This is a genomic window from Erythrobacter sanguineus, from assembly GCF_900143235.1.
GTDB classification, from domain to species: domain Bacteria; phylum Pseudomonadota; class Alphaproteobacteria; order Sphingomonadales; family Sphingomonadaceae; genus Erythrobacter; species Erythrobacter sanguineus.
The window spans coordinates 55639-112882 of sequence record NZ_FRDF01000002.1 but is presented as its reverse complement, the minus strand read 5'-3'; the positions used below and the strand labels follow the sequence as shown (position 1 = coordinate 112882).

Sequence of the window (57244 nt, the reverse complement as noted above, 5' to 3'; positions counted from 1 at the left end):
GATGTTCCGCCAGCCAGCGATCATAATGCCCGCCGCCTTGACCGAGCCGCTCGCAGGTATCCGTGAAACCGACCAGCGGCACGAACAGGACATCCGGCACCACCGCATCGGCTGCCGCTTCGGGTTGCAGGATGCCGAAGGGGCCGGGTTCAAGATCGGATTCGCCATAGGGATCGGTGTGGCGGGCCAGAACCATCGGCGCATTGCGGGAAGCGAAACGGGGCAGGGCGATGGCGTGCCCGGCCTCAAGGAAGAACCGGGCGTAGCCGCTGGTCGGGGCTTCCCCCAGGGCCGCATGATAGAGGCCGATGGTCGCTCCGGGCGCGATCCGGGCGGCGAGTGGCGCAGGCGGGCGATGGAACAGCAGCCCGCGAATCGCGTCAGGCAGCGCGGCAACATGCGCCCTGCGCGCGGCGCGAAGCGTGCGACGAAGTTCGGATTTGGTGGGCCTGGTCATATCACCCTTGCGGTAGGCCACGGCCCAAAGGGCCGCAAGGGCGACTGCCCGCCCGAAGGGGTGGCCCCACAGGGGCCGGGCCCCTGGAGGAACCGCATCGCGGATGCGATGCGGAAAACAAGAACGTGGCGGAACCACCATGGGTCGTTTGCGCTAGAAATCCTCTGACGCGTTTTACGTCAGGTGGGCGCCGTATGCCCGAGCCTTCCGGACGAACCGGCAAGCAAGGGCAGGGACAGCTCCCAGTGGATTGCTTATAGCCTCAGGGATGTTCAATCGGCTCGTGCCGGGCAGTCCCGCCACCTCTATATCTAGGCGTTCGCACCGAGCGCTTCAAGCGCTGCTGCACTGGCTTCGGCCTGCGTTGCCAATGCCTCGAGCCGTTCGGCAAGCGCGGCGGCTTTTTCCGGGTCGCCGAACAGGCTGGATTGCGGTGCGGGGGGCGCGCTTGGCAATGGCGGCGAAGCTGCGCGTGCGGCGGCCAGTTCGGCTTCGATCCGGGCGATTTCGGCGCGCAGGGCCGCGACCTCGTCAGCCGGGTCTGGGGCAGCGGACGCGTTTTTGCGTGCCTCGGCCAGTTCATCAGCAAGGAACAGCGCGGCGAAAAGCAGGTTCTGCGCCTCCAGCGGCGCGCGTGATGCGCCCAGCATCGCGTATTTTTCAGCGATCATTGCGCCCAGCGCCTGAACCTGCGCTTCTTCGCCATCGGCGCAGGCCACGGGGTAATTCTTCGGGCCGATGGTCAGCGTGACGGTGCTCATGCGCTATTCTTCCAGCTTGCCGATCAGATCGTCGATTTCGCGAAGGCTTTCCGCAACTTGTTCACGCAGCTTTTCATGGGTGTTGACCAGTTCGACCACCCGCGCCGAACCGCCCGCTGGCCCGCCTGTCAGTTGTCCCTGGGGCGCCGCTGTTTCGCGCGCGGTGGCAATCCGCTCCATCGCGGATTCGATGCGCTTCAGCGCGCCCTCGATACGGTCGGTATCCATCAGCTGGAATTACCAATATAGGCCTGCGCGTGCAAAGCTTTGGTGCGGCCTGTTGATAAGTCCTCTGGGCAAGGGTTGCAGGAGGTGTCGCACACAAGGTTGACCTGCCCCCATGGCTCGGCAATGGCACAGCCCGCAAACGAGGGATCGAATCGGCTGCCTGCAAGACGTGGCCGGACTTGGTCGGGGCAAGGAACGCCCGGACAGCATCAGGAGACACGCGCGCCCATGACGATCGCACCCGCCCGCCTGCCGCTTATGGCCAATGCCATCCGCGCCCTGTCGATGGACGCGGTAGAGGCGGCCAATTCGGGCCATCCGGGAATGCCGATGGGCATGGCCGATGTCGCCACGGTGCTGTTCACCCGGCATCTGAAGTTCGATCCGTCCGCGCCGCACTGGGCCGACCGTGATCGCTTCGTGCTGTCGGCAGGACATGGATCAATGCTGATCTACAGCCTGCTGTATCTGACCGGCTATGCCGCGCCGACAATTGATGACATCCGCAACTTCCGCCAGCTTGGCAGCCCGTGCGCGGGCCACCCGGAAAACTTCCTGCTCGACGGGGTGGAATGCACCACAGGCCCGCTGGGGCAGGGGGTTGCGATGGCGGTCGGCATGGCGATGGCCGAACGGCATCTGAACAGCGTGTTCGGTGATGATCTGGTCGATCACCGCACATGGGTGATCGCGGGGGATGGCTGCCTGATGGAAGGCATCAACCACGAAGCGATCGGGCTGGCAGGCCACCTCGGGCTGGGGCACCTCAATGTGCTGTGGGATGATAACCGCATCACCATCGACGGCGCCACCGATCTTTCGACCAGCGAGGATATCAAGGCACGTTACGTCGCGACCGGATGGCACGTCACCGAATGTGATGGCCACGATTTCGCCGATATCGAGCGCGCCCTGCAAGAGGCCAAGGCCGATCCGCGCCCGTCGCTGGTCGCCTGCCGCACGGTGATCGGCAAGGGCGCACCGGGCAAGCAGGGCACCAGCGCCACCCATGGTTCGCCGCTGGGCGCGGCTGAGGTTGCCGCCGCGCGTGAGACGCTGGGCTGGACGGCTGAACCCTTCGTGATCCCCTCGGACATTCTGGCCGATTGGCACATGGCGGGCGAACCCGGCCGCCGCGCACACGGCACGTGGGCCGGACGGTTGGAGGCATCCGACCACAAGGCCGAATTCGAACGCCGTATGGCAGGCGATCTGCCGCAAGGCTTCAGCCTTGATGCCCACATCGCAGGCCTGATCGAAGCCCCGCAGAAAATCGCCACCCGCAAGGCGAGCGAAATCGCGCTGGCCGCGATCAACCCGCTGCTCCCCGACACCATCGGCGGCAGCGCCGACCTGACAGGGTCGAACAACACGCTGGCGGGCGGCATCGGCACGTTTTCGCGCAATGATTACGCCGGCCGCTATGTCTATTACGGCATCCGCGAATTCGGCATGGCCACCGCGATGAACGGGATGGCGCTGCACGGCGGCGTGATCCCCTATGGCGGCACTTTTCTGGTCTTTACCGATTATGCCCGCGGCGCGATCCGTCTTTCGGCCTTGCAGCAAGCCCGCGTGATCTACGTGATGACGCATGACAGCATCGGGTTGGGAGAGGACGGGCCGACCCATCAGCCGGTGGAACATCTCGCTTCGCTGCGGGCCATGCCGAACCTGCTGGTGATGCGTCCGGCCGATGCGGTCGAGACGGCGGAGTGCTGGGAGATTGCGCTGCGTCAGCCTGATCGCCCCACCGTGCTGGCGCTGACCCGCCAGAACCTGCCGCAACTGCGGCTTGCTGCGGGCGAAAACCTGTCGGCCAAGGGCGGATACCGGATCAAGCCGGCAGACGCGGCGCGCAAGGTGGTGATCCTTGCCACCGGTTCTGAAGTTTCGCTTGCGATGGAATGCGCCGCGCAGCTTGAAACGGCGGGCGTGGGTGTGGACGTCGTGTCGATGGTGTGCAGCGAATTGTTTGATGAACAGCCGCCCGCCTACCGCGCCGATCTTATCCCGGCAGATGCGCTGATTGTCTCGATCGAGGCGGCGAGCACGTTCGGCTGGCAGCGTTACACCGGGACGCATGGGCTCAATATCGGGCTCGACAGCTTCGGCGCATCAGCCCCGGCGAGCGATCTGTTTGCCCATTTCGGCTTAACCGTCGATGCTATCGTCCCGCAAATCCAGAACAAATTGAACAGCTAAGCAGGAGTTTCTATTATGGCCACCAAGGTTGCCATCAACGGTTTTGGCCGCATCGGCCGGCTTGTCGCGCGTGCGATCCTTGAACGCAGCGACCACGATCTTGATCTCGTGTCGATCAATGATCTGGCGGATGCCAAGGCGAACGCTCTGCTGTTCGCCCATGATTCGGTGCATGGCCGTTTCAACGGCGAAGTGCGCGCCGATGGCGATGCGATCATCGTCAATGGCAAGTGGATTGCGGTGACCAAGGAACGCGATCCGGGCAAGCTGCCGCATGGGGCAATGGGCGTCGATATCGTGCTGGAATGCACCGGGTTCTTCCAGTCGGACGAGGCCAGCCGCCCGCATCTGGCCGCCGGGGCTAAGCGCGTGCTGATTTCAGCCCCTGCGACCGGCGTGTCCAAGACCATCGTTTACGGCGTCAACCATGAAACGCTGACCGCCGAAGACGTGATCATCTCCAACGCCAGCTGCACCACCAATTGCCTTGCGCCGGTGGCCAAGGTGCTGAACGACACGGTCGGGATCGAGCGCGGGTTCATGACCACGATCCATTCCTACACCAATGACCAGCGCATGCTCGACCAGATCCACTCTGATCTGCGCCGCGCGCGGGCAGGCGCAATGAACATGATCCCGACCACCACCGGCGCTGCGCGCGCTGTGGGGCTGGTGCTGCCCGAACTGAAGGGCAAGCTCGATGGGTCATCGGTGCGCGTGCCGACGCCCAATGTCAGCATGGTCGATCTGGTGTTCGTGCCGGGCCGCGATACCACGGCGGAGGAAATCAACGCCGCGCTGAAGGCTGCTGCCGACGGGGCGATGAAGGGGGTGCTCGATTTCACCGATCAGCCGCTCGTTTCCTCGGACTTCAACCACTATCCGGCGTCCTCGACGGTCGACAGCCTTGAAACCAGCGTGATGGAAGGCAAGCTTGCCCGCGTGGTCAGCTGGTATGATAACGAATGGGGCTTTTCCAACCGGATGATCGACACTGCCGGGGTGATGGCGAAGTTCTTGTAAGGGATTGTCGTCACTCCGGCGCAGGCCGGGGCCCAGAGCGAATACGCGTGGCCGGTGCCTTCTTGGGTTCCGGCCTTCGCCGGAAAGACGGGAATGAAAGATGGCCAAGTTCAAGACCCTCGATGATCTGCCCGCCGATCTTTCCGGTCAGGTCGCGCTCGTGCGCGTTGATCTCAACCTGCCGATGAAGGACGGCTCGGCCACCGATGTCACGCGGGTCGAGGCGGTGAGGCCGACCATCCTCGAACTGGCGGACAAGGGCGCCAAGGTGCTGCTGCTGGCCCATTTCGGGCGTCCGGGAGGCAAGCGGCACTCGACCCTGTCGACCAGCATGGTGGTGGGCGATGTCGAACAGGTGCTGGACAAGGAAATCATGTTCATCCCCGAAATCGCGGGGCCCGTGGTGGCGCAGTCGATCGGGATCTTGCGCGCCGGTGATATCGGCCTGCTCGACAACACCCGCTTCTGGCCAGGCGAGGAGGGCAATGATCCCAACCTTGCGCAGGCCATGGCGGCGCATGGCGACTTTTACGTCAATGATGCCTTTTCCGCCGCGCACCGCGCCCATGCCACGACCGAGGGGCTGGCGCATTTCCTGCCCGCCTATGCCGGCCGTTCGATGGAGGCCGAGCTTAAGGCACTCGACGCAGCCCTTGGCAACCCGCAAGCGCCGGTCGCTGCCGTGGTTGGCGGGGCCAAGGTTTCGACCAAGCTCGCGGTGCTCGAACATCTGGTTGGCAAGGTGCAGCACCTGATCATCGGCGGCGGGATGGCCAACACCTTTCTTGCCGCGCGCGGCGTCAATGTCGGCAAAAGCCTGTGCGAACATGATCTGGCCGACACCGTGGCCCGGATCATGGACGAGGCCGACCATGCGGGCTGCACCGTCCACCTGCCCTATGATGTGGTGGTGGCGACGGAATTTGCCGCCAACCCGGCATCCTTGCGCACCTGCAACGTCCACGAGGTTGGCGAAGACGAAATGATCCTCGACCTTGGCCCGCAGGCGGTCGAGGCGCTGGCGGATGTGCTCAAGACCTGCCGCACACTGGTGTGGAACGGGCCGCTCGGCGCGTTCGAGACCGAGCCCTTCGATGCCGCAACAAACGCCCTGGCGCGCACGGCTGCGGCTCTCACGCTGGAAGGATCGCTGATCAGCGTGGCTGGCGGCGGGGATACGGTCGCGGCGCTCGCACAGGCGGGTGTGGCCGACGATTTCACCTACGTTTCAACCGCTGGCGGCGCCTTCCTCGAATGGATGGAAGGGCGCGTCCTGCCGGGCGTGGCCGCGCTCGAAACCTGATATGTCCGATACCGCGGCTGAGGTCGAAGCGCTCGAACTGCGCCTGATGCGTGCGTGGCTGGCGGGCGATGCCAAAGATGCAAAAAAGCTGCTGGCCCGCGATTTCGTGGCGATGATCGGCACCCTGCCGCCGCAGCTGCTCGACCGGCCCAGCTTCGCGGCCGGAATCGAACGCGGGTTTGGCTGCACCCGGTTCGCCTTCCACGAAGTGTTCGTCCGCCAGCACGGCAAAAGTGCATGGTTCGTCGCCGGATGCGAGCTGGAACTGCGGCTGGGAGCAACGCCGTGGGTCGGCCCTTTTCTTGTCACCGGCTTGTGGCGCAAGGGGGCGATCGGCGGGTGGAAGCTGGCTGAACGCAGTCTTGCGCGGATCGATCCGGGTGAAAACCTCGCCGGGGCGGTCAGCAAGCTGCAATTGTGGAAATAGGCACGGGGATAGGCAGAATGAGGGAAACCGATGATTGGGGCTACGCCTCGGCCAGCCTGTGCGCCGAGGGCGAGTTTACCGGCTGGCGGCACTGGACGCAGGATCCGTACGAGACCCGCTCCGGCCCGTTCTACATGAAGCGCGAGGATGACGGCTCCTATCTCAGCGCCTTTCGCGCCGAGCCGCGCCACATGAACGGCGGCGGGTTCATGCACGGCGGCTGCCTGCTGACCTTCGCCGATTTTGCGCTGTTCGCCATCGCCACTGAGGAATTGAACGGCGATCACGCGGTGACACTCAACCTCGCGGGCGATTTTCTCGGCGCGGTGCCGCCCGGCGCACTGGTCGAGGCGCGCGGCGAGGTTACACGCGGCGGCGGCAAGACGATTTTCGTGCGCGGGATGGTGACAGGCGACGGCAAGCCGGCGCTCAGCTTTACCGGCATCATCCGGCGGCTGACCCGGCGTTGATCCGCATGCCGGTGCCTGCTGTGCAGGTGCAGCATGGGTGGTTGCAGCCAGCCGATACCCTCGCTAATGGCGCGTGCGAAAGCTGCTTTGCATAGGTATGCATAAACCTGTGCGGGCAGCCGCCAAGACCCTATCATACCCCGCCCCGCGCCACTGGAGAACGCCGCAATGAACACCCGCGAAATGACGACCCGCATTGCCACCGGGCAGGGCTTCATCGCCGCGCTTGATCAGTCGGGTGGCTCCACGCCCAAGGCGCTGCGCGGTTATGGTGTGGAAGACAGCGAATGGTCGGGCGATGATGAAATGTTCGCCGCGATCCACGCCATGCGTGCCCGCGTCATCACCTCGCCGTGCTTCGCCAGCGGCAAGGTGATCGGTGCGATCCTGTTCGAAAGGACGATGGATGGGCTGGTGGGCGGCCAGTCCACCGGCGATGCGCTGAAGGCGCGCGGGATCGTGCCCTTCATCAAGGTCGATGAAGGTCTGGCGGACGAAGCGGATGGCGTTCAATTGATGAAGCCGATGGTGAAGCTGGCGGCGCTGCTCGAAAAATCGGTTGCTGCGGGCATGTTCGGCACCAAGATGCGTTCGGTCATCAAGTCGGCCAACCCGGGGGGAATCGCCGCCGTGGTCGCTCAGCAGTTCGAAGTTGCAACGCAGATCATCGCCGCCGGGCTGATGCCGATCATCGAGCCCGAATATGACATCACCGCCGCAGATCGCGCGGCGGGTGAGGCGATCCTGCTTGCGGAAATCACAAAGCATCTGGACGCCTTGCCCGAAGGCCAGCAGGTGATGCTGAAGCTGTCGATCCCGGCGACTGCGGGCCTTTACACTCTGCTGGCGCGCCACCCCCGGGTGCTGCGCATGGTCGCGTTGTCGGGCGGGTTCTCCACCGATGATGCCTGCGCGCGGCTGGCGCAGAACCCTGGCATGATCGCCAGTTTCAGCCGCGGGCTGTTGCAGGACCTGCGCAAAGGTCAGTCGGATGATGAATTCGACACCGTGCTGGGCAAGGCGATCGACCAGATTGCCAGTGCGAGCGTCTGAACAGGTGGCGTCTGGACAGGTGACGCCTTAAGGTGACGCCTTAAATAGTGACAGGCGCGGCGTGAGCGATTAGCCAGCGCGGCCATGACTGATACCCAGCTTTACCTCATCTCGCCGCTTGATGTCGGCGGCGACTTTCCCCAGCGGCTTGAACGTGCGCTGGCCGCGGGCAAAGGCCTCGTCACCGCTTTCCAGTTCCGGGTGAAGGGTGTGGACAACCACGAGGCCGCCGACCTGGCCGCGCCGCTTCAGGCGATTTGCGCTGCGCATGACGTCGCCTTCATCGTCAATGATTCGGTTGCGTTGGCGAAGCGGCTGAAGGCCGACGGGGTGCATCTGGGGCAGGATGACGGATCGCCGCGCGATGCGCGCGAGGAATTGGGGCGCGAGGCGCAGATCGGCGTCACCTGCCACGCCAGCCGCCATATGGCGATGGAAGCGGGCGAGGCAGGGGCAGACTACATCGCCTTCGGCGCGTTCTTCCCTTCGACCACGAAGGACAAGGGCGCGGACGCCGAAGTGCCCGATCTGGAGATCGTGCGCTGGTGGACGACGGTGTTCGAAATCCCCTGCGTGGTGATTGGCGGGATCACGCCCGATAACTGCGGCCCGCTGGTGGAAGCCGGCGCCGATTTTCTCGCCGTGTCGGGCGCAGTGTGGGGCGGAGATGAAGTTGCCGCGATCGCGGGCTTTGCCAAGGCGATCAAGCGCGACTGAACGCTCTGCGGGCAAGGCGATATGCCTTGAGGGCGCATGCATGCGCGCCCGCTTTGGGATGCTGAGCCGACCGCCACTTTGGCACCCCTTTGCCGCAAGGTTGGGGGAGGGCAGGTCATTCCTGCCGCCGAACTGCGGCCCGTTGCCCGACTGCTTTTTCCCTGCGCCTGTCTGGTCAGGAACCGGCCTCTGATACCAGCGCGCCAAGATGCTGACGCATCGCGCGCTGGAAATGCTCGAGCGCCGCACGGGCTTATCCAATGCGCGATGAGTGAAGCTCATCGGGCATTGGTATGACACTCCGTCAATCGCGTCCTGTTAACCCGATCTAGAAATTTCTGCGCCAACAAAAGGGCCCGGCTCCAGACCCTCCGGCACTGCCACACATGAACGTGACGGCAAACGGCAGGCCGCCCGGAAATTGTCGGAGGGCTACAAGGCAGATTGGCATGACTGAATTCAAGGTTTCCAACGACACCTCCGCGTTTGAAGTGCCTGCCGTGCTGGATGACAAGGGCCAGCTTGCGGATCATTGTGTCCGGCAAGCCCTGACGATGATGGATCTTCACGGTCTGGTGGTCCTGACCAATCTTTTGTCGGATGAAGAAGCGGATGTTGGCCGGGATCTGATGCGGCAAACCATCGACGATCCCGATCGCAGCAGATCGTCCTTCGCCAGCGAGACGGATAATCATTATCTGCGCCGCGATTTCTGCTCGCTTCCTTCGTCTCCGCCCGTAACGCGCTTTGCCGCCAGCCTGTGCCAGCGTCTTCAAGGCGTTCTGTCGGAGTATTGTGGCCGCTCACGCCCGGTTCTCGAAATGGCCACGTTCACCAGCTATTTCGGCTCATCGCATCAGTATATCCACCGCGATCCGAGCGGCGTGATCAGCATGTTTGCGGCTGTCGAAAATGTGTCGGAACAGCAGGGCGGGACGGTATTTGTTCCGGGCACGCACATGTATGGTGGGGCCGGGAACAGGCATGACGGCAAGGCCTATGCCTTGATGGAGCTGTTTCGGACAGGATGTAACTATCGCATCTTCCGACATAACCTGAAAAAGCTGTGGGGCATGCGCCAGGACCCAAAGGCTCCTTTGGCACCGGGTGAATTTCGTGACCGTGTGTTCTCGACCAAGTGGGATCAGCACCAGCCAAATCTGCTGCGCTTTGCGTTGGGGAAGAATTCCCAATTCAGCCTTCGCAGGCTTGGCCCGGGCACATTGTGGAAGCTTTATCGCAACCGCCGCGCCCTCGATAACCTGTTCTGTCTGGTGCAGACGGCGCCGCGCAAGGGCACGGTCATTCTTTATCGGAGTGATCTGCTCCATGCCGGGCCTGACAACCGATCGCCACATGCCCGGCGTTTCTTCGGGATGAGCATCGCACGGGACATGATCGAACCCAAATACTGGCATGACGGATATTCGCCGCACCCGACCTTGGCTGCCCATCCCATGAGCCTTGGCGATCTGCTGGATCTTCCCACCAATCCTGCCCCCTCCAGAGTGCAAAACCGCCACCAGAGCGCGTTGGTGGATTGATACGGGCTTTCAGGGCACTGTCTGCCCGCGTCCTGCTGAAATCAACCCTCCGCAACCATGTGCGCCCCGGTGCCCGGTTGGTCAGTCGGGGGCTGGTGAGTGCGGGGCTGGTCAGTCCGGGCTGCCGCGGCGCGTGCAGATCAGTTTGCCAAGGCTGCCGTCGGCTGCGAGTTTCTGCAGCATGTTGTCGCCGATCCGGCGGAAGCGCTGGTCTTTCTTGGGGCCGCGGGTGAACACCAGTTCGCGCCCGCGCATCAGGTAGATGCCGTTGCCTTGCGCATTGGTATAGCTTGATGCGGTGCCGATGCGGAAACTTTCTTCGGCGATCACGATATAGGCCTCACCCCCGGCATCGCCGGGAACGGCGCATTCATAGAGGCCGTGCGGCATCGTGGAGAGCACGCCGCCATCGGCCATTCCGGCGCGTGATTGCGGGCGCGAGGTCTTGCGATCCTGCGCATCGGCCATGCCCGGAACCAGTCCGGCAAGGGCAGCCGCGCCCAGCGCAAGCATAATGACATATCGGTTCCGCATGGCCAGCGCGCCCTACCAGCCTGCTGCGGCCAACGCCAAGCCTTTCGCATGGCTCTTGCCCACGCTTGCCGAGCCGGGCGCTATCGGCTATCGGCGCGCATAATTTGCGGGATGCCTGCCAGTCGGTGGTGCGCCCTCCCACGATTTCCTTCAGAAAAAGGCCCGTAGCCCTATGAAGATCAGCGGCGTCGATATTCGCCCCGGCAACATTCTGGAATATGAAGGCGGCATCTGGAAAGTCGCCAAGATCCAGCATACCCAGCCGGGCAAGGGCGGGGCCTATATGCAGGTCGAGATGAAGAACCTGCAGGATGGCCGCAAGACCAATGTGCGCTTCCGCAGCGCCGACACGATTGAACGCGTGCGGCTCGACACCAAGGAATTCCAGTTCCTCTATGCCGAGGGCGAGGATCTGGTGTTCATGGACAATGACACCTACGAACAGCTTACCCTGCCGGGCGATCTGCTGGGCGATGCGCGCCCGTTTTTGCAGGACGGGATGCAGGTCAATCTTGAGCTGTGGGACGAAAAGCCGATCTCGGTCGAACTGCCTTCGCAGATCGAAGCCATGATCGTTGAGGCCGACGCAGTGGTAAAGGGGCAGACCGCCTCGTCCAGCTACAAGCCCGCGATCCTCGACAATGGCGTGCGCATCATGGTCCCGCCGCATATCGGCAGCGGCACGCGCATCATCGTCGATGTTTACGAACAGGCCTATGTCGGCAAGGCGAGCTGAGCCCAAACCAACCCCGTTCGTGTCGAGCGAAGTCGAGACACACCAGCGCCGGACAACCGCCTCTCGACTTTGCTCGAGGCGAACCGCAGAGAGTTTTTCATGGCAGCTATTTCCGGCCTGATCCGCGTGATGGAACGCGCCGCGCGCAAGGCGGGTGGGCGTTTGCGGCGTGATTTCGGCGAAGTCGAACATTTGCAGGCGAGCCGCAAGGGCCCGGCCGATTTCGTCAGCAAGGCGGATATTCGGTCAGAGCGCACGATTTATGACGAACTCATCGCTGCGCGGCCCGGCTGGGGCTTCGTGATGGAAGAGGCCGGCGTGATCGAGGGTGATCCCGGTATGCCGCGCTGGATCGTCGATCCGCTCGATGGCACCAGCAACTTCCTCCACGGCATTCCCCATTTCGCCATTTCCATCGCCGCGCAGGAACCGCGTGCAGACGGAAAGGGCTGGGGCGATGTGGTGGCGGGCGTGGTCTATCAGCCGATCACGGATCAGACCTATTGGGCGGAAAAATCGCGCGGTGCCTGGCTGCAGGATGCGCGGCTGCGCGTCTCGGCTCGGTCGCGCCTCGCCGATGCCCTGGTGGCGACAGGCGTGCCGTTCTTCGGGCACGGCGACTTTGCCGAATGGAGCCGGATCTTCGGCGCGATCGGCCCCGAAGTTGCCGGCATTCGCCGGTTCGGCGCAGCCTCGCTCGATCTCGCCTATGTGGCGCAGGGGCGGTTCGACGGGTTCTGGGAAAGCGGTCTTTCTGAATGGGACACCGCCGCGGGCTGCCTGCTGGTGCGCGAGGCGGGCGGGTTCGTGTCCGACTTCCGCGGGCGTTCGGCGCCGATCCATGCCGATCAGGTGCTGGCGGCAAACGATGTGCTGCATTCGAAATTGCACAAGCTGCTCGCCGGAGCCTTGAGATAGAGGCCATTGCCTTGGCGCTTCGCCCTCGCTAACAGCGCGGGCATCCGCGCAGGCGCCCCTGTGGTGGAATTGGTAGACGCGCTCGACTCAAAATCGAGTTTCGAAAGAAGTGCCAGTTCGAGTCTGGCCAGGGGCACCACCGCATTGATGCTTGTGACAATTCGCTTGTGTTTGCATGACGCTGTTGGTTAGCCCCTGTGGCAGACCATGCTGGAAGCCCCATCCTATCACGCGATAGCCGCCATGGCCGTGACCATCGCGATGTTCATCGCCTTCGGGCGCGGGCGTTATCCGGTCGAGATTATCTCGCTCATCACCATCGCGGTTATCGGCGTGGGGCTGTATTTCGCGCCGCTCGAAGGGACCAAGCCGACTGACGGGCTGGCGCTGGCCTTCGGGGGATTCGGGCATCAGGCGCTGATCACCATCTGTGCGCTGATGATCATGGGGCGCGGACTGGTGGTGACCGGCGCGCTGGAACCGTTTGCCCGCCTGCTTGAAAGCGTGTTCCGCGCCAATGCCGGAATCGGGCTGCTGTTCGCGCTGCTGATCGCCTTCTCGCTGTCGATGTTCGTCAATGATACGCCGGTCATGGTGCTGATGCTGCCGATCCTTGTCGCGCTGGCGGGGAAGGGCGTGGCGGCTTCGTCCAAGACCCTGATGCCGGTCAATTCGGCGGTGCTGATCGGCGGGATGGGCACCACCATCGGCACCTCGACCAATATTCTGGTGGTCAGCATTGCCGAGGATATCGGGATGGAGACCATCGGGGTGTTCCAGTTCACTCCGATCGTTCTCATCGCCGCGGTGGTGGCGCTGCCCTATCTGTGGCTGGTGATGCCGCGCCTGCTGCGCGACAATTCGGTGGTGCCTGAAAACATCCGGCGCATTTTCCACACCCGCCTGCGGGTCGGCAGCAGCAGCCTGCTGGCCGGGGCAGAACTTTCCGCGATTCAGGACAAGCTGCCGCCGGGGATCATTTTTCACGATCAGCCGACCGGCGCGCTCCAGCCGCAGCAGCGCCTGCATATTTCCGGCACCCACGAGGCCATCGAAGAGGCCGCCCGCGCGCTCAAGGGTGAACTTGCGCCGACCTGGGTGCTTGACCGGATCCGCCGCGTTTCCAAGGCTCATGGCGAGGATATCTTCGCGGTCGAGATGACGGTGACGGCGGATTCGCGCCTGATCACCCGCACGCTGGCCAGTTCGGGGATCGCCGATCTTTATGGCGTAGCGGTGCTGGGCATCCACCGGCCCGACCGGGTGCTGGGCGAACGCAATACCTATAGCGAAGCCGGCGACCTCAGGATCCTGGAAGGCGACGTGCTGCTGGTGATGGGGATCGAGGAAGACCTCCAGAACTTTGCCAATAATGACGGGTTGCTGCGGCTCGAAGGCGCGCGTGAGCTGCCGCGCCGGTCAAAGGCGGTGCTGGCCGGTGCAATCATGGCCGGGGCGATTGCGACCGCATCGCTCGGACTGCCGTGGTTCGATGGCGGGGGCTTTGCCCCGATCAAGCTGCCGATTGCGATTGCCGCGCTGGCGGGCGCGATCCTGATGTTCGTGACCGGCTGCGTGAAATTTGATCGCGTCGGCCGGGCGCTGTCAGCCAAGGTGATCGTGCTGATCGCGGCCAGCATCGCGATTGGCCGGGTGATCGATGCCAGCGGCGCGGCCGAGTTTCTGGGGCAGGCGCTCGCGCTCGGCCTCGCCTATCTGCCCCCTGCGCTGGTGCTTTCGGCGATCATGCTGTTCGTTACCCTTGTCACCAATTTTGCCTCCAACGCCACGGCGGCGACCATCGGCACGCCGATTGCGTTCAGCCTTGCGACCCAGTTGGGATTACCGCCCGAACCGCTGGTGCTGGCGGTGCTGTTCGGCTGCAACCTGTGTTACGCCACCCCGATCGCCTATCAGACCAACATGCTGATCATGTCCGAAGGCGGGTATGAATTCGGCGATTACCTGCGCGCCGGGGTACCGCTGGTGGCGCTGATGGTGACGGTGCTCTCGGTGTTGCTGGTGTTGTGGTACGGGCTGTAACGGGCAGGGCGCTTTCCTAATCGCGGTGCAATGTGCCATGCTGCCGCGATGATCTGCTGCACTGCGCTCCATGACCATGTTTTCGGTGTCCGGTTGGCGGGCGCGGGGGGCGGGGATTTTTCAGTCCTGTACAGTATCTCATGTGTCTCCAACACGGCGCGCGCATGGGCGAATAAGCAAAGGGGAATGTGATGCGGTTAATGGCGATTCGGGCAGGGGCAAGCGCGCTGGCGCTGATGGCGGTGCCGGCGCAGGCGGACGAACTGCGCGATGCGGTGGCAGCGGATATGCCCGCGCTGGTCGCGCTGTATCAGGATCTCCACGCCAATCCCGAACTGTCGTTCCAGGAAGTCGAGACCGCGAAGAAGCTGGCCGCCCGCGCCCGCGCGCTGGGCTTTGAAGTGACCGAGGGCGTCGGCAGGACCGGGGTGGTCGCGGTGATGACAAACGGCGATGGCCCCACGGTGATGCTGCGCGCCGATATGGACGGGCTGCCGGTGATCGAACAGACCGGGCTGCCCTATGCTTCAAAGCGCACCGGCGTTCCTGCAAGCGGGATCGAGACCGGCATTATGCACGCCTGCGGTCACGATACCCACATGACCGCATGGGTCGGCACCGCCCAGCTGCTGGCGGAGCGCAAGGACCAATGGTCAGGCACGCTGGTGATGATCCTGCAACCGGCCGAGGAAATCGGCGAGGGCGCAAAGGCGATGCTGGATGACGGGCTGTATACCCGTTTTCCCAAGCCGGATTACGTGCTGGCCTTCCACGACGCTGCGCAGGCTCCGGCGGGGCTGATCGGCTATTCCAAGGGTTTTGCGCTGGCCAATGTCGATTCCGTCGACATCGTGGTGCCGGGGGTGGGCGGCCACGGCGCCTATCCGCACACGACCAAGGACCCGATCGTCATCGCCTCGCACATCGTCGCCCGGCTGCAAACGCTGGTGAGCCGCGAGCTTGACCCGCAGGAACCGGCCGTGGTGACCGTCGGCAGCTTTCAGGCCGGGTCGAAGCACAACATCATCCCCGACGAAGCGCGGCTGCAGATCACCGTGCGCAGCTATGCCGACAAGACCCGCCAGCACCTGCTCGACGGGATTGCCCGGATCGCCAGGGGCGAGGCGCTGGCCGCCGGGATGCCGGAGGACAAGCTGCCCCGCGTGACCGTCTCCGATCCCTATACGCCGGCGACCTACAACACGCCGGAATTCACGGATCTGGTGATGGCGGGGCTGAAGACCCGTTTCGAAGGCCGCGTCTTCGAAACTCCGGCGGTGATGGGGGGCGAGGATTTCAGCCAGTTCTACCGCGCCGACCGCGAGACCGTCGAATCGCTGATCTTCTGGGTTGGCGGCGTTCATGCAGAGGAATGGGAAAAGGCGCAGAAGGGCGAGATCGACCTGCCTTCGCTGCACTCGCCGTTCTGGGCGCCCGATGCCCCGGTGGTGATCGCCACCGCAACCGAGGCGCTGACAGCAGCGACGCTTGATTTGATGAAAAAGTAGGTTCGGCCCTCAAGTAGCGAAGCGGTAGGGCCGCAATGACACAAATTCGGCCGCCGGAGCGCCCCGTGAAGGAGCATTCCGACGGCCGTTTCTCCTCCCCAGGAGAACTGTGAAAGGGGGTTACTGCGATGCCGGCACGTAAGTCCCGAGCCGGTGGTGCAGGGCATTGATCTTGGCCAGTTCCTCGCGGTCTTCGGTGGCGCGGGCATGGCTTTCCAGCGCGCGGCGCAGCAGCTTCATGTCGGCGGTCGACAGCAGGGCGCGGGCGCGGGCAGGTTCGGTCTTGGGGGTATCACTATCGCTCATCGTCACTCTCCTCGGGTGAATACCCGAAGTCCTTAGGCGGCTTTGAGGGCAACCGGAAGGCCACAAAATGCAGCCCTCCGGAGCTCTCCCAAGCTGTTATGCCGCTTCGAACTGTTTCCCGTGAGGCTGTGGTTATGCAGCCTCAAACTGATTCATCGTGTTGTGCGCGCCGCCGGCCTTCAGTGCAGCTTCACCGGCGAAGTACTCCTTGTGATCGTCGCCGATGTCGCTGCCGGCCATGTTCTGGTGCTTCACACAGGCGATCCCCTGACGGATCTCCTCGCGCTGCACGTTCTTGACATAGCCGAGCATCGCCTGCTCGCCGAAATATTCACGGGCGAGGTTGTCGGTGCTGAGGGCTGCGGTGTGATAGGTCGGGAGGGTGATGAGGTGGTGGAAGATGCCCGCCCGTGCCGCGCCATCGCGCTGGAAGGTGCGGATCTTCTCGTCGGCTTCGGCGGCGAGATCGGTGCCGTCGTAGTCGACGCTCATCAACCGGTCGCGTTCGTAGGCGGACACGTCCTTGCCCGCTTCGGCCCACGCATCGAAGATCTGCTGGCGGAAGCTCAACGTCCAGTTGAAGCTGGGCGAGTTGTTGTAGACGAGCTTCGCGTTGGGCACGACTTCGCGGATGCGATCGACCATGCTGGCGATCTGTTCGACATGCGGCTTTTCGGTCTCGATCCACAGCAGATCGGCGCCGTTCTGGAGGCTGGTGATGCAGTCCAGCACCACACGGTCAACGCCCGTCCCGGCGCGGAACTGATAGAGGTTCGACGGCAGGCGCTTGGGCGCGAGCAGCTTGCCATCGCGGCTGATGAAGACCTGGCCATTGGTGATGTTGGCCGGATCGACTTCATCACAATCGAGGAAGCTGTTGTACTGATCACCCAGATCGCCCGGCTCCTTGGAGAAAGCGATCTGCTTGGTCAGGCCGGCCCCGAGCGAATCGGTGCGGGCGACAATGATCCCGTCTTCCACGCCCATTTCGAGGAAGGCGTGACGGCAGGCGCGGATCTTCTGGAGAAAATCCTCGTGCGGGACGGTGACCTTGCCGTCCTGATGGCCGCACTGCTTTTCGTCCGACACCTGATTTTCGATCTGCAGCGCACAGGCGCCCGCTTCGATCATCTTCTTGGCGAGGAGGTAGGTCGCCTCGGCATTGCCGAAACCGGCGTCGATATCGGCGATGATCGGCACGACGTGGGTTTCGTAATTGTCGATGGCGTTCTCAAGCCGCTTGGCCTCAACCGCGTCACCGGCTTCGCGGGCCTTGTCGAGCGCGCGGAACATGCCGCCCAGTTCGCGGGCGTCGGCCTGCTTGAGGAAGGTATAGAGTTCCGCGATCAGCGCAGGCACCGAGGTTTTCTCGTGCATCGACTGATCGGGCAGAGGACCGAATTCGCTGCGCAGCGCGGCGACCATCCAGCCCGAAAGGTAGAGGTAGCGTTGTTTGGTGGTGCCGAAATGCTTCTTGATCGCGATCAGCTTCTGCTGCGCGATGAAGCCGTGCCAGCAGCCCAGCGACTGGGTGTACTGCGCCGGGTTGGCATCATAGGCGGCCATGTCGGCGCGCATGATCTGGGCGGTGTACTTGGCAATGTCGAGGCCGGTGGCGAAACGGTTCTGGATCACCATGCGGGCAGCGTTCTCGGGGTCGATTGCGGCCCAGCTTGGGCCGCCTGCGGCAACCACTTCGCGCATCCGGGTGATGGTGTTCTGGTAGGTCATGTGCTTCTCCTGTCCGTCCTGGGGAGTAAGGCGCGCCGTTTCAAAGGCGCGCGCCATCGGATAAGCAGGCCTTGGCGTGTTGCGGCGCAGCATGACAGGAAAACTTACAAGAAATCTTGTCGCTATAGCGACATTCACCCGAAAACTTGTGTCAATCAGTAAAGTAATTTACAAAAAACCATGGCAGACACCAATCTCCTCGCCGGACCCGCGCTGCGCCGCTTGCGCAAGCGCGAAGGGCTGACCCAGGCCGCCATGGCAGCGATGCTGGGCATCTCGCCGTCCTATCTCAACCTCATCGAACGCAACCAGCGGCCGCTTTCCGCACGCGTGCTGGTGCAGGTGATCGAACGTTTCGATTTCGATCCGCGCTCCTTGCGTGAGGACGAGGCGATCGGGGGGCTGGACGGGCTGGTGCGGCGCATGGCCGACAGGCGCTTTGCCGATCTTGGCATCGACCGCGAGGAAGTGCAGGAATTCCTTGCTGCCGCGCCGCAGGTCGCCGCCGCCTTTGCCCGGCTGTATGATCAGGCGGGCAGTGGGCATGCCGGTGGTGACGACGCCGCTGCCGCCGCGCGCCGGGCGATCGAACGCTGGCAGAACCACTTCGCCGATCTTGATCACGCGGCCGAGGATCTGGCCGATGAATTGCGCCTGTCGCGCGGGGAGATCAGCGCGGCGCTGGGCGAACGTCTGCGTGAAAAGCACCGTATGACCGTGCGCATCCTGCCGGCGGAGGTGATGCCGGGGCAGGTCCACCGGCTTGATCTCCACGCCCGGCAGCTGCAACTTTCCGAAATGTTGCCCGGCGCGGCGCGGCGGTTCCAGATCGCCCGGCAGGTCGGCGCGCTGGAAATGCGTGAGGCGATCGAAACGCTGGTGGCAGGCGCCAATCTGCCTTCGGGCGAAGCGAAGAGCATCTTGCGCGAACATGTCACCGATTACCTCGCGGGCGCGCTTCTGCTGCCCTACCGCCGCTTTCTGCGGGCGTGCGAGCAAACCGGTTATGATCTGGCGGTGTTGCAGCGCCGGTTTGCCGTCAGCTTCGATCAGGCCGCCCAGCGGCTTACCACACTCGGCCGGGTCGGAGAGCGCGGCCTGCCGTTCTTCATGGCGACCATTGACCGCGCGGGACGGTTGGCGGGCTTTACGGCAGGAGGGGCAGGCGCGCTCTATCCGCTTGAAGGCGCACGCTGGCCGGCGTGGATCCCCTATGCCGCGTTCGAGCGGCCCGGCACCGTGCTGACCCAGGCCGTTACCTTTGCCGAAGGTGAGGCCAGCCCGCGTCACTGGTTCACCATCACCCGCACGGTGGACGGCGACGGGGTAATGTGCGCGGCGCGGCGCGCGGTGGTGCTGGGGATCGAGGCGCGCTTTGCCGGGGAACTTGCCTATGCCCGCGGGGTATCGCTGGATCCGGCCGATGCGGTGCCGCTTGGCACGCCGTGCCTGCGTTGCGGGCGGGCAGAATGTATGACCCCGGCTCCCGCCCGGATGGCCGGTGCGCTGCCCCGTCCCCGGCCGGGCTAGAGCATGGCGCATTAGCCTTTGCAGCCCGCAGAAAAGCTTTGCTGAAGGGCGGTGTAAAGTTTACCGACACTTAAGGTCTCATCGCTAGACCCAAGCCTCGCATGCACCAGAGGCCCGGCTAAGCAATGATCCGCTTGTTCAAGCACTATATCCCTCACGCAGTGCTGCTGCTCGGCCTGCTCGATCTGGGCTTGATCGTGCTGGCAAGCGAGCTGGCGTGGCATTTGCGCGCAGGCCAGATCGGCATGGAACTGCAAGGCTTTGCGACGCGCTGGCTGCCGCTTGCTGGCACTGCGATGGTCATCTGGCTGGCGATGATTGCGGTTGGGGTCTACGGTCCCAATGCCTTGCGATCCTTGCGTTTTGCCGGGGCGCGGGTGCTGGTGGCGATCAGCCTTGGCATCATCGCGCTGGCGGTGATCGACTTTGTCTTTCCCAGCGACTTCTTCTGGCGCTCGACCTTGCTCTATACCATGGGGCTGGCGATTCTGGTCCTGATTGCAGACCGCTTGTTGCTGACCAGTTTCCTTGGGTCTTCGGCTTTCCGCCGACGGGTCATGGTGCTGGGCGCAGGTGACCGGGCGCAGCGCCTGCGCCAGCTTGGCGAGAAGCCCGAAACCGGGTTCGCCATCGTCTCCTATATCGCCATGAGCGACGATCAGCGCGTGGTTGAGGAGGCAATCCCGCGTGGGGCAATCCACGATCTCGGTCGCTTTGTGGAAAACCTCGGCGTGTCCGAAGTGGTGCTGGCCTTGCAGGAACGTCGCAACTCCCTGCCGCTCAAGGACCTGCTCCGGATCAAGACCAAGGGCGTTCACGTCAATGATTTCTCCAGCTTCATCGAGCGCGAGACGGGCCGGGTCGATCTCGACACGATCATTCCCAGCTGGCTGATTTTTTCCGACGGGTTTTCCAGCGGACGGATGTTCTCCAGCGCGGTCAAGCGTATCTTCGATATTGTCGCGAGCATGGCACTGCTGGCGCTGACCTTGCCGGTCATTGCGCTGTTTGCCTTGCTGGTAAAGCTCGACAGCAAGGGCCCGGCCTTTTTCCGCCAGCAGCGCGTGGGCCTTTATGGCGAGCCGTTCACGCTGGTGAAGCTGCGCTCGATGCGGACCGATGCCGAAAAGGACGGGGCCAAATGGGCCGAGGAAAACGATCCGCGCGTAACCCGCATGGGCCGTGTGATCCGCAAGTTGCGCATCGACGAACTGCCGCAGACGTGGAGCGTGCTGAAGGGGAACATGAGCTTCGTCGGCCCGCGTCCCGAAGTGCCGTCTTTTGTCGAGAGCCTGGAAGAGGAGATCCCGTTCTACGGCGAGCGTCACATGGTCAAGCCGGGCATCACCGGCTGGGCGCAGATCAACTACCCCTATGGCGCGTCGGTCGAGGATAGTCGGCGCAAGCTCGAATATGATCTTTATTACGCCAAGAATTACACGCCTTTCCTCGATCTCGTGATCCTGCTCCAGACGGTGCGGGTGATCCTGTGGCCCGAGGGTGCGCGGTGATCGGCTTGTGGAACGGAATGCCGCTGGCAGCCAGCCTTGCGTGGCTGGTTGGCGCCTTGCTGAGTGCAGGGGCGGCGGCGTGGATCTGGCGTAGCGGGGCATCGGCGCGGCCCGATCGCTGGCCGCTGTTCGCCGCTGCCGCTTTCAGTGCGCTGTGGTGTATGCTCTCGTTCGCGCTCGGGCCTCATCACCTTGCCAGCGCGCTCGCGGTGGTCGCCCGCAACCTTTGCCTGATCGCGGCGATCTTCCGGCTGTTTTCCGCTGATGGCCGGGCGGCAAGCCTCAAGCCGATCCGTCCCGTGATCTTCGCCCTGGTGCTGGTCGAACTTTACCAGCTTGTGGTGGTGCTGTTCCAGTGGCGCGCGGCAGGCCTTGGCGGTGCCGAGCAACTGATATTCGAAGTCCGCGCATTGATCGACATGCTGGTGGCCATCGGCGCGCTGATGATGCTGCACAATCTCTATGCCGGGGCTTCGGGCGGATCGCGCACCTTGCTGCGCTGGAGCGTGATCGGACTGGCAGGAATATTTGCCTATGACCTCAACCTGGGCACGATTGCCTACCTTGGCGGCGATGACCCGGCGTTTCTGACCGGTCTGCGCGGCCTGTTTGCCGGTGTCATGTCGGCGCTGTTTGCGCTTGGCACGAACCCGGTCGGGCCGCGGGTGCAATTCAGCCCGTCGCGCGCGGTGACCTTCCGCACGCTCTCGCTGCTGCTGATCGGCAGCTATCTGGTGCTGATGGTGCTGGCGGCCAAGTCGCTCGCCCTGATCGGTGGCGATATCGCCCGCACCAGCCAGCTTGTGTTCGTGCTGCTCGCGGTTGTTGCTGTCGCACTTGCGGTTCCGTCACCGCGATTGCGCGGCTGGCTGCGCGTCACGGCGACCAAGCACCTTTTTCAGCACCGCTATGACTACCGCGAGGAATGGCTGCGCTTCACCCGCACGATCGGTCGCAGCGGGGCGGGCAGTGCCAGTCTGGAGGAACGCGCGATCAAGGCCCTGGCCGATATAACCGAAAGTCCGGCGGGCCTGCTGCTGGTGCCTGATGAACAGGCGCGATTCGAACTGCTGGCGCGCTGGAACTGGTCGACCCTTGCCGTTCCCGCGCTGGCGGCGGATTACCGCCTGACCGGCCTGATCGAACAGCATAATCTGGTACTGGCGCTGGATGAAGCGCGCGCGGGAATGGATCATCACGGCGAGCTTGCGCTCGTGCCGGACTGGCTGACCGAGGCAGAAGATGCCTGGGCGGTTGTGCCGCTCATCCATTTTGATCGTCTGGTCGGGGCAATCGTGCTGGCCCGGCCGCGGATCGAGCGGCGGCTGGACTGGGAGGATTTCGATCTTCTCAAGGTCGCCGGGCAGCAGCTCGCCAGCTATCTGTCCGAGCAGGCCGGCCAGCAGGCGTTGATGGATGCAAGCCGGTTTGATGAATTCAACCGCCGCATGGCGTTTGTGATGCACGACATCAAAAATCTCGCCAGCCAGCTTTCGCTGCTTGCCGCCAATGCCGAAAAGCACGCCGATAATCCTGCTTTTCGTGCCGATATGCTGGTGACCTTGCGCAATTCTGCCGAAAAGCTTTCGGCCCTGCTCGCAAAACTGGGGCGTTATGGCCAGGGTCAGGTCCATGATCTGAAACCGATCGATCTGGCGCAGCTTGCGCGCGGCATCGCCGAACAATTCCGCGCGGTCCATCCCGTGGCCCTGACCCGCGAGGCGAGCGTCCGGGTGATGGGCAATCGCGAAGCACTCGAAAAGGCGCTGGTGCATCTGGTCCAGAACGCGATCGATGCCAGCGCCAACGCGATGCCGGTGTCCCTCAACGTGACCGCCGATGGCCTTTATGGCACGATCGAAGTGATCGATTCCGGCGAGGGCATGAGCCCGGAATTCGTCCGGACCGGCCTGTTCAAGCCCTTCGTTTCGTCCAAGTCGGGCGGTTTTGGTATTGGTGCCTTCGAAGCGCGCGAGCTGGTCAAGGGCATGGGCGGGCGGATCGGGGTGGAATCCCGCGCGGGGCTCGGCACACGTTTTTCCGTGATGCTGCCGCTGGCCGAGGCGGCCCGGCTGCTCGGCGGGCAGGACGGAACGGATGAAATACCATACGGGGAAGTCGCGTAATGGCTGAAAGAAAGCCCCCATTGCTCGTGATCGAGGATGATCCGGGTCTGCAGGCCCAGCTCAAATGGTCCTATGATGATTTCGATGTGATCATCGCCGGGGATCGCGACAGCGCATTGACCGCGCTGCGCTCCGAGATGCCTGCGGTGGTCACGCTTGACCTCGGGTTGCCGCCCGATCCGGACGGTACCAGCGAAGGCTTTGCCGTGCTCGATGCGATCATGGCGCTGAAGCCCGATACCAAGGTGATCGTCGCCAGCGGCCACGGAGCCCGCGAAAGCACGTTGCAGGCAATCGCGCGCGGGGCCTATGATTTCTATCAGAAACCGCTCGATATTGATGCGCTTGGCCTGATCGTGCGGCGGGCGTTCAACCTGCACCGGATCGAGCAGGAAAACCGCCGCCTGCTGGCCAGCGCCAGCGTCGACAAGACCGTCCTTGGCCGGCTGATCACTGGCGCGCACGAGATGGTCAAGGTTGCCCGCACCATCGAACGCGTCGCCAAAACCAGCGTTTCAGTCATGCTGCTTGGCGCCAGCGGGACGGGCAAGGAACTGCTCGCGCGTGGCCTCCATGATGCCAGTGACCGGCCAGATGGGCCGTTCATCGCGATCAACTGCGCCGCGATCCCGGAAAACCTGCTCGAAAGCGAGCTGTTCGGGCACGAAAAGGGTGCCTTTACCGGCGCGGTCAAGACCACCGAGGGCAAGATCGAAAGCGCTGACGGGGGCACGCTGTTTCTCGATGAAGTCGGCGATATTCCGCTGCCATTGCAGGTCAAGCTGCTGCGTTTTCTGCAGGAGCGCACGATCGAGCGGATCGGCGGGCGCAAGGCGATTGCGGTCAACACCCGGATCGTGTGCGCCACCCATCAGGATCTCGAAAGCATGATCGGCGCAGGCACCTTCCGCGAGGACCTGTTCTATCGCCTGGCCGAGATCGTGGTGCGCATTCCCGGCCTTGCCGAACGCCACGGTGATCCGGTGCTGCTGGCCAAGGTGTTCCTCAAGCGCTTTTCCACCGAGATGAATCCGGCTGTCACCGGCTTTGCCCCCGATGCGCTCGCCGCGATTGATGCGCATGATTGGCCCGGCAATGTCCGCGAACTGGAAAACCGGATAAAGCGCGCAGTGATCATGGCTGATGGCAAGCTGGTGAGCGCCGATGATCTCGATTTCGGCGAAGGGGAGGAGGAGAGCGCCGACGTGCTCAACCTCAAGGCCGCGCGCGAGGCGGCTGACCGGCGGGTGATCCGCCACGCGCTGTCCCGCAGCGAAGGCAATATTTCGAGCACTGCCAAGCTGCTCGGGATCAGTCGTCCGACGCTTTATGACCTGATCAGGCAGTATGACCTGCAGACCTAGGCGACCGGCCGCGCTGCTGGCTGCGGTGTTGCTGCTGGCAGGCTGCGCGCAAGCCGCGGACAGCCCGCCGCACGCGCCCGATGCAGGGGCGGAAAATCCGGATATTGCGCGCCTGCTCCGCGTCGCCGGAGCAATGATGGCGGATGGCAGTCTGGCCGAGGCGGGCCGCCTGCTTGACGAGGCGCGGGCGCTGGAGCCTGACAATCCCGACGTCTGGGTCGCCATCGCCCGCCTGCGGTTTCGCGGCGGCGAACATCTGACCGCGCTGGATGCGGCGAACCGGGCGCTGGAACTTGGCCCCGGTCACGCACCGGCGCTGCTGATGCGGGCGTTGATGGTGCGCGATGCCCACGGATTTGCCGATTCCCTGCCATGGTTCGATGCCGCATTGGCAGCAGACAGCAGCAACGCCGATGCATGGGCCGAATATGCCGCCACGCTCGGCGATTTCGGTTACCATGGCGAGATGCTGCGCGCGGTGCGCAAGCTGGCCGAAATTGCGCCCGCAGACCGCCGTGTGTTCTTCCTGCAAGCCGTGCTGGCCCAGCGCGGCGGCAAGGCGGTGCTGGCGCGCAGCCTGCTCGAACGCAGCGGCATGGCAGCGCGCGAGGTTCCGGCTGCGGTGTTGCTCGATGCGCTGATCAGTCTTGAACAGGGCAATCACGATAGCGCCGCCGAACGGCTCGAAATGCTGGCCGCGCGCCAGCCGGCCAATGCGCGGTTGCGCGAACTGCTGGTGCGGGCATTGCTGCTGGGCGGACGCGAGACCGAGGTGGTTGAGCGTTTTGCCGCCGATGCTGCGCGTCCCGAAGCCTCGCCCTATCTCGCGATGCTGGTCGCCCGAGCGCACGAGCGGCTTGGCGACCGCGCCAGCGCGGCCGCGCTGCTTGAACGCGCCTATGCGCCGCCCGGCAGCACCCCCGTCGTGCTGGCACAGCGCGCGGGTCTGCCGCAGGCGACATCCGATTTGCGCGCGAGCGCTGCTGCGGGGAATCCGGGCGCTGCGCAGGCCCGGGCGAAGGGCCTTCGGGCCCGCTTTCCGCTTTCGGGCGATATTGCCCAACTTGCCGGGGATGCTGCCCTGCTGAGCGGGGATGCGCCCGCGGCGCTGGAAGCCTATGCAATCATGGCAAGGGTGCGCCGACCGTGGCTGCTGACCCGCAAGGCCATGGTCGCCTATCGCAGCACGGGCGATGATGCCGCCGCCGACACCTTGCTTGCGCGCCATGTGGCGGGAGAGCCGGAAAATATCCCGGCACTGATCGCGCTCGCGCAGGGGCTGGGCCAGCGCGGCGATTGGGAACGCACAGCGCTGCTGCTCGATCACGCGATCGCGCTTGGCGGCGGGCATGATCCCGGATTGTTGCACCTGCGGGCCAAGGCCGCCCGCGCACTTGGCAATTCGGATAGGTCGGAGCGCTTCGCCGCCTTGGCGGCAGACCTCGCGCCGCCCGCGCTGATCGTCCGTTAGACTGCTCCCGCTCGACAATTGGGACAAGGCGGGGCAGGGCGCTCGCGCCATGCTGCTGCGCCGCCTGCCTTTCCTGTTCGATCCGATGATCGCAGTGCTGCTGATCGCGACGACGCTTGCGCTGTTGCTGCCTGCCACTGGCGAAGGGCACGCCGCCGCGCGCCATGTCTCGAACGGCGGCATCTTCGTGCTGTTCCTCGTCAACGGGATGCGCATCCGGCGAAGCGAGATCGCGCGCGGGATCGCCAACTGGCGGTTTTTCGGGCCGTTGATGCTGTTCGTGTTCGGCGGCATGGCGCTGGCGGGGGTGGGGTTTGCCGCGCTGGCAGGGACGTTTCTGCCGCCGCTGGTGGCATTGGGGTTCATCTATCTTGGCTGCCTGCCCTCCACGATCCAGTCGGCGACGTCCTATACCAGCCTTGCCCAAGGCAATGTCGCGCTGGCGGTGGTGGGTGCGGCGCTGATCAATATCGCCGGTGTGTTTGTCAGCGCGCCGCTGTTCGCGCTGCTGGGCGGCGGGGGTGCGGGGGATATCGGCAGCGAGGCGATTTTCCGCATCGGGCTGATCCTTGTGCTGCCGTTCCTGATCGGTCAGGCGGTGCAGGACAAGGTGATCGAGCGGGTTGCCGCCCAGCGCGCGCGCATTGCATGGCTGGATCGCGCGGTGATCGGGCTTGCGGTCTATGTCGCCTTTTCGGGCGCGGTCGAACAGGGGCTGGCGCGGTTGTTCTCGCCTGCCGACTGGGCGGTGCTGGTGGCGCTGGTGCTGGTCTTGCTGGCCCTGGCGCTGGGGGCCGCGTGGAGTGCCGGGGGCTTGCTGGGCTTTCCCCGCGGCGACCGTATCACCTTCCTGTTTGCCGGATCACAGAAGAGCGTCGCCATCGGCGCACCGCTAGCTGCGATCTTGTTTCCGCCGGAAAGCGCCGGGTTCGTCATCGCCCCGCTGCTGCTCTATCATCTCGCCCAGTTGGTGCTGGCCGCGCCGCTGGCTACGCGTCTGGCGAAGTCCCACCATTAGCCGCGCGTTCCGCGCGATTGTGCCGGATCGACCAGAACAGCGACAGCCCGATCAGCACCGCGCCGATCAGCCCGGTGAAGGTTTCCGGAATGTGATAGCGCGCCGACACCAGCATGATCGCGCCCAGCACGATAATTGCCCAGAACGCACCATGTTCGAGATAGCGATATTCCGCCAGCGTCCCGGCCCTGACGAGGTGGATCGTCATCGAACGCACGAACATCGCGCCGACGGACAGGCCGATGGCGATCACGATCATGTTGTTCGACAGGGCAAAGGCGCCGATCACGCCGTCGAAGCTGAAGCTGGCATCGAGCACTTCAAGATACAGGAACCCGCCAAGGCCCGATCGCACGATGGCGCCGCTTGCCTTCTTGGCCGCTTCGCGCTGTTCGATGATCGCGCCCAGCGCATTGACGCCGATATAGGTGACAAGGCCAAGGACGCCGGCTGTCAGGAAGGTCAGCGCATCATCCGGTACCAACATGGTCGAAACGCCATAGACCAGCGACAGGACCAGCCCGATTTCGACCGCAGGCACGGTCGAGAAACGGTTGATCGCCTGTTCGACCGAGGCGATCCAGTGGATGTCCTTGTCGGAATCGAAGAAGAAGCTGAGGCCGACCATCGCCAAGAATGCGCCGCCAAATCCGGCAATCCCGATATGCGCGCTGGAGACGATGCGTTCATATTCCTCCGGATCGCCGAGCGAAAGCTGCACCGCCTCCCACGGGCCGATCTGCGCCGCAATCGAGACGATCGCGATGGGAAAGACGATCCGCATCCCGAACACCGCGATCAGGATCCCGATGGTGAGGAAGCGCTGCTGCCATACCGGGTCCATTTCGCGCAGCACCGTGGCATTGACCACGGCATTGTCGAAGCTGAGCGAAATCTCGAGGATCGACAGCACGAACACGATCCACAGCACCGAAAGCATCCCGCCAAGGCTGCCGGTGCTGGCCCAGCCGTAATAGCCCGCCAGCGCAAGGCAGACCGCCGTAAAGGCAAAGGAAAAGGTGTAGAAGCGCAGCAGGGTCTGCATGGCAAGTGGGGGCCTTGGGAAAAAGGGGCGGGCAAAAGGGGCGGGGTGGAAGGCGCTCAGTCTTTGGGCTGGTAGGTCTGATCTTCGCCGGGAAAGGCGCGGGTGCGCACTTCTTCGGCATAGCGCGCGACGGTGCGGTCGATCACGGCCGCAATATCCTCGTAACGCTTCACGAAGCGCGGCACGCGTTCGAACATGCCGAGCATGTCCTCGGTCACCAGCACCTGACCGTCACACTTGGCCGATGCGCCGATGCCGATGGTGGGGCAGGATACCGCCTTGGTCGCGGCAATCGCAATGGGTTCGACCACACCTTCGATGACGATCGCAAAAGCGCCGGCCCGGTCGAGCGCGATGGCATCGGACACGATCTTGTCAGCCTCCGCATCCGATCGCCCGCGCGCGCCATAGCCGCCCAGCACATTGACCGCTTGCGGGGTCAGGCCGACATGGCCCATCACCGGAATGCCGCGCTGGTTCAGGAATTCCACCGTCGGCGCCATCGCCGCGCCCCCTTCCAGCTTCACCGCTGCCGCGCCGGTCTGCTTCAGCAGGGAGGCCGCGTTTTCGAACGCTTGGTTTGGCGAGGATTCGTAGCTGCCAAAGGGCATGTCGACGACCACCACGGAATGATAGGACCCGCGCACCACCGCCGCGCCGTGGTTCGCCATCATCTCCAGCGTCACCGGAATGGTCGAAGGCAGGCCATAGATCACCTGCCCGAGCGAATCGCCCACCAGCAAGAGATCGCAATGGGCATCAAGCAGTTGCGCCTGACGCGCGGTATAGGCAGTGAGCATCACCAGCGGTTCGGCGGTAACGCCGTCAGCCTTGCGCGCGCGGATGCGCGGCACGGTAAGGCGCCGCATCGGCTGCGGGGTGGGGTTGGCGCGGCTGGTGCTGGTGTCGAGCTGGAAAGTCGTGGACATGACGCCGCCTTTAGCCTCCGCGCATCCAGAACGCAAAACCTCCCCCTTGGCGCGGCCCCGGAAACATTGCACAGAGGTGACAGATGCGCTGATACGTCGATGACGCGTCCGGGGCAGGCGACAGGGGGATCTTGCGAGCATGGTAGCGACTTCGGCAACAGCGCGCGACGGCTGGTCTTCGCGCACGGCTTTCGTGCTGGCGGCGATCGGTTCGGCGGTGGGGCTGGGCAATCTGTGGCGGTTTCCGGCTGAGGCTGGCCAGAATGGTGGCGGTGCTTTCGTCCTGTTTTACATCATATGCGTCATTTTCATCGGCCTGCCGGTTCTGCTCTCCGAAACGCTCATCGGGCGGCATGGTCAGGCCTCAGCGCCGGAAAGCATGCGGCGCATGGCGGCAGAATCGGGCGCGTCGGCCCGCTGGGACTTTCTCGCCAATATCGGCGTTCTTAGCGCCTTCATGATTGTAAGCTTTTACTGCGTGGTTGGCGGATGGGTGGTCTATTACATTTATGTCTTCGGCGTGGACCTGATGGCCAGCGGTTTGACCGGCGGCGCGTTCGAGGGCCGATCGCGCGAGGAGATCGAGGCCATCCTGCCCGGCCTTTTTGGCAGCGCGCAGCTGATGCTGACCGGCCATATCATCTTCTTTGTCGTGACGATCTTCTTCGTGATGCGCGGTGTTTCGGCGGGGATCGAATGGGTGGCGACCTGGCTGATGCCGACCTTTTTTGTGCTCCTGATAGGGATCACGCTTTATGGCCTGACCACGGGGGCGGGCGCTGAAGCGTTCGCTTACCTGTTCACCTTCGATTTCTCCAAACTGACGCCGCAGGTCATGCTGGCGGCGGTGGGGCAAGCGTTCTTCTCGCTGTCTCTGGGGGTTGCAGGAATGATCACCTATGGCAGCTACGCCTCGCGCGATGTCAATCTGGGGTATACCAGCGGGATCATCGCGGGCGCGGACACCGCCGTGGCGCTGATTTCCGGCCTTTGCGTGTTCCCCATCGTCTTTGCCGCAATGGCCGCTGGAGTTGGTGATCTTTCGGTCGAGGCAGGGCCGGGGCTGATGTTCGCTTCCCTTCCGGTCGGCTTTCAGGCGATGCCGTTCGGGTCGCTGATCGGGCTTGCGTTTTTCATCATGGTGGGCTTTGCCGCGCTGACCAGTTCAGTCGGCCTGCTCGAAGTTCCGACTTCGTGGGTGATCGAGCGGTTTGGCCTTTCACGCGCAGCCAGCACGCTGATTGTCGGGTTGAGTGCCGGGGCGCTTGGCTTGCTGTCGGCCCTTTCGTTCAATGAACTGGCCGATGTCCGCCCGCTCGGCTTCATTCCGATTTTTGCCGAGGCGAATATTTTCGATGCGCTTGACGGTGTGACGGCCAAGATCTTCATGCCGCTCGGCGCGATCCTGACCTGCATTTTCGTCGGCTGGGTGGCAGAACCTCGGCTGGTCGATGCGGAGAATGGTCTCAGCGGGACGCTGAACCAGGTCTGGCGCGCTTTGGTGCGGTATGTGTGCCCCGTGGTTCTGCTGGTTATCATGGGCTTTGGCCTGTTCGGGTGACATCAGCCGCATGGCTGCGATCCGGGCGTTGCAATCGCGCGCCCGATATGGAACATAATAGGAACGAAGCGGACTCGCCCGAGTCCGGTCAGCGAGTCGTTCCATGTCTGATGCCCTTGTCCCTTCGGGTGCGCCTGCGCCCGTTCTCGGTTCTCCGATCCCGCCGGTGCTTGCCGCCCGGCGGGCCGAGGCGCGCTGGCGTCCGGGCCTGTCGCAGCAGCCCTTGCATTCCGAGATATTCGCCTCCGGTGGCGAGGCGAGCGGGGCGGGGCTGGCGCTGGCCCTGGCCCGCGATGCTCTTGCTGCGGCGGGCGAGAGCGAGGACGCCCGTCAGGTTTTGTGGGTGCAGGACCGGGGGGCGATCCGGCAGGGCGGGCGCCCTTGTGTGGCGGGCCTGCCGCCGGATCTCAGGCACCGGTTGATTCACGTCGCCGCCGCCACGCCAGAGGATGCGTTGTTCGCATTGGAGGAAGGGCTGAAGTGCCGTGATCTGGCCTGCGTCATCGGCGAAATTGCCGGCAATCCGCGCGCGCTATCCTTCACCGCTTCGCGCCGCCTTACCCTCACTGCCGAACGGCATGGTGTCGCCTTGTGGCTGGTGCGTCTCGATGCCGAGCCTGACCTGTCTTCGGCGCGGATGCGCTGGCGCACGCGTGCCGCCCCGTCGCCGCCTGCGCGCTGGAACCCGGCTGCCCCCGGCACCGCGAACTGGCACGCCGAGCTGTTCCGCGCGCGGGCTCACGCACCGGGCGAATGGATGTTGAGTGATGCCAATGAACACCTGCACATCGTCAGACCGTCTGCCAGCGTCTCCGCCGCGCCGGATATTGGCGATCTGGTTCGCCCGACTGTCGGTCGATCGCTGGCGGCTCGCGCTCGGGCCTGAGGAGCGCGGTGCCGCAGACAGCGCGCCGACCGCGCTGATCAACGAGACCGCGCATGGCCCCCGGATTGCCGCCGCCAATGATGCAGGGCTGGCCGCGGGCGCGCGCGCGGGAATGCTGCTGGCCGATGCGCGTGCGCTGTGCCCGCAGCTGGCGGCGGTTCCGGCCGATCCGGCGGGTGATCTTGCCGCGCTGGAAAATCTGGCCCTGTGGGCGCAGCGCTGGGGGCCGTGGAGCGCGCTCGATCCGCCCGATGGCGTATTGGTCGATGTCACCGGCGCGGGCCACCTCTTGGGCGGCGATGAGGCATTGCTGGCCGATGTCGCAAGCGTTTTTGCCCGGCGCGGGCTGACCGCGCGCGCTGCGCTGGCGCCCACCGCCGGTGCCGCCTGGGCGCTGGCACATTTCGCGCCTGCGGGGGCCATCCTTGCCCCTGATGATGACCCGCTGCGCCTGCTCGGCGATCTGCCGGTGGCGGCGCTGCGGCTCGATGATGATGTGCTCACCGTGCTGCGGCGATTGGGGATCAGGCGGCTTGGGGAGCTGGCCGGGATCAGCGGCGCGCATGATGATCCTGCACGCGAGGCCGCCGCACGCGATGCGATCCGCCGCCGGTTCCGCAATCGCCGTTCGCCCGCCGCCAATCCGCTGCTGCGTCTGGACCAGCTGCTTGGCCGGATGCCCGAGCCGTTGCTACCGGTGCTCGACCGCCCGCAACCGATGGTGCAGCGCCGGCTGATGGAGCCGATCCGCCATCGCAGCCTGCTGGACCGGGTGATGGGCGATCTTGCCGATGATATGGTGCGCGCGCTCGAGGCGCGGGGGGAAGGCGCGCGGCGGCTCGAACTGGCGCTGTGGCGGGTTGATGGTGAGGTAATGTGGCGCCGGATCGAACTGGCCGCCGCGACCCGTGAGGCGGCGCACATGATCCGGCTGTTTGCCGCAAGGCTGAATGATGTCGATGCCGGGTTCGGGATCGAGGCCGTGCAGCTGCGCGCCAGCTGGAGCGAGCCGCTGGCGCTGTCGCAGGCCGATCTCGATGAGGCGGCGCAGCAGCATGGCACCTCGCTCGCCGCCTGCATTGACCGGCTGAGCGTGCGATTGGGACCGAAAGCAGTGATCCGGCCGGTTGCCCATGCCAGCCACATCCCCGAGCGTGCACAAGGCTGGCAGCCGCCGCTTGATCCCCTCCTGCCGATGCAGGGCCGGCTCGCCTTCCATGCCCGGCCGCTGAAACTGCTTGACCGGCCCGAACCGATCGCGGTGCTCTATGCCTCGCCCGACGGTTTCCCGCAGCGCTTCCGCTGGCGCGGTGACGTGCGCGAGGTGGTGCGGGTGGAGGGGCCGGAACGCATCGCGCCCGAATGGTGGCGCGAACGTTCGACCGCGCGGCTGCGCGATTATTACCGGATCGAGGATACTGCCGGGCGGCGTTACTGGATCTATCGCCGGGGGATCGCGGGCGACGGGCGTGGCGGCGTGCCCGACTGGTTCCTGCAAGGATTATGCGCGTGAAAATACGCGCTGCGTCATCAGGTTTCCTTTACCTGTTCGTGCCATTGCCAATGGGCATGAATTTGCAAACGATCCCCCGCGCGTCTCAACGCCGCTCGCTCAGCCTGATGGTGAAGAGCAGGGTGCGTTCGCGCGTGGTGTTTGTGGATCTGGTCGATATCTCCGAAGGCGGCTGCAAGATTCGCGGCAAAGCCGGTTTCGCCCAGCTCGGTGACCGGGTGACAATGAAGGTCGCGGGCGTCAACGCGCCGCTCGGCACCATTGCCTGGATCGAGGGGCCGATGGCCGGGGTTGCTTTTGAAGGGATGATGCATCCTGCGATGCTCGATCACCTGTGCGAACAGACCGGAGCCAGCCGGGCCGAACCACGCCAGCATCGTTCTATCTGAACCGTCACGAGCCGCTTGCAAGCTTTGCATTTGGCATCGGGGGGTGTGGAACATATAAGGAACAAGAAAGGTGTTCCCCACGGTTCCCATGGCTCAGCAAACACTCCGCCAGAAACTCGAAATCCTCGCCGATGCGGCGAAGTATGATGCGTCATGCGCATCGTCTGGCACAGCGAAGAAGAACTCGCTGGGCGGCAAGGGGGTCGGCTCGACCGAGGGGATGGGCATCTGCCACGCCTATGCGCCGGACGGGCGGTGCATTTCGCTGCTCAAGATCCTGCTGACCAACCACTGCATCTTCGATTGCCACTACTGCATCAACCGCAAGAGCTCCAACGTCGCCCGCGCGCGCTTCACCCCGCGCGAGGTGGTTGACCTGACGCTCAATTTCTATCGCCGCAACTATATCGAGGGGCTGTTCCTGTCCTCCGGCATCGTGCGCAGCGCCAATCACACGATGGAGCAGCTGGTCGAAGTCGCGCGGATCCTGCGCGAGGAGCACGACTTTCGCGGCTATATCCATTTGAAGACCATCCCAGAGGCGGATGCCGAGATTATCCATCAGGCCGGGCTTTATGCCGACCGCGTGTCGATCAATGTCGAACTGCCCACGCAGGCTGGTCTGACCCGCCTCGCGCCTGACAAGAACGCAGGGCAAATCGAGGGCGCGATGGGGCGCACCAGGGCGCGGATCATCGAGGCGAAGGATGAACGCAAACGCTTCCGCCACGCGCCGCGCTTTGCGCCTGCGGGCCAATCGACCCAGATGATCGTCGGCGCGGATGATGCCAATGACGCGGCGATCATCGGCAAGGCGAGCCGGCTTTATGGCGCGTTCGGGTTGAGACGCGTCTATTACAGCGCCTTTTCACCGATCCCTGATGCCAGCGCCGTGCTGCCGCTGAAGCGCCCGCCGCTGCTGCGCGAACATCGGCTGTATCAATCGGACTGGCTGATGCGGTTCTACGGCTTTGCCGCGCAGGAGGTGGCCGATGCGGCCGAAGCGGATGGCAACCTGCCGCTCGATATCGACCCGAAACTGGCCTGGGCGCTGAAATTTCGCGCAAGCTTTCCGGTCGATGTGAACCGTGCGGCGAAAGAGCAATTGCTGCGCGTACCGGGGCTGGGGACGACAGCGGTGGGACGGATTCTGGCGGCGCGGCGACACCGAACGCTGAGATTGGACGATGTCGCGCGGCTGACGGCCTCGGTCGCCAAGGTGCGTCCTTTCATCTGCACCATCGACTGGCGGCCCACGCTGCTCACCGACCGTGCCGATCTGCGCCGTCTGCTCGCGCCGCGGCAGGAACAGCTGGAGCTGTTCTGATGGTGGCAAGAAGAGGTTCACGCAGAGGCCGCAGAGGAAAAGGAGACGCAGAGATGTTGTCCGTGCCGCAGGCATTCTTATCACTTGCAACCTTGCCGCCTGCCACACCGTCCGGGGAGGAGTGCGGCTTCGCCGCGCACGCGATCCCTTTGCGTCTCTCCTTTCCTCTGCGGTCTCTGCGCGAAACCCTTTCCTTGAGCCTCGTATGAGCACCATGCCCTATGCCGCGATCGGCGCGCATTATGCCGTCCATTTGCCCGTGCCCGACGATTTCACCTTCTGGCGCGAGCGGGCGCGGGGGCTGGTGCAGTGCGACGTTCCGCCCGACCGGGTCTCGTGGATCGAACCGGACGGGACGGGTGATCTGTTCGCCAGCCAAGGCCCCTTTCGCGGAGACAAGCGCCTGCCGGTGCCGCCCGCCGATGCTCCGCCCGTGCGCGCCAGCCAGCGGTTCCTGACCGTGGCTCGCAGCGCCGCGCTGCACTCCGATCCGGCGCGGTTCGGGCTGCTCTATCAGGTGCTGTGGCGGCTCCAGCGCAATCCGCGCCTGATCGAGGACAAGGCCGATCCCCAGGTGCGCCGCCTTGAGGAACTGGCCAAAGCGGTGCGCCGCGATGCGCACAAGATGCACGCCTTCGTCCGCTTCCGCGAAGTGGCTGATGACGACGGCACGCCGCATTTCGTCGCCTGGTTCGAGCCCGATCATCACATTCTGCGCGCCGAGGCGGGATTTTTCATGCGCCGCTTCGCCAATATGCGCTGGTCGATTCTGACCCCGCGCGGCAGTATCCACTGGGACGGCAAGGCCATGCGCGAAGGCCCGGCCGCGAGGGCCGAGGATGCGCCCGGCGGTGATCCGGTCGAGGATTTGTGGCGATCCTACTATGCTGCGATCTTCAACCCGGCGCGGCTGAAGGTCGGCGCGATGCTGTCGGAAATGCCGAAGAAATACTGGAAAAACCTGCCCGAGGCCGAGCTGATCCCGCAGCTGATCGCCAGCGCGCAGGCGCGGGAGGCGGCGATGGTTGCGGCAGGCGAGCGGGAGCAACGGGCGCGGTCCGCGACGCTGGTCGAGGTGGCGCAAGGCATCGCTGCCTGCCGCGATTGCGCCATCGCCGATTGCGGCACCCGTGCGGTGGCGGGCGAGGGGCCGCAGGGTGCGCGGCTGATGATTGTCGGTGAACAGCCGGGGGATCAGGAGGATATTGCCGGACGCGTGTTCATCGGTCCAGCGGGGCAGTTGCTGGACGAATATCTTGCCCGTGCCGGGATTGACCGGAGCGCCGCTTACGTCACCAATGCGGTCAAGCACTTCAAGTTCACGTGGAAAGGCAAGCGACGCCTGCACCAGTCACCGGGCGCCAAGGAAATCGACACCTGCCGCTGGTGGCTCGAAGCCGAACGCGCGATTGTGCGGCCCCGGATCGTGCTGGCGCTGGGGGCAGGCGCGGCGCGGGGCCTGCTGGGCCGCACGCTCAGCGTGACCAAGGCGCGCGGCACACCGATCATGCTCGATGACGGAGCCGAGCTGTGGGTGACGGTGCATCCCTCCTATCTGCTCAGGCTTGATGGCGAGGCGAGGGAGCAACAAGCGGCGCTGTTCGCCGCCGATCTGGCGCGGGTGCGGGAGCGGTTGGGGGCGGACTGATGCCCGACGCCCCGCTCACTCCCGACAAGCGCAGGTTGCAGCTTGATCCCGCAGGGGTAACCGCCCCCCAGCGTGCACCTTTCGTCGAACTCGGCCTCGTCAGCTGCTTCAGCTTTCTGCGCGGGGCTTCGGACGCGGTTGATCTGGTGCTTGCCGCGCACACGCAGGGTTATGACGCTATCGGGATTGCGGACGCCAATTCGATGGCCGGGGTGGTGCGGCTCCATACCGAGGCGAAGACGCTGAAACTGCGCCCGGTGATCGGTTGCCGGATCGAGACAGTCGAGGGGCTGGCCTTCCTCGCCTACCCGGAGGATCGCTCCGCCTATGGCCGGTTGTGCCGCCTCATCAGCGCCGGACGGATGCAGACGCCCGAGGGCGCTTGGCAGGACAAGGGGGTGTGCCAGATCACGCTGGCGATGCTGGCGGAACATTGTGAGGGCGTGCAGCTGATCCTGCTGCCGCCCGATGATCCGGAGGCGCGCTTTACCGTCGCGGCCCCGAGCAACATCATCCCCTTTCGTCGTCCCGGACCTGATCAGGGGCCGCTCGCCGACAGCGATCCCGGCCTTCGCCGGGATGACGAGAGGGAGATGGCTTTCGCCGACCTCCTCCCGCACCTGACCCGCCAGCTTGCCAGCCTGCGCCACATCGCCGCCGCCTACCTCTATCGCGGCGACGATATCGCCCGGATCGAGCGGCTCGACAGCCTCGCCCGCGCGCATGGTCTAGGCCTGCTGGCCACCAATGATGTCCACTACCACGCGCCCGACCGCCGCGCGCTGCATGACGTGATGACCGCGATCCGGCACAAGACCACCGTGGCGCGGGCCGGGCACCTGCTCCACCCCAATGCCGAGCGACATCTGAAATGCCCAGCCGAAATGCAGCGCCTGTTCGCCCGCTGGCCCCACGCCATTACCGCTGCGCGCGAAGTGGCGGACCGGTGCCGCTTCAGCCTTGATGAACTGCGCTACGAATACCCCGAGGAGATCTATCCGGAAGGTCAGACCCCGCAGCAATTCCTCGAAATCGAAGTCTGGGCCGGGGCTGGGCGGCGCTACCCGGACGGCCTGCCCGAAACCGTGCGCGCCACGCTTGCGCGCGAACTCGCCCTGATCGCCAAGCTCGATCTCGCGCGCTATTTCCTCACCATCAAGGACATCGTCGATTTCGCGCGTGGCTGCGATCCGCCGATCCTGTGTCAGGGGCGTGGGAGCGCCGCGAACTCCGCCGTGTGCTACGTCCTCGGCATCACCAGCGTTGACCCTGCCAAACACCAGCTGCTGTTCGACCGTTTCATCTCCGAAGAACGCAAGGAGCCGCCCGATATCGACGTCGATTTCGAGCACGAACGGCGCGAGGAGGTGATCCAGTATATCTACCGCAAATATGGTCGCCACCGCGCCGGCCTGTGCGCCACGGTGATCCATTACCGCCCGCGCATGGCGATCCGCGAAGTGGGCAAGGCGATGGGCCTCAGCGAGGATGTTACCAGCGCGCTCGCCCGCACCGTGTGGGGCGGGTGGGGGCGCGAGATCAGCGAGAAACACGCCGCCGAAACCGGGCTGGATGTCACCGACCCGCACCTCAGGCGCGTGCTGAAACTCACCGAGCAGATGATCGGCATGCCGCGCCATCTGGGGCAGCACGTGGGCGGCTTCATCCTTACCGAAAGCGCCCTGACCGAGACCGTGCCGATCGGCAATGGCGCCATGCGGGAACGCAGTTTCATCGAGTGGGACAAGGACGATATCGAGGCGCTGGGTATCCTCAAAGTGGATGTGCTGGCGCTGGGGATGCTGACCTGCATCCGCAAATGCCTCGATCTGCTGGGGGCGCATCATGGCCGCGCGCTGGCACTGGCCACCGTCCCGCGCGAAGACCCGGAAACCTACGCGATGCTGCGCAAGGGCGATTCGCTCGGGGTGTTTCAGGTCGAAAGCCGGGCGCAGATGAACATGCTGCCGCGCCTGCGCCCGCGCGAGTTCTATGATCTCGTCATCCAGGTCGCGATTGTCCGCCCCGGCCCGATTCAGGGCGACATGGTGCACCCTTACCTCAAGCGCCGCCGGGGCGCGGAAGCTGTGCAGATACCCGCGCCCGCTCCCGAACACGGGCCCCCGGACGAACTCACCAGCATCCTTGGGCGCACGCTGGGCGTGCCGATCTTTCAGGAACAGGCGATGAAGATCGCGCTGGATGCCGCGAAATTCTCAAGCCTCGAAGCCAACCGGCTGCGCAAAGCGATGGCGACCTTCCGCAGCCGGGGTATGGTTGACGAGCTTCAGGACATGATGGTCGAACGCATGGTCGCGCGCGGATATGATCGCGACTTCGCCCAGCGGTGCTTCAACCAGATCCGCGGCTTTGGCGAATATGGCTTTCCCGAAAGCCACGCGGCGAGTTTTGCGCAGCTGGTCTATGTTTCGAGTTGGCTCAAGTGCCATTATCCGGCGGCCTTTGCCTGCGGCTTGCTCAATTCGCAGCCGATGGGGTTCTATGCCCCCGCCCAGATCGTGCGCGATGCGGCGGAGCATGGGGTGCGGGTGCTGCCGGTGGATGTGAACGCGAGCCAGTGGGATTGCACGCTGGAAGAGGAAGGGGTTTCTCGCGGAGAGCGTGGAGGAAAGAGAGGCGCAGAGATGTCGTCCGTGCCGCATGCACCTCTCTCTTCTTCAAGCGTGCCACCTGTCGCGCCGTTCGGCACAGATTGCGGCGGCGCCGCAGGTGCGAACCCTCCGCGTCTTCCTTCTTCCTCTGCGTCTCTGCGAGAAACCAATCATTTCGCCCTGCGCCTCGGCTTGCGTCAGATCTACGGCTTGCCCGAACATGTTGCCGCCGCGCTGGTGAGCGCGCGCGATGCGGGCGGGGCTTATCGCGACCTTGCCGACCTCAGGACGCGTGCCGGGCTGTCTGCGTCACATATCGAGCGGCTCGCCAGCGCTGATGCCTTCACCTCGCTGGGCCTCTCGCGCAGGCAGGCCCTGTGGGATGCGCGCAGCCTGATTGCCGCGCCAGATCTGCCGCTGTTCCGCGCTGCCGGGGTGCGCGAGGAGGGGGCTGAACGGGCGCGGATCGCCTTGCCCGCCATGCCCCTGTCGGAAGAAGTGGTGGCCGATTACCAGACCACCCGCCTCAGCCTGAAGGCCCACCCGATGGCCTTCCTGCGCGCCGATCTCGCCGCGCGCGGCTTTGTAAGGGCGAGTGATCTGCGCAGCCGCAAGTTCCGCAGCATGGTGCAGGTCGCAGGCGTGGTGCTGATCCGCCAGCGCCCCGGCAGCGCCAAGGGCGTTACCTTCATCACGCTGGAGGACGAGACGGGCGTCATCAACCTGGTGGTGTGGCCCGATCTGAAGGAAAAAAATCGCAAGGTGGTGATGGGTGCCAGAGCAATGGAGGTGCGCGGCCGGGTCGAATATGATGACGAAGTGATCCATGTCATCGCCGCCCACATGACCGATGCGACGCACAGCCTGCACGCGCTTTCGGACGATATGCTGGAAACACCGCTGGCGCGCGCGGACGAAGTCAATCGCCTGATGCCCGAACGCGCCGGGGGAGGGCACCCGCGCGATGCCCGGATTATCCCGAAATCACGCGATTTTCATTAGGATTGAGTCCCGCCTTTCAGCTCGCCTCGAGCGCATATCCGGCCGAGCGGACGGTGCGGATCGGGTCTTTCGCCCCGTCGATCCCGATCGCCTTGCGCAACCGTCGGATATGGACGTCGACCGTGCGCAGTTCGATATCGGAACCCGTCCCCCATACTCCGTCGAGCAGCTGGCCGCGGCTGAACACCCGACCCGGGCTTTCCATGAAGAACTTGAGCAGGCGATATTCGGTCGGCCCGAGTTGCAAGGCTCGGCCCCGGCGCTGGACCTTGTGCGCCACCGGATCGAGCCGGATGTCGCCCACCTCGATCGTCTCGCCCGCCAGCGCCGGACGGATCCGGCGCATCACGGCCGCCACGCGGGCGAGCAGTTCGCGCGGGGAGAACGGCTTGGTAAGATAATCATCCGCGCCTGTTTCAAGCCCGCGCACACGGTCATCCTCCGCCTCGCGCGCGGTCAGCATGATGATCGGAACATGCGCCGTTGCCTTGTCGCGGCGCAACCGGCGGCAGACCTCGATCCCGCTGGTGCCCTCGATCATCCAGTCGAGGATGATGAGATCGGGCACGTCCTCGGCCGCCAGCACCAGCGCCTCGTCACCATCGCCGGTGGAGCGGACGTTGTAGCCTTCGTTCTGGAAACGGTATTCGAGCAGCTCTGACAGGGCCGGATCATCTTCGACCAGCAGCAATTTGGCAGCGGACATACAGGTGATGCCTCCTCAGGCTCCCGCGGGGGAGCGATGCCTGACCCTATGTTTCACTTCGGCTACAATTTGATGAAACCGCAGCCGACAAGTTTTCCACATTGATCGCATCAGACCATTCGCGGGTCGTCTGCATCGCGCATCAGCGCGACCGAAAAATCAACGGTCCCCTTCGGGCGGATAGACACCGGTCGCGGCGAAGTGCACCATTTCGGCAACATTGGTCGCATGGTCGCCGATCCGTTCGATATTGCGGGCCACGAACAGCAATTGCGCCGCGCTTGAAATGGTCGAAGGGTTTTCAACCATATGGCTGACAAGGTTGCGGAAAATGCTGTTGTAGAAGGCGTCCACCTTGGCATCGGTGGCGATTACCTCTCGTGCCAGATCGGGATCGCGCGCGGCATAGGCGGTGAGTACATCATGCACCATCTCGCTCGCCAGTTCGCCCATCGCCGGCAGCAAGGTCAGCGGTTCGAACCGGGCGCGGCCTTCGATCATGCCGACCCGCTTGGCGATGTTCTTGGAATAGTCACCGATCCGTTCAACCACCCCGCCGATCTTGAGCGCAGCGATCACTTCGCGCAGGTCATCCGCCATCGGAGCGCGCAGGGCGATGATCCGCACGGCCAGCTTGTCGACTTCAGTTTCGAGCGCGTCGATCCGCTTGTCCCGGGCAACCACGCTTTCGGCCAGCTCCACGTCGCCCCGCACCAGCGCGTCAAGCGCCTCGGCAATGGCGACTTCAGCGAGGCCGCCCATTTCGGCGATCAACCCGCGCAGACGGGTAATGTCTTCATCGAACGCCTTGACCGTGTGTTCGGCCATCAGCCGTACCTTCCTGTAATATAGTCCTTCGTCCGCTCCTCTATGGGATTGGTGAAGATTTCGGATGTTGGACCATACTCCACCATCTTGCCAAGATGGAAGAAGGCAGTGCGCTGGCTGACGCGGGCGGCCTGCTGCATTGAATGGGTGACGATGACGATGGCATAGCGGCCCGAAAGCTCGTCGATCAATTCCTCGATCTTGGCGGTTGCGATCGGGTCGAGCGCGGATGCAGGTTCATCCATCAGGATCACTTCGGGATCGACCGCAATCGCGCGGGCGATGCACAGGCGCTGCTGCTGGCCGCCCGAAAGCGCGGTGCCCGAATCATCGAGCCTGTCCTTGACCTCGTCCCACAGCCCGGCGCGGGTCAGCGATCGTTCGACCACCACGTCGAGATCAGCCTTCTTTTCGGCAAGGCCATGGATCTTCGGTCCGTAAGCGATGTTTTCGTAGATCGACTTGGGAAAGGGGTTGGGCTTCTGGAACACCATCCCGACCCGCGCGCGCAACTGCACCACGTCCATCCTGTCACCATGGATATCCTCGCCCTCAAGCTCGATCAGGCCGGTTACGCGGGCGGAAGGAATCGTATCGTTCATGCGGTTGAAGCACCGCAGGAAGGTCGATTTCCCGCAGCCCGACGGGCCGATGAAGGCGGTGACGTAATCGGGCGAGATGTCGATCGAGACATCGTCGATCGCCTTCTTGTCGCCATAGAAGACCGAGACGTCCCGCGCATGGATCTTCGCGTTTTCGTCAGTCATGTTGGGATGGATCACAGTCACCAGCGTTTCTCGAACTTGTTGCGGAGGTAGATGGCGAGGCCGTTCATCGCGAGCAGGAACAACAGCAGCACGATGATAGCGGCACTGGTGCGTTCAACAAAGCCGCGGTCGATTTCATCCGACCACAGGAAAATCTGCATCGGCAGCACCGTGGCGGGCGAGGTGAAGCCATCGGGCGGGGTGGCGACAAAGGCGCGCATCCCGATCAGCAGCAGCGGTGCGGTTTCGCCCAGCGCGCGGGCCATGCCGATGATGGTGCCGGTCATTATGCCCGGCAGGGCCAGCGGAAGGACATGGTGAAACACCACCTGCACCGGCGAGGCACCAATCGCCAGCGCCCCGTCGCGGATCGAAGGCGGCACCGCCTTGATTGCGTTGCGGCCCGAGATCACGATCACCGGCATCGTCATCAGCGCCAGGGTCATCCCGCCGATCAGCGGGGCCGAACGCAGGTTGGGAAACAGCGCAAGGAAGATTGCGAGGCCCAGCAGACCGAAAATGATCGAAGGCACTGCGGCAAGGTTGTTGATCGATACCTCGATCAGGTCGGTCCAGCGGTTCTTTGGCGCGTATTCCTCAAGGTAAAGCGCGGAAAGCACACCAATCGGGAAGGCCAGCACCAGCGTTACCAGCATGGTCAGGATCGAACCCTTGAGCGCGCCCCAGATGCCCACCGCCTGCGGGCTGGTGGCGTCCGAACGGGCAAGGAAGCCCCAGTCCCAGTTGCTGGCAAGCCTCCCTTGCTTCGCCAGCCTTGCGGCAAGCGCCTGCATTTCGGGCGATCCCTCGCCGGCCAATCCGGCGGCGAGGCCAGATGAGGCGGGCAGCTGGAAGTTCCGGGTGCGGGTGATGAGGGTTGGATCATCCGTCAAGGCGGCGGCGACATCGCGCCAGGCATCGGCCGAAAGCTGCGCGGCGGCCTCGGCGCCAAGTTCTTCCTCGGCATAGAAGGAAACGACCTCTGGCAGACCCTGCATCTCCAGCGTCTGGATCGCGCTTGGCGCGGTAAGCGAGATGGCATCGCCAGTGACGCCGCTTTCGGGAAAGTCGATGGTCACGCTGAGTTCGGCACGCTGGAACCCGCCGATGCCGTTCATAGCCATGCTGCCTAGCAGAAACACCAGCACCGCGACCGAGAACACCACCGCCGACGCGCCCAGCAGCCGGAAATTGCGTTCGGCGCGGTAACGTTTCGCCAGCCGTTTCTCGAACGATGGAGTGCGGGTCGGGCCGAGCGATTCGGGCCTTCCAGCGGCGATGGCTTCGGAAATCGAACCGGCGGGGGGCAGGGCGGAACTGCTCATTCATAGGCCTCCCGGAAACGCTTGACCACGCGAAGGGCGATAAAATTGAGCGCCAGCGTCACCATGAACAACACAAACCCCAGCGCAAAGGCGCTCAGCGTTGCGGGGTGATCGGTGCTCTGTTCACCGGTCAGCAGTTTGACGATCTGCACCGTCACTGTCGACATTGGTTCGAGCGGGTTGGCGGTCAGGTTGGCGGCGGGCGAGGCGGCCATCACCACGATCATGGTTTCCCCGATCGCGCGGCTGACGGCCAGCATGATGCCCGCGACAATGCCCGGCAGCGCGGCGGGGAACAGCACGCGCCGGATTGTCTCCGATTTGGTCGCGCCCATCGCCAGGCTGCCGTCGCGCATGGAGCCTGGCACGGCGGCCATCGAATCGTCCGCCATCGACGAGACGAAGGGGATGATCATCACCCCCATCACCACGCCCGCTGCCAGCGCGCTTTCGGTCGAGGCGCTGGTGATGCCGATCGACACGGCTGCATCGCGGATGGCCGGGGCGACAGTGAGCGCTGCGAAATAGCCATAGACCACCGTCGGCACCCCCGCGAGAATCTCAAGCAGCGGCTTGACCCATGTGCGCAGGCGCGGATCGGCATATTGGGTAAGATAGATCGCGCTCATCAGGCCCAGCGGAATGGCGACGACCATGGCAATGATCGCCCCGATGAAGATCGTACCCCAGAACAGCGGGATCGCGCCGTAGCGGGTGGGATCGACCGCATCGGGGCTCACCATCGTGTCTGGGCCCCATTTGGAGCCCAGCAGGAAATCGACCGGCGAAACCATGCCGAAAAACCGCACCGTTTCGAACACCAGACTTCCGAAAATTCCGAAGGTGGTGAGAATCGCCACCAGCGATGCCAGCAGCAGGATCACCATCACTGTCCGCTCAACCCGCGTCCGGGCGCGGAAATCGGGCCTCAGGCGCAGGAAAGCGAGGATGCCGCCGACCAGTGCAATCACCAAGGTCACGATAATGCCGATGATGTTGTAGCGCGAGAGCGCCTCGCGGAACGGCGCGATCAGCGGTTCGGCCTCGTCATTGAATACGCCCGGCGCATTGCCCTGCGCCACCGCACGCGCCTCTCCGAGAAAGGCATCGCGTTCGAAACCGAAGGCGGGCAGATCGGCGGCGGCAGGGGAGGCAAGCACGCTTTGCGTTACCAGTTGCGGCGCGATTGCCGACCACAAGGCGACAAAGGCCAGCACCGGCAGCGCGACCCACAAGGCGACATACCACGCATGATAGACCGGGCGCGAAACCGGGCGCAGCGCCGGATCGCTGGTCTGGAAGCTCCATGCCTTGGCCCGACCCGCCAGCCATCCGGCAAGGCCAAGCCCGATGGCAATCAGGATAAGCGTGATCGGCGACATTGAATGAACCTGTTTTCCTCGAATGAGGCGCGCATGAATCGGGCGGCTTTGCTGGCGGAACGACCCCCGCCCTGATGCCATGGCGGGCGGATGTTCAAGAAATAAGACACAGCTATGACAGTTCTTGGGTTTCGGGCTCGCGCGGATCGTCGCCATCCTCTTCGCCGGCATCCGGAGCTTCGGTTTTCACCGGGGCCGCCAGCGGGATACGCACCACCACGCGGGTGCCCTTGCCCAGTTTGCTGCTGATGTCGAGCCGTCCGCGGTGGCGCTCCACGATATGCTTTACGATCGCAAGGCCGAGCCCGGTGCCGCCCGAAGCGCGGCTGCGGCCGGGATCGGTGCGGTAGAATCGCCGGGTGAGGTGCGGGATCTGTTCGGCCGCGACACCTTCGCCTTGATCCGTCACCGCAATCCGCGCCTGATCGCCCGGCACCAGATCGAGCGCAACCTTCACCGGACGGTCAGACGCGCCATATTTGAGCGCATTGTCGACAAGGTTGCGCACCACCTGTTCAAGCTGTTGCTGGTCGCCGATCACCCAGGGATCACCCGCAAGGTCAAGTTCGATCCGCTCGACCCGTGCCGATCCTGCCGCATCGCGCGAGGCGCGTTCGACCAGCGGGGCAAGTGCGATGCGTTCGGTCGGCAGGTCGTGCTTTTCGGCCTCGACCCGCGACAGGCTCATCAGGTCGCTCACCAATGCGTGGAGGCGCTGCGCCTCGCGTTCGATGATGCCGAGGAACTTCTGTGCGGTGGGCGTGTCGACCTTGCCATCGTCCTCGCGCAGGGTTTCGACATAGCCGAGGATCGCAGCCAGCGGCGTGCGCAGTTCGTGGCTGGCATTGGCGACGAAATCGGTATGCGCGCGGCTGATATCGGCTTCGGCAGTCTGGTTGGTCAGTTCCAGCATCGCGAGCCGATCGTCGATTGCCTGATGGTTGACCTGCCAGATGTCCTGTCGGCGGACGAGGCCGCGCACGATCGCTTCGCCGCTGCGCCCATCATTGAGCAGCGAAATCGCCTCGGGCTGGCGCAATGCGACCCGCGCATCCTGCCCGACCACGTGCGGGCCAAGCATGGTGCGCGCGGCACGATTTGCAAGCGCGATGGTGTTGCGTTCGGTAATCATCAGCGGGGTCGAGAAATTCTCGATCAGTTCGCTAATCGAATCGAGGTCGAACGAACGCTTGACGATGGTCTTGGGTGGTTCGGGCGGGCGACCTGCGGCAACCAGCAGTGATCCGACCCAGACCAGCAGCACCGACAGGGCGATCACCGCGTCGACCCCGAGCAGCATCATCGCCACAAAGGTCACCGCTGCCAGCAGGATGCCGGCGACCGGAAAGTTCTGCCCCATGCCCATCGCGCATCGCCTTACAACCAAGCGGGAAAGGTTGAAAGCGCCGAAGCCGCAAGAATGGCCAATGACTCGCGCACGACCCGCGCACAACGAAAAGGGCGGCAAGGCCGAAGCCTGCCGCCCATTCGTATCGCAACCGGGAGGTGGTGACCCCTACGGGAATCGAACCCGTGTTTCAGCCGTGAAAGGGCCGCGTCCTAACCGCTAGACGAAGGGGCCACATCCGCTGCGAGAGCGGGCAACTAGGGGTGTGAATCGGATCGGTCAAGCCCCGTTTGCCTCGCCTGCGGGAAAAATCGCGCGGGCAGGCTCAGTCGGCGAAAGCCGCGTCCTCCAGATGCAATTCCGCTGCCGGGCGGTTGCCCCAATCATCGATCCGGACGCGCCCGGCGAGATGGAAGCGGCGCCCGTTGCTGCGGTGGAGCAGGGTCTGGGCCATTTCGGTTTCCGCAGCGCGAAAAGCGATCGCCTTGAACGAGCGCCCGTCCATCCCGCTGGCCACCAGCCGCAGGTGATCCTTGCCGACGATATCCGCCTTGACGATCCGCACTGGCCCGACGGCGATGCGCGGCGCGGGCCATCCGACCCCGTAAGGCCCCGCAGCCTCCAGCGTCTCGACCAGTTCCGGAGTCAAACCGCCCGGAGCCAGCGCCAGATCAAGCAACATCGCTGCCCCGGTCCGCGCACGCTCGACATCGCGGGCAAGCCGTTCGTTGAGGAAGCCCGCGAAATCGGCAAGGCGGCCGCTGTCGATGGTCAGCCCCGCTGCCATGGCGTGGCCGCCGCCTGCCACCAGCAGCCCGGCCTCACGCGCGGCAATGATTGCCGCACCCAGATCCACACCGCTGATCGAGCGACCGCTGCCTTTGCCTTGCGCAGCGTCAAGCGCGATCACAATCGCGGGCTTGCCGGTCTTTTCCTTGATGCGGCCAGCGACGATCCCGATCACGCCGGGGTGCCAGCCATGGCCTGACAGCACCTGCACCGCCATGTTGTGCTGCCCTGCAACCTGCGCTTCGGCGGCTTCCTGCACCTCGGCCTCTATCGCGCGGCGTTCCTCGTTGAGTTGCGACAGCTGGATGGCGATGGCGCGCGCTTCTTCGGGGTCGGTGGTGGTCAGCAGCCGCACGCCCAGCGTCGATTCGCCGATCCGCCCACCGGCATTGATGCGCGGGCCAAGCGCGAAACCGAGATCGCTTGCCTGCGGGGCGCGGGTCAGGCGGCTGGCATCAATCAGCGCCGCCATCCCGATCCGTTCTCGCCGGGCGAGCACCTTGAGCCCCTGCGCCACGAAGGCGCGGTTGAGGCCATGCAGCGCGGCAACATCGGCAACCGTGCCCAATGCGACCAGATCGAGCAGGCCCTTGAGGTCAGGTTCCGGCCGCTGTGCGAACCAGCCCTTGCCGCGCAGCGTCCGCACCAGCGCGACGCCGAGCAGGAAGGCAACCCCCACCGCTGCCAGATGGCCGTGCGCCGCGCCGAGATCGCTTTCGTCAAGGCGGTTGGGATTGACCAGAGCCGCGGCTTCGGGAAGTTCGGGCGAGCATTTGTGGTGATCGACCACGATCACGTCCAAGCCGGCGCGCTTGGCCATACTCAGTGCCTCGTGCGCCATCGCGCCGCAATCGACCGTGACGATCAGGCTTGATCCTGCCTCGGCCAGCCTGACCAGCGCCTCGCCCGTCGGGCCGTAACCTTCCAGCAGACGGTCGGGGATATAATAGCCCGCGTCATGGCCCACCTGGCGCAGCAGTTCGACCAGCAACGCCGCGCTGGTTGCGCCGTCCACGTCGTAATCGCCGTAAATCGTCACCTGTTCGCTGGTCATCACCGCATGGGCAAGCCGATCGGCAGCGGTGTCCATGTCGCGGAAGGCCGAAGGATCAGGCAGGAAGTCGCGCAAGGTCGGGCGGGCGTGACGCGCAAGATCATCCTCGGCCACGCCGCGGGTCAGCAGCAACTGGTCGAGGATCGAATGCTCCAGCCCCTGTGCCGATGCCGCGCCAAGCGCCATGTTGCCACCCCGCCAGCGCCACGCCTTGCCCGAGAGCGAGGCAATAACGCCCAGAACATGGGCATGGGGCGCAAGGGACGACGAAGCAGAGGCCATGATCCCGTCCCTAGCGCAAAGGCTGGGTGGCGGACAGGCACAGGTGATTGACAATCGACAGGAACGCACGGCACGTGAGACCGCATGGTTCAGAGCACCTCCGCCGCGCGCCTGCTGATCGCCTGGCACAGCCGCACCGGCGCCAGCCAGGCCATGGCACAGGCCGCCGCCGATGGTGCGGGTGATGCGCTGCTGTTGCGCGCCGATGCCGTAACCGGCGATGCATTGCTGGGCGCTGCGGGCTATCTGTTCGTCTGCCCGGAGAACCTCGCCACCATGAGCGGGCTGATGAAGGAGATGTTCGACCGCACCTATTATGACGTGCTGGGCACGATCGAGGGCCGACCCTACGCCACCATCATCGCCGCCGGGTCGGACGGGGAAGGGGCGCAGCGCCAGATCGACCGGATCGCGGCGGGCTGGCGGCTGCGGCGGGTGGCCGAGCCGGTGATCATCAACTTCGCTGCGCAGACCCCCGAAGCGATCGCCGCGCCCAAGCAGGTGCCGGACAAGGTTCTGAAAGAATGCAAGGAACTCGGACAAGCGCTGGCCGAGGGGCTGCGTCTCGGCATCATCTAGGGTATGACCCTTATCGGGACAGGGAGGCTGATTGGGGACTCGACGATGGCAGGCAAAAAGGCCAATGTTGCCTGCCGGATCGCGGCCCGGCCAGGCACAAAAGAAGGGGATATCGGCCATTTCACAGTCGCAGCATGCTGATTCCGCAGAGCTGCACTTGCTGTTCGCGCCGGGCATGCGTCCCACGTGCGATGCGATCCGGAGCTTTGTTTCGCGCCAGCATGCGGTATCGCTCAGCCATGATCCGACCGAGGATGCGGCGCTTTCGCTGGTCGTCGCAGATGGCGAACACTTGCGCGCGACCGAGGCTGATGCTGCCCCGCTGTGGGTTGAGCTTTTGCGCGACGGATTGACTTTCGATCTGCACGGGCTGGCCCCGGGGGCCGCCTGCGGCACGCCTGACATTGCCCATCGTTTTGATCTTGCCACGACGCCAGATGGGGACTGTTTCGAATCGCTCGTGATCGCTCCGGGCCCGCATCTTGCCGGGGGAGGGCGCAGCGTTCCGGTGCTGCGGGCCATGCTGGCACTCGCCCGCGACCTGAGCTTGCATTTCCCCGATCTGGCAGCGGTGTACTGGGGCCCCTCGCGCAGCGCGATCGGGCGGCGGTTCTTTGAATCGGTCATCACCGCGTGGCTCGATGGCGGGGCCTTTCCGGCGCTCGGTCTGACCGCCTTCGAGGAGAGCGATGATGGCGCGCTGCAAAGCGTCGGCCTTGCGTTCTGGATCGGCCAGGAATTGCGGATCGAACCGCCGCTCTCGATCGACAAGGTCGCCGCGACAAGGCTTGGCGTGCGCCTCATCAACCAGTTGGTGATCGTTGGCGGGATTGGCGAAAGCGAACGGATCATCGCGCCGGATGGCACGCGGCTTGTCATGCAGGCCTCGCGCAACAGCCGGTTCGTCAGAGTGAGGCGCGAGTAGATGTCCTATCCGGGGCGCACCGCTTTCCGCATTGCCATTGCCTTTCGCTCGGTCAACCGCCGCGGCACCCCCGGTTATGGCCCGTCGCTTCAGCGCCATCACCTGCTCCCCCGGCAACTGCTTTCGCGCCGCTGCTTCGGAACCATGTTCGCCGCGATCGGGCGTGATCGGGTGGGGTTCGATAATTTCCGCGCCAACGGCTTGCTGCTGCCGGCAAACGAGCAGGCGACCATCCGCACCGGGATGCCGCTGCACCGCGGGCCTCACCAGCGCTACAACGAAGTCGTCATCGCCCGGGTCGGACGGATCGAGGAACGCTGGGCGCTGGCCCGCAACCATGATCCCGATGCCGCCCTGGCCGAGGCGTTGATGCGGCTGCAACTGCTGCAGGATGCACTGCGCCGCCAGCTTCTGGCCGAGCGCCGGCGGGTGCTGCTCAATCGCAAGGACCCGCTCGGCATCGGCTTCGACTTCAGCGATCTCGACGCGATGGCCGGGTCGCTGTGGTCGGCGCATTAAGCCCCGGTTACTCGGCCGCCTCGGCCATCGCGCCCCACGAGGTATAGCCCGAATTAGCCAGCATCCGGGCCTTGGCCGCGTGATATTCACGCTCCATCCGCGCCACCAGATCTTCCACGCTGCCCACTTCCTTGACCGCGCCAACACCCTGACCCGAACCCCAGATGTCCTTCCACGCCTTGGCCTTGGTGTTGCCGCCGCTGCCGAAGTTCATCTTGGAAGGGTCGCTGACCGGCAGGTTGTCGGGATCAAGCCCCGCCTGTTCGATCGAGGAACGCAGGTAATTGCCATGCACCCCGGTGAACAGGTTGGTATAGACGATGCCTTCCGAAGATCCTTCGACAATGCCCTGCTTGTAGGCGGCATCGGCGTTGGCTTCCTTTGTCGCGATGAAGGCGCTGCCCGCATAGGCAAAATCGGCCCGCAGCGCCTGCGCGGCAAGGATCGAGGCTCCATGCGCGATCGACCCCGACAGCGCCACCAGCCCATCGAACCATTCGCGGATTTCCTGCATCAAGGCGAAGGGCGAAAGCGCCCCGGCGTGCCCGCCCGCACCGGCAGCAACTGGGATCAGGCCATCGGCACCCTTTTCGATCGCCTTCATCGCAAAGCGGTTGTTGATCACGTCATGCATGGTGATCCCGCCCCAGTTCCGCACTGCATCGAACACCTCGGTGCGCGCGCCCAGTGACGTGATGATCATCGGCACCTGCCACTTCTCGCAGGTCGCCATGTCGGCTTCGACCCGGTCATTGGTCTTGTGGATGATCTGGTTGACCGCGAACGGTGCGGCCGGGCGATCGGGATGGGCGCGATTATGCGCGCTGAGTTCCTCGGTGATCTGGTGCAGCCATTCATCCAGCAGTGTCTGCGGGCGCGCATTCAGCGCCGGAAAGCTGCCGATGATCCCCGCCTTGCACTGCGCGATGACGAGTTCGGGGCCGGAAACGATGAACAGCGGCGATCCGATCAGCGGCAGGCGCAGGCGATCAAAGGGGGCGGGAAGGGGCATTGGTTTCTCCTTAAAACGTATTCGGCATCAACCCGCATCTCTAGCGGTGGTTCCTGACCTGCCAAGCGTGATTTTGCGGGGCACGCCGCATCATCCCGCCAATCCCTCCAGCCCGTAAAACCGCGCCGCGGTTCCGGCATAGAGCGCGGCTTTCTCCTCCGCGCTGGCCGAGCGGGTGAGGCGCTTGAAGGCGTTCCACAGCACCGCGTAATCCGCGCCCCAGTAATCGACCGGATAATTGCTTTCGAACATGGCGCGCTCCGGCCCGAAGGCTTCGATGCAGGTTTCGATATAGGGGCGCCACAAGGCGGCGAGATGTTCCGATCCATGCCCCGCCGCCGGGCCATCTTCGGGCAGGGCGCAGAAGGCCATCGCCAGCCCGCCCAGCTTGACCACCACGTTCTCGCACGCGGCAAGTTCCTTGATGTTGTGCCGCCAGACGTCGAAGCGTTCGTGCAAGCGGCCCTTGTAAGCGGCGACCCCCAAAGGCGTGCCGCAATGGTCAAGGCAGATCGGCTGATCGGGAAAGCGCTGCGCAAGGTCGATGACATCAGGAATTTGCGGCTCCAGCACCCAGGCGTCGAAGGTCATCCCCCGCTTGCCCAGTTCGGCAAAGCCTGCGCGGAAGGTGGTATCGCGGTAGAGGCCTTCGGGCGCATGGAACGGGGCGCCGAGCACCTGCGGATCGGCATCCCATGCGCCCTGATGGCGAATGCCCTTGAACCGGCGCGGGGCGGCGGCGTGGAGAGCATCGAGCACTTCGCCCGCCTTGCTGCCCAGCATCAGATCGGCATGGCCGACGATGCCGGCGCAATGCTGACCCGGCCCATACAGCCCGCTGGCTGCCTGCGCAGCGACACCATTGACGAATTCGACCTCGCCCACGGGTTTGAGCGCCTCGCCATAGGACGCATTGTAGAACGCGCCGCATTCCATGAACACCGTGGCGATGACGTTGTGGCCGCTGGTCAGATGCGTGTGCAACTGATCGAAGGTGTAATGCGCATTGTCCACGATGCCCGCGATGAAGTGGTGCCGCGGTTCCGGGAACATCGGGATCATTGCCCGCAAATCCCACAGATGGTGGTGCGGATCGATGATCGGCAATTCCGGTTCGAGAATCGCTTCGGGCGTGTGGCTGGTGGTCATCGCTCTCTCCCTCGTGAGCCTGCGTGTTGGAGACACATGAGACACTGTCCAGAGACAGAAACCCGGCCTCCGCGCCGCCTGTTGATGCAACAGCACTAATGGCAGGATGGGCGAGCGTCATGCCTCTTTTGATAGAGGCGGCACGCGCAGTAGGAAATCGTCTATACCACCGCACGGCGATAGAGATGCCAGGTCGCATGGCCCAGCACCGGCAGCGCGACGATCAGGCCCAGGAACGCCGGCAGCATCGCCACGAACAGCAGCATCGCAATGATCGCCGCCCAACCAAGCATCACCGCGAAATTGGTGCGCACCACCTTAAAGCTGGTGATGATCGCGGTGAGGAAATCGACCTTGCGTTCCACCAGCATCGGCAGGCTGATGACAGTCATGGCATAGAACGCAAACGCCATCACCGCGCCCACCGCACTGCCCACTGCCAGCATCATCAGGCCTGCCGGGGTGAGCAGGGCCGCGATGGATTCGCCTCCCATCCCGCTTTCGGCCATGAACACGGCAAAGATCGCATGGGCCACGATCATCCAGAACGAAAAGGCCACGAACACGATCACCCCCATCGACAGGATCTGGTCATCATCATGTCCTTTCAGCGCGCCAAGCACCGCGCGCCACGACAGGGCAAGGCCTGCTTCGCGCCTGCGGCTTGCCTCGTAAAGGCCGACCGCCACGAAGGGCGCGACCAGCGGAAAGCCTGCCATCGCCGGGATCAGCCAGGTCGGCTCACCCCCGTTGATCGCCGCCAAGCCGATCAGCAGGCCCGCCAGCACATAGAACCCGCCAAAGAACATCCCGAATTGCGCAAGGCCGAGGAAATCACGCCAGCCCGCCGCCAGCGCCCTGCCAAGATCGCCGAACGCCAGATCGGCGGCCACCTGCGGCGGCGGCAGCGGGATTGCAGGATCCGGTTCCAGCACTTCCATGAGCGACCTGCCTCTCCCAACTTTGCGCCATCATTGCATGGTTGGCGAGATTGCGCGCAAATCGGCAGCCATGCAAGCGCGGGCAGAGGGGCTATCGGGCGCTTTGTGAAACCGCCACATTCGCCGCCGAAAGCACCGCACGCACGCTGGCGGTGGCGATATCCTCGTCGATCCCGCAGCCCCAGATGGTGCGGCCATCACCGGTGCGGCATTCGAGATAGGCCGCCGCGCGTGCATCCGTGCCCTGTCCAAGCGCATGCTCGGTATAATCCGCCACCTCCAAATCGACCCCGAAAGCTTCGCGCAAGGTCCCCATCACGCTGGAGATGAGGCCGTTGCCGCGCCCCGAGACGCTCTGCTCGTGACCCTGCACGGCAATCGTCCCGGCAAAGATGCGCGTGCCATCGGCAGCGCGGCTTTCCTCGTAGCGCACCAGTTGGAAATGCTTGGGGTGGGTCTTGACATGGTAGGCACGGCGGAACGCCTCCCAGATATCGGCGGCGCCCAGTTCGCGGCCCAGATCATCGGCCATGGCTTGAACATGACGGCTGAAATCGGCCTGCATCTTCTTGGGCAGTTTAAGGCCCTGATCCTTTTCCAGCACCCAGGCGAAACCGCCCTTGCCGGATTGCGAATTGACCCGGATCACGGCCTCGTATGAACGGCCCAGATCGGCCGGATCGATCGGCAGATAGGGCACGCGCCAATATTCGTCATTCTGCGTGTCGCGCGCTTCGAAACCCTTCTTGATCGCGTCCTGATGGCTGCCGGAGAACGCCGTGTAGACCAGTTCCCCGCCATAGGGGTGGCGCTGGTGCACGGGCAGGTCGTTGCAATAGGTGACCGTTTCGATCACCCGGTCGATGTCGGAGAAATCGAGGCCCGGATCCACCCCCTGGGTGTAGAGATTGAGACCCATCGTCACGAGGCAGCAATTGCCGGTGCGTTCGCCATTGCCGAACAGGCAGCCTTCGACCCGGTCGGCGCCCGCCATCAGCCCCAGTTCCGCTGCCGCGACCCCGGTGCCGCGGTCGTTGTGGGTGTGGAGGCTCAGGATCGCAGCTTCGCGATTGGGCAGGTGGCGGGCGAAATATTCGATCTGGTCGGCGTAGATATTGGGCGTCGCCGCCTCGATGGTGGCAGGCAGGTTGAGGATGATCGGATGGTCGGGTGTTGGCTGAAGCACCTCCATCACCGCCGCGCACACCTCGATGCTGAAATCCAGTTCGGCGGTGGAGAAGGTTTCGGGCGAATACTGGAAATGCCAGTCGGTGCCGGGGCGCTTGGCCGCCTCGTCGCGCATCACCTTGGCACCGGCGATGGCGATGGCTTTCACTTCGTCCTTGCTCATCCGGAACACGATGTCGCGCCACGCCGGGCTGACCGCATTATACAGGTGCACGATCGCCGCCCGCGCGCCTTCGAGGCTGTCGAAAGAGGTGCGGATCAGGTCTTCGCGGCTCTGTGTGAGCACCTGCACGGTGACATCGTCAGGGATGTCGCCCGAACGCACGAGGCCGGAGATAAAGTCGAACTCGGTCGCGCCTGCGCTGGGGAAGCCGACTTCGATTTCCTTGACCCCGATTTCGATCAGCAGATCGAAAAAGCGGCGCTTTTTCACCGCGTCCATCGGATCGATGATCGACTGGTTGCCGTCGCGCAGATCGGTCGAAAGCCAGCGCGGGGCATGGGTAATCAGGCGGCTGGGCCACTGGCGGTCAGGCAGATCGATCTGGCCAAAGGGGCGATATTTGGCAGAAGGGTTCTTGAGCATGGGCATGGGAAAAGCTCGTCGCGGAAAAGGGAAAGGAAGGCTGGCGGCTGGTCACCCTTGGGAGCGGGGCCGCGGCGATCCTTGCGCGCGAAGCCCTACGCCCAAGGGCGCATAAGTCGAAGCAGCAGGAGTCCGTTCCGCGTCATTGCGATCCGTCTTTGCCGATTATCCCGGCGCGCGCAAGCCGGGATTCATCCCCTGTCGCCCGCACAATCCTACCCGCAACGCGCGTCACGGATGATGTTCTGCCTATCGAGCATCAGGCTGAGGCGCGGATTGGTGGGATCGGGATTGATATAGCCGGGCGTGCCAAAGGCAACAAAGCGCAGGTTGTCGCTGCGGCCCAGCGCGGCGACGATCTCGGCGCGGGTGGCATCGTCGGCAAGCTTGCCGATAAACGGCCCCATCAGGTTCGCGCCGCAGGTGGCCGAGGCCGGATCGGTCAGCGTGCCGGGGGCATAGGGGCCGGGCGCTGCGCCGGGTATGGGTTCGGCCAGCCTGGGCGCGACGGTGCCTTGCGGCGCGGGGGTCTCGTCATTCTGCTTGATGCGCGCAGCAAAGCTGGCCGCGTCATTGGCGGCCGGATCAGGTTCGCTGCCGCAGCCGGTCAGCACCAGCGCGGCGATAGCAAGGGGGAGCGTGACGAAATGGCGCGAAAGCAGGGTCATGATAGCTGTCCGTTTGCTGGTCTGATCGCCTCAAGCCCGGCTTGCGTTACCGGATTATGACATTCCTGTCTGGCCTACCGCTTTCGCTGCTTCAGGCCGGGTTTCTCGGCCTACCGCTTTCGCTGCTTGAGGGCGGGCTTTTCGGCCCAACACTTGCGTTGCTTGAGGCCGGTTATCCTTGACGCAACCTTTCGTGCGTCAACTGATCCACCCGCGTGACCCCCATCAGCCGCATGCCGCGCTCGATCTCGTCCTTCAGGATGCCGAGCGCGCGTTCGACCCCGTCCTGCCCGGCTGCCGCCAGCGCATAGAGGTAAAGCCGCCCGCCCGAAGCAGCGGTTGCGCCCGAACACAGCGCCTTCATCACATGGGTGCCGCGCCGCACGCCGCCGTCGCAGATGATCTCGATCTCGCCGCCCACGGCGTCCACGATCTCGGGCAACTGGTCGAAGGGCGCGCGGCTGCCATCGAGTTGCCGCCCGCCATGGTTGGAGATCATGATCGCGTCCGCCCCGATCTCAACCGCGCGGCGCGCATCACCGGCGCTCATCACCCCTTTCAGCACGAAGGTACCGCCCCATTGTTCGCGAATTGCCGCCGCCGTGCTCCAATCCATCGCGGTGTCGAGCATGGTGTTGAAATATTCCGCGATACTCACCGCCTTGTTGGTGCCCTCGCTGACATGGGTATCGAGATTGGGCAGCCGGAATTTCTCGCGCAGCAGATAGTCCATCGTCCAGCGCGGACGGGTAGCATAGCTCAGCACGCTGGCCGGGGTGAAGCGCGGTGGGGTGGTGAAGCCTGAACGCAGGCAGCGTTCGCGCTTGCCCGAAACAATCGTGTCCACCGTCAGCGCCAGCGCATCGAACTTCGCTGCCTGACAACGCTCGATCATGTGGGTGTTGAGCCCCTTGTCCTTGTGGACATAAAGCTGGAACAGCTTCGGCCCGCTGGTCAGGGCGGCGATATCCTCGATAGAGCGGGTCGCAAGGCTGGAGATGCCGAACCACAGCCCGTATGTCTCCGCAGCCTTGGCGACTGCCGTTTCACCTTGCCAGTGGAAGGCGCGCTGCACTGCTGTCGGCGAAAGCATCAGCGGCAGCGCCGATTTGCGCCCGAGGATGGTGCAGGAGGTGTCGATCGTCTCCACCCCCGCCAGCACATCGGGGACCAGATCGACGCCCGCGAAGGCGGCGGTATTGCGCGCCTTGGTCAGTTCGTCATCGGCCGCACCGTCGATGTAATCGAACACGGGGAAGGGCAGGCGGGCCTTCGCCAGCTTGCGGAAATCGTCGATATT

The 57244-nt window shown here is 64.4% G+C and carries 49 protein-coding genes, 2 tRNA genes and 1 other RNA gene (2 of these 52 running past the window's edge); 29 read left to right on the top strand and 23 right to left on the bottom strand.

The window, feature by feature from the left end; genetic code table 11:
- The 4 genes from BUA05_RS01830 to BUA05_RS01815 form a co-directional block, all read right to left on the bottom strand.
- Positions 1–457, bottom strand: partial view of a 5-formyltetrahydrofolate cyclo-ligase gene (locus tag BUA05_RS01830; RefSeq protein ID WP_072673081.1) — the 5' portion only. Its footprint begins 122 nt before the window's first position; only the first 457 of its 579 coding nucleotides appear in the window; it begins with the start codon at positions 455–457; the stop codon falls past the left edge of the window.
- Between the two features lie 127 nt (positions 458–584).
- Positions 585–757: non-coding RNA, 6S RNA (ssrS, locus tag BUA05_RS01825), on the bottom strand.
- An 11-nt stretch (positions 758–768) separates the two neighbouring features.
- Entirely contained in the window at positions 769–1218 is a 450-nt protein-coding gene (locus tag BUA05_RS01820; RefSeq protein ID WP_072672963.1) for a cell division protein ZapA, read from the bottom strand.
- A 3-nt stretch (positions 1219–1221) separates the two neighbouring features.
- Complete coding sequence (locus tag BUA05_RS01815; protein WP_072672962.1) at positions 1222–1446, bottom strand: hypothetical protein; 225 nt, start codon at positions 1444–1446, stop codon at positions 1222–1224.
- Between the two features lie 228 nt (positions 1447–1674).
- Here BUA05_RS01815 and tkt point away from each other — a divergent pair, with 228 nt between their 5' ends.
- The 8 genes from tkt to BUA05_RS01775 all read left to right on the top strand — a co-directional run bounded on the left by tkt (position 1675) and on the right by BUA05_RS01775 (position 10188).
- Positions 1675–3651, top strand: coding sequence for a transketolase (gene tkt / locus BUA05_RS01810; protein ID WP_072672961.1), 1977 nt, complete (start codon positions 1675–1677; stop codon positions 3649–3651).
- Positions 3652–3666: 15 nt separating this feature from the next.
- The gene (gene gap, locus BUA05_RS01805) at positions 3667–4674 is read left to right on the top strand and encodes a type I glyceraldehyde-3-phosphate dehydrogenase (RefSeq protein WP_072672960.1); all 1008 of its coding nucleotides are present in this window, start codon (positions 3667–3669) and stop codon (positions 4672–4674) included.
- A gap of 100 nt (positions 4675–4774) precedes the next feature.
- Positions 4775–5977: a phosphoglycerate kinase gene (locus BUA05_RS01800; protein WP_072672959.1), complete on the top strand. Its 1203-nt coding sequence runs from the start codon at positions 4775–4777 to the stop codon at positions 5975–5977.
- A 1-nt stretch (position 5978) separates the two neighbouring features.
- The gene (locus tag BUA05_RS01795; RefSeq protein ID WP_072672958.1) at positions 5979–6404 is read left to right on the top strand and encodes a YybH family protein; all 426 of its coding nucleotides are present in this window, start codon (positions 5979–5981) and stop codon (positions 6402–6404) included.
- A gap of 17 nt (positions 6405–6421) precedes the next feature.
- Positions 6422–6874, top strand: coding sequence for a PaaI family thioesterase (locus BUA05_RS01790; RefSeq protein ID WP_072672957.1), 453 nt, complete (start codon positions 6422–6424; stop codon positions 6872–6874).
- 168 nt (positions 6875–7042) lie between these two features.
- Positions 7043–7927 (top strand): fructose bisphosphate aldolase, encoded by an 885-nt coding sequence (locus tag BUA05_RS01785; RefSeq protein ID WP_072672956.1) that lies wholly within the window; start codon positions 7043–7045, stop codon positions 7925–7927.
- 84 nt (positions 7928–8011) lie between these two features.
- Positions 8012–8644 (top strand): thiamine phosphate synthase, encoded by a 633-nt coding sequence (thiE, locus tag BUA05_RS01780; RefSeq protein WP_072672955.1) that lies wholly within the window; start codon positions 8012–8014, stop codon positions 8642–8644.
- Between the two features lie 449 nt (positions 8645–9093).
- Complete coding sequence (locus BUA05_RS01775; protein WP_072672954.1) at positions 9094–10188, top strand: phytanoyl-CoA dioxygenase family protein; 1095 nt, start codon at positions 9094–9096, stop codon at positions 10186–10188.
- 111 nt (positions 10189–10299) lie between these two features.
- Here BUA05_RS01775 and BUA05_RS01770 read toward each other — a convergent pair whose 3' ends face one another.
- Positions 10300–10722: a hypothetical protein gene (locus BUA05_RS01770; protein ID WP_072672953.1), complete on the bottom strand. Its 423-nt coding sequence runs from the start codon at positions 10720–10722 to the stop codon at positions 10300–10302.
- Positions 10723–10894: 172 nt separating this feature from the next.
- Between BUA05_RS01770 and efp the strand changes: the two genes are divergently transcribed.
- The 5 genes from efp (at position 10895) to BUA05_RS01745 (ending at position 15927) form a co-directional block, all read left to right on the top strand.
- Positions 10895–11458 carry an elongation factor P gene (gene efp, locus BUA05_RS01765; RefSeq protein ID WP_072672952.1) on the top strand — a complete coding sequence of 188 codons (564 nt, stop codon included), beginning with the start codon at positions 10895–10897 and terminating at the stop codon, positions 11456–11458.
- A gap of 99 nt (positions 11459–11557) precedes the next feature.
- On the top strand, positions 11558–12376 hold the full coding sequence (locus BUA05_RS01760; RefSeq protein WP_072672951.1) for an inositol monophosphatase family protein: 819 nt from the start codon (positions 11558–11560) through the stop codon (positions 12374–12376).
- A 54-nt stretch (positions 12377–12430) separates the two neighbouring features.
- Positions 12431–12515 (top strand) — tRNA-Leu (locus BUA05_RS01755).
- Positions 12516–12583: 68 nt separating this feature from the next.
- Positions 12584–14419 (top strand): SLC13 family permease, encoded by a 1836-nt coding sequence (locus tag BUA05_RS01750; protein ID WP_072672950.1) that lies wholly within the window; start codon positions 12584–12586, stop codon positions 14417–14419.
- 191 nt (positions 14420–14610) lie between these two features.
- A complete protein-coding gene (locus tag BUA05_RS01745) occupies positions 14611–15927 on the top strand; it encodes an amidohydrolase (RefSeq protein WP_072672949.1) in 1317 nt (438 codons plus the stop codon).
- 120 nt (positions 15928–16047) lie between these two features.
- Here the strand turns inward: BUA05_RS01745 and BUA05_RS01740 are convergent, their stop codons facing one another.
- Both BUA05_RS01740 and BUA05_RS01735 read right to left on the bottom strand, forming a co-directional pair.
- Positions 16048–16233, bottom strand: a complete 186-nt coding sequence (locus tag BUA05_RS01740) for a hypothetical protein (protein WP_072672948.1) — start codon at positions 16231–16233, stop codon at positions 16048–16050.
- Between the two features lie 132 nt (positions 16234–16365).
- A complete protein-coding gene (locus tag BUA05_RS01735; protein ID WP_072673080.1) occupies positions 16366–17964 on the bottom strand; it encodes an isocitrate lyase in 1599 nt (532 codons plus the stop codon).
- Positions 17965–18144: 180 nt separating this feature from the next.
- Here BUA05_RS01735 and BUA05_RS01730 point away from each other — a divergent pair, with 180 nt between their 5' ends.
- From BUA05_RS01730 to BUA05_RS01705, 6 genes are all read left to right on the top strand, one after another.
- Positions 18145–19494 (top strand): helix-turn-helix domain-containing protein, encoded by a 1350-nt coding sequence (locus tag BUA05_RS01730; protein WP_072672947.1) that lies wholly within the window; start codon positions 18145–18147, stop codon positions 19492–19494.
- A 125-nt stretch (positions 19495–19619) separates the two neighbouring features.
- A complete protein-coding gene (locus tag BUA05_RS01725; RefSeq protein ID WP_072672946.1) occupies positions 19620–21005 on the top strand; it encodes a TIGR03013 family XrtA/PEP-CTERM system glycosyltransferase in 1386 nt (461 codons plus the stop codon).
- Entirely contained in the window at positions 20984–23131 is a 2148-nt protein-coding gene (prsK, locus tag BUA05_RS01720) for an XrtA/PEP-CTERM system histidine kinase PrsK (protein ID WP_084662409.1), read from the top strand. The genes BUA05_RS01725 and prsK overlap by 22 nt, the downstream gene beginning before the upstream one ends.
- The gene (prsR, locus tag BUA05_RS01715; protein ID WP_072672944.1) at positions 23131–24495 is read left to right on the top strand and encodes a PEP-CTERM-box response regulator transcription factor; all 1365 of its coding nucleotides are present in this window, start codon (positions 23131–23133) and stop codon (positions 24493–24495) included. Before prsK ends, prsR begins: the two co-directional genes overlap by 1 nt.
- Positions 24479–25966 carry a tetratricopeptide repeat protein gene (locus BUA05_RS01710; protein WP_086616547.1) on the top strand — a complete coding sequence of 496 codons (1488 nt, stop codon included), beginning with the start codon at positions 24479–24481 and terminating at the stop codon, positions 25964–25966. Before prsR ends, BUA05_RS01710 begins: the two co-directional genes overlap by 17 nt.
- A 49-nt stretch (positions 25967–26015) precedes the next feature.
- A complete protein-coding gene (locus BUA05_RS01705) occupies positions 26016–26984 on the top strand; it encodes a bile acid:sodium symporter family protein (protein ID WP_072672942.1) in 969 nt (322 codons plus the stop codon).
- Here BUA05_RS01705 and BUA05_RS01700 read toward each other — a convergent pair.
- Both BUA05_RS01700 and panB read right to left on the bottom strand, forming a co-directional pair.
- Entirely contained in the window at positions 26956–28029 is a 1074-nt protein-coding gene (locus BUA05_RS01700) for a DUF475 domain-containing protein (protein ID WP_072672941.1), read from the bottom strand. The two genes, BUA05_RS01705 and BUA05_RS01700, sit on opposite strands and share 29 nt — an antisense overlap.
- 56 nt (positions 28030–28085) lie before the next feature.
- The gene (gene panB / locus BUA05_RS01695; RefSeq protein WP_072672940.1) at positions 28086–28958 is read right to left on the bottom strand and encodes a 3-methyl-2-oxobutanoate hydroxymethyltransferase; all 873 of its coding nucleotides are present in this window, start codon (positions 28956–28958) and stop codon (positions 28086–28088) included.
- Between the two features lie 139 nt (positions 28959–29097).
- Between panB and BUA05_RS01690 the strand changes: the two genes are divergently transcribed.
- The 7 genes from BUA05_RS01690 (at position 29098) to BUA05_RS01660 (ending at position 39896) form a co-directional block, all read left to right on the top strand.
- Positions 29098–30519: a sodium-dependent transporter gene (locus BUA05_RS01690; RefSeq protein ID WP_072672939.1), complete on the top strand. Its 1422-nt coding sequence runs from the start codon at positions 29098–29100 to the stop codon at positions 30517–30519.
- A 103-nt stretch (positions 30520–30622) separates the two neighbouring features.
- Entirely contained in the window at positions 30623–31405 is a 783-nt protein-coding gene (locus BUA05_RS01685) for a recA-like protein (RefSeq protein WP_072672938.1), read from the top strand.
- Positions 31293–32918, top strand: a complete 1626-nt coding sequence (locus BUA05_RS01680) for a Y-family DNA polymerase (protein WP_086616548.1) — start codon at positions 31293–31295, stop codon at positions 32916–32918. Before BUA05_RS01685 ends, BUA05_RS01680 begins: the two co-directional genes overlap by 113 nt.
- A gap of 56 nt (positions 32919–32974) precedes the next feature.
- The gene (locus BUA05_RS01675) at positions 32975–33307 is read left to right on the top strand and encodes a PilZ domain-containing protein (RefSeq protein ID WP_072673079.1); all 333 of its coding nucleotides are present in this window, start codon (positions 32975–32977) and stop codon (positions 33305–33307) included.
- An 88-nt stretch (positions 33308–33395) separates the two neighbouring features.
- Positions 33396–34634, top strand: a complete 1239-nt coding sequence (locus BUA05_RS01670) for a putative DNA modification/repair radical SAM protein (protein ID WP_072672936.1) — start codon at positions 33396–33398, stop codon at positions 34632–34634.
- Between the two features lie 205 nt (positions 34635–34839).
- Positions 34840–36282, top strand: coding sequence for a UdgX family uracil-DNA binding protein (locus BUA05_RS01665; protein ID WP_072672935.1), 1443 nt, complete (start codon positions 34840–34842; stop codon positions 36280–36282).
- Positions 36282–39896, top strand: a complete 3615-nt coding sequence (locus tag BUA05_RS01660) for an error-prone DNA polymerase (protein ID WP_072672934.1) — start codon at positions 36282–36284, stop codon at positions 39894–39896. The genes BUA05_RS01665 and BUA05_RS01660 overlap by 1 nt, the downstream gene beginning before the upstream one ends.
- Positions 39897–39912: 16 nt before the next feature.
- Here the strand turns inward: BUA05_RS01660 and phoB are convergent, their stop codons facing one another.
- The 8 genes from phoB to recJ form a co-directional block, all read right to left on the bottom strand.
- Entirely contained in the window at positions 39913–40602 is a 690-nt protein-coding gene (gene phoB, locus BUA05_RS01655) for a phosphate regulon transcriptional regulator PhoB (protein WP_072672933.1), read from the bottom strand.
- A gap of 159 nt (positions 40603–40761) precedes the next feature.
- Positions 40762–41430 (bottom strand): phosphate signaling complex protein PhoU, encoded by a 669-nt coding sequence (phoU, locus tag BUA05_RS01650; RefSeq protein WP_178139127.1) that lies wholly within the window; start codon positions 41428–41430, stop codon positions 40762–40764.
- A complete protein-coding gene (gene pstB / locus BUA05_RS01645) occupies positions 41430–42197 on the bottom strand; it encodes a phosphate ABC transporter ATP-binding protein PstB (RefSeq protein WP_143150230.1) in 768 nt (255 codons plus the stop codon). The genes phoU and pstB overlap by 1 nt, the downstream gene beginning before the upstream one ends.
- Positions 42198–42214: 17 nt before the next feature.
- Complete coding sequence (gene pstA, locus BUA05_RS01640) at positions 42215–43522, bottom strand: phosphate ABC transporter permease PstA (RefSeq protein ID WP_084662408.1); 1308 nt, start codon at positions 43520–43522, stop codon at positions 42215–42217.
- Positions 43519–44904 (bottom strand): phosphate ABC transporter permease subunit PstC, encoded by a 1386-nt coding sequence (pstC, locus tag BUA05_RS01635; RefSeq protein WP_072672930.1) that lies wholly within the window; start codon positions 44902–44904, stop codon positions 43519–43521. Before pstC ends, pstA begins: the two co-directional genes overlap by 4 nt.
- 112 nt (positions 44905–45016) lie before the next feature.
- On the bottom strand, positions 45017–46264 hold the full coding sequence (locus tag BUA05_RS01630) for a sensor histidine kinase (protein WP_245790042.1): 1248 nt from the start codon (positions 46262–46264) through the stop codon (positions 45017–45019).
- 147 nt (positions 46265–46411) lie between these two features.
- Positions 46412–46486: transfer RNA gene (locus BUA05_RS01625), tRNA-Glu, on the bottom strand.
- 91 nt (positions 46487–46577) lie between these two features.
- Positions 46578–48377: a single-stranded-DNA-specific exonuclease RecJ gene (recJ, locus tag BUA05_RS01620; protein ID WP_072672928.1), complete on the bottom strand. Its 1800-nt coding sequence runs from the start codon at positions 48375–48377 to the stop codon at positions 46578–46580.
- An 84-nt stretch (positions 48378–48461) separates the two neighbouring features.
- Here recJ and BUA05_RS01615 point away from each other — a divergent pair, with 84 nt between their 5' ends.
- The 3 genes from BUA05_RS01615 (at position 48462) to BUA05_RS01605 (ending at position 50400) form a co-directional block, all read left to right on the top strand.
- Positions 48462–48956: a flavodoxin family protein gene (locus BUA05_RS01615; RefSeq protein WP_084662407.1), complete on the top strand. Its 495-nt coding sequence runs from the start codon at positions 48462–48464 to the stop codon at positions 48954–48956.
- A gap of 175 nt (positions 48957–49131) precedes the next feature.
- Positions 49132–49881, top strand: coding sequence for a hypothetical protein (locus BUA05_RS01610; protein ID WP_143150229.1), 750 nt, complete (start codon positions 49132–49134; stop codon positions 49879–49881).
- Complete coding sequence (locus BUA05_RS01605; RefSeq protein WP_072672927.1) at positions 49882–50400, top strand: AHH domain-containing protein; 519 nt, start codon at positions 49882–49884, stop codon at positions 50398–50400.
- 7 nt (positions 50401–50407) lie between these two features.
- Here the strand turns inward: BUA05_RS01605 and BUA05_RS01600 are convergent, their stop codons facing one another.
- The 6 genes from BUA05_RS01600 to BUA05_RS01575 form a co-directional block, all read right to left on the bottom strand.
- Positions 50408–51412 (bottom strand): NAD(P)H-dependent flavin oxidoreductase, encoded by a 1005-nt coding sequence (locus BUA05_RS01600; protein ID WP_072672926.1) that lies wholly within the window; start codon positions 51410–51412, stop codon positions 50408–50410.
- Between the two features lie 90 nt (positions 51413–51502).
- Positions 51503–52561 (bottom strand): amidohydrolase family protein, encoded by a 1059-nt coding sequence (locus BUA05_RS01595; protein ID WP_072672925.1) that lies wholly within the window; start codon positions 52559–52561, stop codon positions 51503–51505.
- 161 nt (positions 52562–52722) lie between these two features.
- A complete protein-coding gene (locus BUA05_RS01590) occupies positions 52723–53502 on the bottom strand; it encodes a DUF2189 domain-containing protein (protein ID WP_072672924.1) in 780 nt (259 codons plus the stop codon).
- Positions 53503–53593: 91 nt separating this feature from the next.
- Positions 53594–55282: a 2-isopropylmalate synthase gene (leuA, locus tag BUA05_RS01585; protein ID WP_072672923.1), complete on the bottom strand. Its 1689-nt coding sequence runs from the start codon at positions 55280–55282 to the stop codon at positions 53594–53596.
- 209 nt (positions 55283–55491) lie between these two features.
- Positions 55492–55944, bottom strand: a complete 453-nt coding sequence (locus BUA05_RS01580; RefSeq protein ID WP_072672922.1) for a hypothetical protein — start codon at positions 55942–55944, stop codon at positions 55492–55494.
- A gap of 172 nt (positions 55945–56116) precedes the next feature.
- A protein-coding gene (locus BUA05_RS01575; protein ID WP_072673075.1) for an alpha-hydroxy acid oxidase crosses the window boundary here: on the bottom strand, positions 56117–57244 show its 3' portion. It continues 21 nt past the right edge of the window; only the last 1128 of its 1149 coding nucleotides appear in the window; its start codon lies off the right edge, out of view; the stop codon is at positions 56117–56119.

Bases quoted from the DNA above. Each gene is read 5' to 3' on its own strand.
- pstA (WP_084662408.1), bottom strand. From the start codon at position 43,522: ATGAGCAGTTCCGCCCTGCCCCCCGCCGGTTCGATTTCCGAAGCCATC.
- BUA05_RS01665 (WP_072672935.1), top strand. From the start codon at position 34,840: ATGAGCACCATGCCCTATGCCGCGATCGGCGCGCATTATGCCGTCCAT.
- BUA05_RS01735 (WP_072673080.1), bottom strand. From the start codon at position 17,964: ATGACCTACCAGAACACCATCACCCGGATGCGCGAAGTGGTTGCCGCA.
- BUA05_RS01680 (WP_086616548.1), top strand. From the start codon at position 31,293: ATGAACACCTGCACATCGTCAGACCGTCTGCCAGCGTCTCCGCCGCGC.
- BUA05_RS01795 (WP_072672958.1), top strand. From the start codon at position 5,979: ATGTCCGATACCGCGGCTGAGGTCGAAGCGCTCGAACTGCGCCTGATG.
- phoB (WP_072672933.1), bottom strand. From the start codon at position 40,602: ATGTCCGCTGCCAAATTGCTGCTGGTCGAAGATGATCCGGCCCTGTCA.
- BUA05_RS01710 (WP_086616547.1), top strand. From the start codon at position 24,479: ATGACCTGCAGACCTAGGCGACCGGCCGCGCTGCTGGCTGCGGTGTTG.
- BUA05_RS01775 (WP_072672954.1), top strand. From the start codon at position 9,094: ATGACTGAATTCAAGGTTTCCAACGACACCTCCGCGTTTGAAGTGCCT.
- BUA05_RS01745 (WP_072672949.1), top strand. From the start codon at position 14,611: ATGCGGTTAATGGCGATTCGGGCAGGGGCAAGCGCGCTGGCGCTGATG.
- BUA05_RS01730 (WP_072672947.1), top strand. From the start codon at position 18,145: ATGGCAGACACCAATCTCCTCGCCGGACCCGCGCTGCGCCGCTTGCGC.
- BUA05_RS01675 (WP_072673079.1), top strand. From the start codon at position 32,975: ATGAATTTGCAAACGATCCCCCGCGCGTCTCAACGCCGCTCGCTCAGC.
- BUA05_RS01610 (WP_143150229.1), top strand. From the start codon at position 49,132: ATGCGTCCCACGTGCGATGCGATCCGGAGCTTTGTTTCGCGCCAGCAT.
- BUA05_RS01685 (WP_072672938.1), top strand. From the start codon at position 30,623: ATGTCTGATGCCCTTGTCCCTTCGGGTGCGCCTGCGCCCGTTCTCGGT.
- pstC (WP_072672930.1), bottom strand. From the start codon at position 44,904: ATGTCGCCGATCACGCTTATCCTGATTGCCATCGGGCTTGGCCTTGCC.
- BUA05_RS01760 (WP_072672951.1), top strand. From the start codon at position 11,558: ATGGCAGCTATTTCCGGCCTGATCCGCGTGATGGAACGCGCCGCGCGC.
- BUA05_RS01615 (WP_084662407.1), top strand. From the start codon at position 48,462: ATGGTTCAGAGCACCTCCGCCGCGCGCCTGCTGATCGCCTGGCACAGC.
- thiE (WP_072672955.1), top strand. From the start codon at position 8,012: ATGACTGATACCCAGCTTTACCTCATCTCGCCGCTTGATGTCGGCGGC.
- BUA05_RS01725 (WP_072672946.1), top strand. From the start codon at position 19,620: ATGATCCGCTTGTTCAAGCACTATATCCCTCACGCAGTGCTGCTGCTC.
- BUA05_RS01605 (WP_072672927.1), top strand. From the start codon at position 49,882: ATGTCCTATCCGGGGCGCACCGCTTTCCGCATTGCCATTGCCTTTCGC.
- BUA05_RS01740 (WP_072672948.1), bottom strand. From the start codon at position 16,233: ATGAGCGATAGTGATACCCCCAAGACCGAACCTGCCCGCGCCCGCGCC.
- BUA05_RS01700 (WP_072672941.1), bottom strand. From the start codon at position 28,029: ATGCAGACCCTGCTGCGCTTCTACACCTTTTCCTTTGCCTTTACGGCG.
- BUA05_RS01690 (WP_072672939.1), top strand. From the start codon at position 29,098: ATGGTAGCGACTTCGGCAACAGCGCGCGACGGCTGGTCTTCGCGCACG.
- gap (WP_072672960.1), top strand. From the start codon at position 3,667: ATGGCCACCAAGGTTGCCATCAACGGTTTTGGCCGCATCGGCCGGCTT.
- panB (WP_072672940.1), bottom strand. From the start codon at position 28,958: ATGTCCACGACTTTCCAGCTCGACACCAGCACCAGCCGCGCCAACCCC.
- BUA05_RS01580 (WP_072672922.1), bottom strand. From the start codon at position 55,944: ATGACCCTGCTTTCGCGCCATTTCGTCACGCTCCCCCTTGCTATCGCC.
- tkt (WP_072672961.1), top strand. From the start codon at position 1,675: ATGACGATCGCACCCGCCCGCCTGCCGCTTATGGCCAATGCCATCCGC.
- BUA05_RS01705 (WP_072672942.1), top strand. From the start codon at position 26,016: ATGCTGCTGCGCCGCCTGCCTTTCCTGTTCGATCCGATGATCGCAGTG.
- BUA05_RS01815 (WP_072672962.1), bottom strand. From the start codon at position 1,446: ATGGATACCGACCGTATCGAGGGCGCGCTGAAGCGCATCGAATCCGCG.
- efp (WP_072672952.1), top strand. From the start codon at position 10,895: ATGAAGATCAGCGGCGTCGATATTCGCCCCGGCAACATTCTGGAATAT.
- BUA05_RS01785 (WP_072672956.1), top strand. From the start codon at position 7,043: ATGAACACCCGCGAAATGACGACCCGCATTGCCACCGGGCAGGGCTTC.
- pstB (WP_143150230.1), bottom strand. From the start codon at position 42,197: ATGACTGACGAAAACGCGAAGATCCATGCGCGGGACGTCTCGGTCTTC.
- BUA05_RS01590 (WP_072672924.1), bottom strand. From the start codon at position 53,502: ATGGAAGTGCTGGAACCGGATCCTGCAATCCCGCTGCCGCCGCCGCAG.
- BUA05_RS01600 (WP_072672926.1), bottom strand. From the start codon at position 51,412: ATGCCCCTTCCCGCCCCCTTTGATCGCCTGCGCCTGCCGCTGATCGGA.
- phoU (WP_178139127.1), bottom strand. From the start codon at position 41,430: ATGGCCGAACACACGGTCAAGGCGTTCGATGAAGACATTACCCGTCTG.
- BUA05_RS01630 (WP_245790042.1), bottom strand. From the start codon at position 46,264: ATGGGGCAGAACTTTCCGGTCGCCGGCATCCTGCTGGCAGCGGTGACC.
- BUA05_RS01595 (WP_072672925.1), bottom strand. From the start codon at position 52,561: ATGACCACCAGCCACACGCCCGAAGCGATTCTCGAACCGGAATTGCCG.
- BUA05_RS01800 (WP_072672959.1), top strand. From the start codon at position 4,775: ATGGCCAAGTTCAAGACCCTCGATGATCTGCCCGCCGATCTTTCCGGT.
- BUA05_RS01790 (WP_072672957.1), top strand. From the start codon at position 6,422: ATGAGGGAAACCGATGATTGGGGCTACGCCTCGGCCAGCCTGTGCGCC.
- prsR (WP_072672944.1), top strand. From the start codon at position 23,131: ATGGCTGAAAGAAAGCCCCCATTGCTCGTGATCGAGGATGATCCGGGT.
- BUA05_RS01770 (WP_072672953.1), bottom strand. From the start codon at position 10,722: ATGCGGAACCGATATGTCATTATGCTTGCGCTGGGCGCGGCTGCCCTT.
- recJ (WP_072672928.1), bottom strand. From the start codon at position 48,377: ATGGCCTCTGCTTCGTCGTCCCTTGCGCCCCATGCCCATGTTCTGGGC.
- BUA05_RS01820 (WP_072672963.1), bottom strand. From the start codon at position 1,218: ATGAGCACCGTCACGCTGACCATCGGCCCGAAGAATTACCCCGTGGCC.
- leuA (WP_072672923.1), bottom strand. From the start codon at position 55,282: ATGCCCATGCTCAAGAACCCTTCTGCCAAATATCGCCCCTTTGGCCAG.
- BUA05_RS01660 (WP_072672934.1), top strand. From the start codon at position 36,282: ATGCCCGACGCCCCGCTCACTCCCGACAAGCGCAGGTTGCAGCTTGAT.
- BUA05_RS01750 (WP_072672950.1), top strand. From the start codon at position 12,584: ATGCTGGAAGCCCCATCCTATCACGCGATAGCCGCCATGGCCGTGACC.
- BUA05_RS01670 (WP_072672936.1), top strand. From the start codon at position 33,396: ATGGCTCAGCAAACACTCCGCCAGAAACTCGAAATCCTCGCCGATGCG.